The organism is bacterium, from assembly GCA_026708015.1.
Lineage (GTDB): Bacteria > Actinomycetota > Acidimicrobiia > Acidimicrobiales > Bin134 > Poriferisocius.
On sequence record JAPOVT010000003.1, the window covers coordinates 111,440 to 169,110 of the forward strand.

Genomic DNA, 57,671 nt, shown 5'->3' on the forward strand with positions numbered 1-57,671 from the left:
GCCATGCTTTGGGCATGAACCGACTTGAGAACAAAGTCGTCATTGTCACTGGGGCGGCTTCCGGCATTGGACAAGCCACTGCGGCCCGGCTGAGGGCCGAGGGTGGAACCGTGGTGGGCATTGACCGAGATCCGGTCGACGACGTGGACATGGCCATTCAACTTGATCTGCTCGACTTGGAAGCCATTGCCCCCGCAGTCAGCCAAGTGGTGGATGCCTATGGCCGAATCGACGTGCTGTGCAACATCGCCGGCATTGGTCATTTCGCCAGCGACGATGGCGAGACTCTCGAAGCATGGAATCGGGTTATCGGGGTGAACCTCACCGGCACTTACTTCATGTCCCAAGCCTGTTTGCCTCACTTGATCGAGTCGCAGGGCTGCATTGTGAACACCGCCTCAACTGCGGGCACGCACGCCCAGCCGTGGAGCTCCGCTTACTCTGCATCCAAGGGCGGCGTCATCGCCCTCACCCAAACCATGGCCATCACCAACGGGAGATCGGGCATACGGGTCAACTGCATCGCCCCAGGCGGCGTGGAGACAGCAATCGGAGCCCAATTCACCCCTCCAGAGGATGCAGATCTCACCCTCATGGCCCGCATCATGCCCTTCGAGCGCCCAGGCCAGGCTTCTGAACTGGCCGCAGCTTTCGCCTTCTTGGCCAGCGACGACGCCAGCTACTGCAATGGGATTGTCCTCAGAGTTGACGGAGGGACAATGACATGAGCCACACAGCACCGCCCCTCGGAGGTCTTCGAATCATCGAGAGCTCGTTGCTCGGACCGGGGTTTTTGACCACCTTCTTGTCCGACCTCGGCGCCGATGTCATCAAAGTGGAGCCTCCCCAAGGCGACTACATCCGCCAAATGACCTGGCCCATTGTCAACGGGGTGTCGCTTCTTCATTTGCACACCCACCGGGGCAAGAAAAGCGTCGTGCTCAACCTGCGCGAGCCCGAGGGCGTGGAGCTGTACCTGGAGCTCGCCCGCAACGCCGACGCCGTGGTGGAGGCCATGCGGCCCGGCGCCCTGGAGCGTCGGGGCTTGGGCTACGAGCAGCTCAAAGAAGTAAACCCCCGGATCGTGTTCGCCACCATCAGCGGCTACGGCATGACCGGCCCCTACAAGGACATGCCCAGCCACGGCATCGCCTACGACACTTGGGCCGGGCTCATCCCTCCCGCTTACGACGATGACGGCTTCTGTCGCATACCGGAAATGCCCAATATCGGCATCAACATCGCCCCGCTTATCGGTGCCTTCGCCCTCTTGGCCGGCATCATTCGGGCCCGGGAAACTGGCGAGGGTTGCCAGCTGGAACTGGCCCAGTCCGACGGCGCCGCCTACATGGACTGGTACCGCATCGAGACATGGAAGGCCTACGAGCGCCCTGAAGACGAGGTCACCGGCAATCCGTCGGACGACTATGAGCGTCGGGCCCCCGGTCTAGCCGGCATGTGGGAGGGTGTCCGCTACCAGATGTACGAGTCGTCCGACGGCCATGTGCTGTTCATGGCCTCCGAGCAGGCTTTCTGGCGCAACTTCTGTGAGGCCCTCGATCGCATGGACCTCTTTGACCGCTGGCCGGGGTCAAAATACGCCGACCACGCCCGGGGCAATCTGGAATTGCAGCGGGAGCTGCGGGACATTTTCCGCACCAAGACCAGTGCCGAGTGGCTGGAGTTCGGCGATCGGGTGAACACCCCTATCGCTCCGGTGAACAACGCCAAGAATGTGGTCGACGACCCGCAGTTCCAGGACCGGTTGCCGCTGTTCACCACCGAGCAGGTGGGCTGCGAACAGCTTCCGCTCCCGGTCAAGTTCTTCGACGAGGAACTCCCCGTGCCTACCCACGCCCCCACCGTCGGCCAACACACCGAAGAGGTGTTGAGCGAAGTGCTGGGCTTGGGCGACGACCGGCTGTCGGCGCTGCGGGAGCAAGGCATCTTCGGATGATGGATCAGTCGGATGCTGGGGTGTCGCAACGGACGACGTTGCCAACCGACCCCGGTCCGGTATCGGGCGAACTGCTGGACGAGGCCGTCGAATTGGCTCGCCAGGCAGGAATGCTGACGCTGGACTGGTTCAACGACCACGAGCTTTCCGTGAGCCGCAAGGACGACGGCTCCCCCGTGACCGAAGCCGACAAGGCCGCGGAGGCGTTTCTTCGAGAGGCTCTGGCAGAGAGGTTCCCCGACGACGCCGTGATCGGCGAGGAATTCCCCGAAGCGCAGGGCACGTCGGGGAGAACTTGGATCATCGATCCCATCGACGGCACCAGAAGCTTTGTTCGCGGCGTACCGCTGTACACCACGTTGTTGGCCATGATCGACCAGGATGGCCCCGCCATCGGCGTCGCGGCAGTCCCCCCTCTCGAAGAGGCGGTATGGGCCGGCCGAGGCTTGGGCTGCTATCACAATGGCCGGCGCTGCCAGGTGAGTTCGCAAGCTGAATTGGGCCGATCCTATCTGTGTGCTTCCGGCTTCGAGTGGTGGCCCGACGGTGCATTCGACCGAGTACGCCAGACCGGTGCCCGCATGCGCACTTGGGGAGACGGTTACGGCTATGTGCTGGTCGCCACCGGCCGGACTGAGGCCATGATCGACCCGGGCCTCAACGTCTGGGATATAGCCCCCATGCTGGTGATTGTTCCCGAAGCCGGCGGCCAAGTCACCCAATGGAACGGCGCCAATACCCCCTCTGCCGGCGACTGGCTGGCCACCAACGGAAACTTCCACGAGCAACTCTGCACCCTCCTCAACGGCTAAACCCCTGAAAATTCCTCACAAACCACCCCTTGCCCCTCAAGCACATCCAAGAACTCAACCGCATCAACAACTTCAGAAAGCCCCACCACCCCAGCACCGGACACCTTCCCCGCCCCAATCAACTCAAGAGTGCTCACCATCACAGCAGCAGCCACAAAGCCCGGCGGCCCCGAAACCCCCAGAATCCGCCCCGCCCAAGCGCCATCTCGCTGCCCTCGAACCTCTACTCTGACGGCGCCCAGCTTCCCCTCTGGATGCGGTGGCCGCAGCATCGGCAACCAGGAGGAAAACCGATCTCTGCGGGTAGCCGCCATGCGGGCCGTAATCCGATCCGCCCTGCTGAATTTCCGAACCAGCAGTATCGGTTCAGGCAACGCCGCCCGGTAGCAGTCCGCCGCGTCCACCGGACTCGGGAACCAACAGAGCTCCCGCCCCGAGCCACCCGGCCGCTGCTTCCAGCCGCCCCGCCATTCCAGCGCTAGAGAGCTCAAGGCCCGGTGGTGTTGACGTGCGCAATCCGGCCCCCCAGTGCCGAACTTGGCAACGTGTACTTCCGTCACCTGGTCCAATCCCTCGGCTGCCCGAACCGCCAGAACGTCGCTCAACCCGGGAGCCATACCAGCTCCGGCAACCACCAGCGAGTTCAATTGTCGAACCGCGCCGTTCATGCCCAGCATCCGTCTCACATCAGACACCGAGTCAGACGAGGCCAGCACCACCCGCCCATCGTCGAGAAGCCGACGCGCCAGTCGGGCTTGGCTGCCTGACGCAGTGGCTAGGACTACCACATCAGCGGGATCACCCAAGTTGCCCACGGTTACCGGAGGCCCATGTTTCCCGGCCAAGTGCCAGGCCCGATCTGGACTTCGGTCGATCACAGCAACCCGGTTGACGGGAATTGACGGCGTGTCGGCCAGGTGTTTCACCACTCCGGCACCAACCACGCCCGCGCCGACAACCAGGATGTCCATGCGTCTCAGATGGAGCAGTTCAGAATCAGTTGCTGCCGCTGATCTGGCGCCAACCACCAGACTGAGGCGGTACGCCCCCGGTTCCCCGGGCACGCAAAATGGCAGCGATGGCGGCCGCCCCTGCCAGAGCAACCAGCGCTCTTCGCAGAAGTTTCACAAAACCCATCCTAACGAACCCCCTCAACAGTGCAACCAGGGTTTATCTGCAACGTGGGGCTAGCTGGATTCGAACCAGCGACCTCACCCTTATCAGGGGTGCGCTCTAACCGACTGAGCTATAGCCCCAAGGCCAAACCGAGTAGAGAGCCTAGTTTCGGGGATTCCAGGCAGGCCAACGAAATCGGCGAGGTCGAGTCCGGGGCCGCTGCCGAGCTGTCTCCTCCTCGATCACCGTGACCCTCATTCCACCAGTCAGATCACTGATGAGGTTGAACAGCACACACAGCAGAACGTTGAAGAACGTGCCCGCCACCACCAGCACCAACCCGCCAATTGCAAAGCCGCGGAATATCTGGCTGGCGTTGAATTTGAACTCTTGCAGTGCGAACAGCTCCTCGACAAACGACTCGGTGTCGTCCACGGTGCCCGATCCCACCGCGATGCTCCATAGCATCACGCCAGCCAACATCACGATCACCCAAAGGCACAGATAGAAAATCAACGAGATCTTCAACACCGACCACGGCTCGATGTGTCGGACCACCCGGCGCACCTTGCGCGCCTGCAAACGCACTGCCCGCCGATACTCCCTCGGGGTCACCTTGACCGGCTGGCGCGCCACTGCCTGGCTGGGCAACGGCGCGGCAGATGGGTCGCTCACCCGACCGGGGTCAATGGACACGCCTCGAAGTGTAAGGGATCGCTGGTCGCAAATGACTGGCACCGCCACCATCCCACTGGGAGTAGCTCCGCTCTGGCTGTTGCCAGCGCTCCGTCGCGGCGCACTACCACCTCGGTCTCGAAGCCATCTTGCACCATCGAAGCCAGCGTGGCCCGATTGGCCGTCGCCGTCGTCGCCGCAGCCTGAGGGTCGGCTGCCGCGGCCATCGCCACTGCATCGGCGACCGCAGTTGCCCGGGCCCGGCGGACCGCGTCAGCACCGAGCTGACCCAACAGCAGGATTGCCATTCCGATCACCGCCAAAATACCTACACCCAGCACCGAGATCGATCCCCGCTCGCCCACGACTCTGCTCCGATACTCATTGTGGGGGGAAGATTCAGCTCAGATGAATTACTCGTCGTCTTCTACCGTCGATAGAACCGGCGCGATCGCGGCCATCGTCTGATCGTCTGACAAGGTCATTATCCGCACTCCGGCGGCGTGAGCTCCCTGCACCGAGACCGACGACACGGGCATTCGGATGGTTACCCCGTTAGACGCCACCGCGAACACCTCATCATCAGGAGCGACCACCCGGGCTGCCACCACAGTTCCTCGCTGATCGGGCAATTTCATGGCAATCACCCCTTGGCCTCCTCGATGCTTGGACCGGAACTGGTCGAGAAGGACCCGTTTGCCAAAGCCCTGTTCGGTGGCCAGCAACATTTCCTCCTCGGGCTGCACCGCGGTGGCGGCTACCACTATGTCCTTCCCCCGCAGCCTCATCCCACGCACGCCGGCTGCGGTTCGTCCCATTGATCGAACTTCCGATTCTGAGAACCTCATGAGCCGACCCGAAGCGCTCACCAGGCAGATGTCATCCGATCCGCTGGTGGGCAGCACCCGCACCAGCTCGTCGTCCTCTCTCAAGTTGATGGCGATCAGCCCTTTGGTACGGGTCTTGTCATATTCCAAGAACCGGGTGCGCTTCACAACGCCCCGGCGGGTCACGAACAGCAGGTACCGCATCGTCTCGTAGTCCCGGGTGTCGATCACCGCGGAGATGGTCTCGTCGGGAGGCAAATGCAACAAGTTCACGATGGCCATGCCCCGGGCGGTTCGGCTGGTTCGGGGAACCTCGTGGACTTTGATGCGATACACCCGACCCATGTTGGTGAAGAACATCAGGTAGGCGTGCGCGGTGGTATGGATGAGCGAGGCGATGTAGTCGCCGTCCTTCAGGTTGGCGCCAATGACACCTTTGCCGCCTCTCCCCTGAGTTTTGAACTCGTCAGGAGCCACCGTCTTTACGTACCCGGCTGCGCTCAAGCTGAACATCAAATCCTCATCGTCGATGAGGGCCTCGATGTCGATCTCGCCATCGTCGGCCGTTATCAGCGTGCGCCGGTCGGTGGCGTAAGCCTCCCGCACCTCCAACAGTTCCTCTCGGATTACGGCTCGCAGCTTGGCGTCGTCGGCAAGAATAGCCTCCAACTCCACAATGAGCGCCCGCTTCTCGCCAAGCTCGTCGTTCAGTTCCTGGCGGCCGAGCTGGGTGAGCCGGCCTAGGGGAAGGTCCAGAATGTGATTGGCCTGAATCTCGCTGAATTCGAACTGCTCGCCCATCAGCGTGGCCCGGGCGACAGCCCGGTTCTCCGACGCCCGTATGGCGGCAATGATCTCGTCGATCATGTCCACCGCCCGCACAAGGCCCTCAAGGATGTGCTCTCGTCGCCGAGCCTCGTCCAAGCGGAACTGAGTCCGACGGCTCACCACTTCCTGCTGGTGGCGGGCGTACGCGGCCAGGCAGTCACGCAGGGTCATCGTCCGGGGCACTCCGTCGGCCAGCGCCACCATGTTCACCGCGAAGGTGGTTTGCAGCGGGGAGTGCTTGTAGAGGTTGTTGAGCACCACCAGCGCCGAAGCGTCCTTCTTCAACTCGAATACCAGCCTGGTCTGGCCCTTGGCCGACTCGTTGTGGATCTGGCGGATGCCGTCGACCACCTGGCGATTCACCAAGTCGGCCACCTTCTTCTCAATGATCTCGGCACTGGTCTGATAGGGAATCTCGGTTACCACGATCCTGGTCTTGGAGTCGCCCTCCACGATCTCCGCTGAGGCCCGCACCTTTATGGCCCCCTGACCGGTGGTATAGGCATCCCGGATACCCTGGAGGCCCATGATGCAGCCTCGGGTGGGAAAGTCCGGGCCCTTGACAAATTCCATCAGACTCTCGTCGGTGGCCTCGGGGTTTTCCAGCAGGTGGTTGACCGCGTCGATCACCTCGCCCAGGTTGTGAGGCGGGATATTGGTAGCCATGCCCACCGCAATGCCCTGGCTGCCGTTCACCAGCAGGTTGGGGAACCGCGATGGCAGCACCTCCGGCTCCTGCTCGGTGGAGTCGAAATTGTCGGTGAAGTCGACGGTCTGCTCGTCGATTCCGTCCAACAGCCTCATGGCCAGTTCGTCAAGGCGGCACTCGGTGTATCTCATGGCCGCGGGCGGATCATTGGGTGACCCGAAGTTGCCGTGGGGGTCGATCAACGGGTGACGCAAGGAGAATCCCTGGCCCAGGCGCACCAGGGCGTCGTAGATCGCCTGGTCGCCGTGGGGGTGGTATTTGCCCATTACATCGCCCACCACCCGGGCGCACTTCACGTAGGGCCGGTTGGGCCGGGTCCCCTGGTCGTACATCCCCCACAGGATGCGGCGGTGGACTGGCTTGAGGCCGTCTCGCACATCGGGAAGAGCCCGTGCGGTGATGACCGACATGGCGTAGTCCAAGAACGACTGTTCCATCTCGGTCTGGATGTCGATGTCCTGAATTGCGCCGCTTCGCGCTTCCTCGGGCTCGGGCAAGATGTCAGGCTCGTCGGACACGGGATCCCTTGGTGTTCATATGTCTAGAAAGCGGACGTCTTTGGCGTTGGTTTGGATGAACTGCTTGCGAGCCTGCACGTCTTCTCCCATCAGCTTGGAGAACACCCCATCGGCTATCGCGGCTTGTTCCACAGAGACCCGCAACAAGGTGCGTCGCTCCGGATCCATTGTGGTCGCCCACAACTCCTCGGCGTCCATCTCACCGAGGCCCTTTAGCCTTTGGAACTCCGCACTGTGCTTGGGGTTCTCGGCCAGAAAGGCCTCTTTGGCATGGTCGTCTTTGAGGTAGATCTTTGACCGGCCCACTTCAGTGGAATACAGCGGCGGCTGGGCGATGTACACCAGGCCTTCCTCCACCAGTTTGTGCATCTGCCGATAGAAAAATGTAAGCAAAAGCGTGCGAATGTGGCTGCCGTCCACATCGGCATCGGCTAGCAGGATCACCTTGCCATAGCGGATCCGAGACTCAGATGGAGGAGTTCCTTCGCTGTCCTCTCCGTTGCCGTTTTCGCTGCCTCCATCAAATTCCTCGCCAAAACCCGCGCCGATCGCCGCCACCAGTGCCTGGATTTCCGTGTTGCGGAGCATCCGGTCAACTTGGACCCGCTCTACATTGAGGATCTTTCCCCGAATGGGAAGGATGGCCATGGTCTTGGGGTCTCGGGCATCCTTGGCCGACCCGCCCGCCGAGTTCCCCTCCACGATGAACAGTTCGCATTCATACCGATCGGTGGAGGTGCAGTCCACCAACTTGCCCGGCAGTCCCGCTCCGTCGAGAGCTGACTTGCGCCTGGTGGCGTCGCGGGCCTGGCGCGCCGCTAGTCGGGCCTTCTGGGCCTGGAGGCATTTGGTCACGATCTTGCGGGCATCAGAAGGGTTCTCTTCCAGCCACTCGGCCAACTTCTCGTTGGTGGCCCGTTCCACCAACGAGCGCATGGATGCATTCCCCAGCTTTGCCTTGGTCTGGCCTTCGAATTGTGGCTCTCTGAGCCTCACGCTCACGATGGCCGTAAGCCCTTCGCGGATGTCCTCGCCAGCCAGGTTGTCGTCCTTCTCCTTCAGGTGCCCCTTGGCCCGGCAGTAGTCGTTGACCACTCGAGTGAGCCCCTTGCGGAAGCCCTCCTCATGCATGCCCCCTTCAACGGTGTTGATTCCGTTGGCGAAGGAGTGCAACCCGTCGGAGTTGTAGCCGGTGTTCCACTGAAAGGCCACCTCCACCTCATCGCCGTCTTCTTGCTGCGAGAAGAAGCCGACCTCATCGAATAACGCGTCCTTGGAGCTGTTCACCTCTCGCACGAAATCGCTGATGCCGTCTTGGTAGCAGTACATCGTCCAGTCGGCTCCGCCCGTGCCGTCGGTACGCAGGTCGCGGAACTTGATCTCCAGGTTGCGGTTCAAGAACGCCATCATTTGAAGCCGCTCCAACAAGCCCTGGGCCCTGAACCGGACATCGTCGAAAATGCTCTCATCGGGCCAGAAGCGAACCGTTGTCCCGGTGCGATTCTCGGGACTATCGCCGGTGACCCGCAGGTCATCGGTTATCTCCCCGCCATTGGCAAACGACATCGTGTGGAGACGGCCGCCCCGATCGATCTCCACCTCTAGACGGATGGACAGAGCGTTCACCACCGATACGCCCACACCGTGCAAGCCGCCCGACACCTTGTAGCCATTGCCGCCGAACTTGCCCCCCGCGTGCAAGAGGGTGAGCACCACTGCCACTGCGCTCATGTCGGGATGCTGGGGGTGGGGGTCGACGGGGATGCCCCGCCCGTTGTCGCGAACCTCGCAGCCACCATCGGCCAGCAGGGTCACCTCGATGGTCGTGCAGAAGCCGGCCATGGCCTCGTCCACGGCGTTGTCCACTACTTCATACACCAGGTGATGCAGCCCGGTGACCGAGGTAGACCCGATATACATTCCCGGACGCGTTCGGACGGCGTCGAGGCCTTCCAAAACGGTTATGTCTTCGGCTCTGTAAGACTCAGACGTGTTAGTCACGACCTGGCTTTTCTGCCCTGTTAGACGGGCCTTGTGGGGGGTTGGGCAGACGCTCTCGCCGAACCGTTCGCCTCGCGGGCAAGTCAGTCAAATGCGCTGCTTCCGATGGTGAAATTCTACCAGTTTTTCGGGCCCAATTGACTCACCGGAGAGCCGTTTACCGGCCTCCGGCGGCCGTCATCGGGGGCGGACTCTTACCGTCAGGGAAGTGACAGCCTCTTCCTCGGCCGCGGCGTTGATCCGGCTGATGAGCTCAGCGCTGAAAAACTTCATCTCGGTGGCCCAAGCGGGGTCGTCCACCGCCACTACCAATTCGCCGCCAACCAGTCGCACTGGCGAAGAATGGGCAGCCATAACCGAGCCAACCAGCCCTTCCCAAGAGTCGAAAACCATGCTCAAGACCTGGGCCCGCGGGGCCTTCAACCCCGATGCCAGCCGGTCGAGAGCTTCTTTCAGCCGCCTTGGTCCCGATGACTTGCTCAGTGGTTCCCACCCCATAGTCCTAGTTTGCCTCCACCGGGCGGCTCGATAACCGAGACTTACTCTTCGCGCTCAACTCGACCGGCTGTCACCCGAAATCGGGCGGTGTAGTCGATGTCCCCGGGCAGCGCGCCCGCCGTTGTCAGAAGGGTCTGCTCGGATTGCAACGCACCCAGCACGCCGCGTGACCGCTGAGGATCCAGCTCGGAGAACACGTCGTCCAGCAGCAGCAACGGAGACTGGCCGGTAGCCCTCTCCAGCTCCCGGTGTACAGCTAGGCGCAACGCCAAGGCCAGGGTTCGCTGCTCACCCTGAGAGGCGTGGGTGCGGGCCGGTCTTCCATCCAAAACCACAGACATATCGTCGCGATGGGGGCCCACTGTCGTCGCCCCCCGACGCAGGTCCTCACTGCGGACTTGGTTCAGCGTCTCCTTCAGCTCGCCCGCCAGCCATGTTGACTCGTATACCAGACCCACCGGGGTTGCCCGGCCGGCGATCTCACCGTAGGCCGATTCCACCCCGACGCTGAGCTCTGCCACCAGGCTCCTTCGGGCCGCAGCCAAGCGCTCCCCCACTTCGGCAAGCTTCTCGTCCCAAACATCCAACGTCACGGCTGTGTCAGAGCTGAGACGTCCGCCGGTTTGTCGAAGCAGAGCATTCCGTTGGCGCAGGATGCCCTCGGTGTCCGACCTCGCGGCGTCGAGCCGGGGGTCAATCTGGCCCAGCGCGCTGTCGAGGAAGCGACGCCGCTCTCCGGGTGCTCCCTTGAGCAGGACTAGGTCGTCTGGCATGAAGATCGAAATTGGGGCCAGGCCCAGCAAATCTCGCCGGCGAACTCTCTGACGGTTCACTTGGAACTGTGAGCGCCCCGTTGACCTCAACGCGGCTTCAAAGAGAATTTCCCTTTGATCCACCATCATCTCGCCCCTTGCCACCGCACCGGAGGCCTCGGCACCGGTGCGGATCAGCGCTTCAGTGGGGGTGACGCGAAACGACGTCATCGTAGCGAGATAGAAGATCGCTTCCAGCAGGTTGGTCTTGCCCTCTCCATTGGACCCTACAATCAGGTTTGTGCCTGCGGGAAACTCCAATTCGAGCTGCGAATAATTGCGAAAATCCGCTAGCCAGAGGCGCTGGAGCCGCACACCCTGCTCAGTTGATGCGCACGGGCATCAACAAGTACAGGAACTCTTCGGAATCCGGTGTTCGGATTACCGCCGGCTTCAACGCGTCAACCGTGTTCAGCACGATCTCCTCGCCAGGTGCGGCCTCTGCGCCGTCGAGCAAATACTCGGGATTGAAGGCCACCGTTAGATCTTCGCCTTCAAACGCCGCGTCCAACTGTTCTCTGGCTTCACCCACGTCTTGCGTCGTAGCCGACAGATCGAGCCCAGTACTTGACATGTCCAATCGAATCGGCGTCGAGTCCTGAGCCATGAGGCGAACCCTCTTCACCGCGCTAATGAAGGCTTCGGTGCTCACGGTGAGCCGGTTCGGCTGATGGCTTGGGATCAATCCCTGATAGCTGGGAAACTCCCCTTCAATCAGCCGGGTGGTAACCGTTACCGCCCCCAGTGTGAACGACGCCTCCCGCTCACTGAAGCGGACGCTCACTTGATCGACGTCCCCCAACAGTCGAATCACCTCATGCAGCGCCCTGGAGGGGACCAACACACTCTGGTCGGATTCGAGCACTTCCAAGCCAGGCAAATCACATAGCGCCAAGCGGTAGGAATCCGTGGTGACCAGGCGAAGGCCCTCTTGCTCAGCCGACAACAGCACCCCCGTCAACACCGGCCGGGACTCATCTGCCGATGCCGCCTTCACCACCTGGCGCAGCGCGGTCAGCAAAGCCTCCGCCTCCAACACCACAGGATCTCCCTCCAGGGAGGCAATCTGGGGGAAGTCCTCCACTCCCATGGTTTGCAGGGAGAATTTGGAGCGGGCGGAATCGATATGGATGCCTTTCTCGTCAACTTCCACACTCACCGCACCGGGGTCAAGAGACCGGACTACATCGCCAGCCAGTCGAGCAGTCACCACAGCGTCGCCGTCGCCGCCTCCCGCGACTGTTAGTTGCACCGTGATCGTCAACTCCCGATCGGTCGCCGTCAAAGTCAACTCGTCGCCGACCAGCGACATGTATACCCCGGACAGCACCAACTGGAATCCCCCGCGAGTACCTGCTGCTCTACCGGTTGACGACAAAGCCTCGAGGAGGGCGTCTCGCTCGCATCGGAATTTCACAGGGTTCTCGCTTTCTTACCTGTAGTAGTTAATTAAATTACTGCTGTTAGCAGTAGGCCGGTGGAAATGTGGAAACATGGTAGTTCCCCTGGTCAGTCCATAGTTATATGCACCGACGCTTTCCCCAGGCAAGTGGATTGTACGCGAGGTTCGCCGGTTTGCTGTGGATGGAGTCCCACCCGTCCCCAGCAAATCGGGATCCATCCCCACGTAGATCCCCTACCGATCCCCAGGACGGCGGCTTACGCATTCTTGATTCTCTGAATCAGCTCGGTGATTTGATTGAAAGTCTCGGGCTGCTCGGCCATTTGCTTCGTGATCTTCTGCACTGCGTGAATCGCCGTGGTGTGATCGCGCCCTCCGAAGGCCCGCGCGATATCCGGATAGCTCAGTTCTGTCAGCTCCCGAAAGACGTACATGGATACTTGGCGGGCCTTCACCAGAGGTCGCTGCCGCCGCGGCCCCACTATGTCCTCAACGTGAAAGCCGAAGAGATCGGCAGTGGCATTCAAGATGACATCGGCAGTGACCGGCTGCGGCTCTCGACGAGCGGTTATGTCTCGGAGGACGTACTTGGCCAGTTCAAGATCCAAATACCTATCGTTGAAGCTGGCGTATGCGGTAACTCGAGTTAGAGCTCCCTCTAGTTCTCTGATGTTGTCCTTGATATTGCTTGCGATAAACGTGAGCACTTCATCATCAAGTACGAAATTCGATTGTTCAGCCTTTTTTCGCAAGATTGCCAGCCGGGTCTCAATATCTGGAGGTTGGATGTCAGTCAAGAGTCCCATTTTGAAGCGACTGGTCATGCGATCTTCAAGTGTTGGAATAGCGTCTGGTGGGCGGTCACTGGTTAGGACTATTTGCTTGTTTACTTCATGCAGTGAGTTGAAGGTATGAAAGAATTCCTCCTGTAGACCCTCTTTTCCTTCAAGAAATTGAATGTCGTCAACTAGGAGAACGTCGACCTCCCTATAGATTTTCTTGAAATCACTGCGGGTATTCGTTCGAATCGCGTCAACAAACTGATTGAGGAAAGTCTCTGTAGATACGTAGACGATACGCTTAATTGGGTGTCTTTGATCATCAACGTAGTGGCTCTTCACATAGTGGCCGATGGCTTGGAGAAGATGGGTTTTGCCGAGGCCAGCATGGCCATGAATGAACAGGGGATTATACGACTTACCAGGGGTTTCGGCTACGGATAGAGCGGCTGCCAAGGCAAACCGGTTAGAGGGGCCGGTAACGAATTTGTCAAAAACATAGTTGGGATGAAGGGCGTTGTTGGTTCGACTGACTTGCTTGGGGCTATCGACTTCGGGGAGCGCTACCGGTGGAGTGGAGACGGCAACATGCAGATCTTCACTGGTCGTGTCCTGTTCAGTGGAGATCTTTAGAGTTATATGTGTGGCGTTTGAACTGGCAAGAGCGTTTCTCAAAACCTCGAAATATTCGCCTTCAAGGCGGTCTTTAATGATTGTATTCGGGACGGTTAGTTCCAGAACATCTTCTTCGAGGGACGTTGGTTTTGCTGGATTAAACGTCGACTGCCAGACGGCGTCGGGGACTTGAGTACGAATGCTGTTGGCGCATGAGGACCAGAGAACAGTTGCTGACACCATTTTGGTGGTAACTCCAAAATAATAATGTGTGGTATCCACATATGTGCATAAGTTGTGGATAACCCGCGATCTATTTTCTATACCCAACCAAGTTGGCACCGCCTTGACTGGAATTCAGGACTGTAGCACCTCTTCTGCGTTCGTGCACGGGCGAGTCGGGGGATATTCGCAGGTCAGAGGCTTGTGTTGATGGTGTGGCCATTGTCGTTCAGGTGATAGTTGTGGGACGTGAATCAGCTCCGTGGGCAACTGGTTGTCGTGGTGCTGGACCAGGCCGTAGCGTAGAGGGGACGCCGGGAGATGGGAGCCGCTTGTAGGGCGGTCCCGAAGGATGCCACCCCGGCCTTGGAGGAAGTTGTGAAGCGCACGTATCAGCCGAATGTGCTACGCCGGGCTCGGCGTCACGGATTTCGGCATCGAATGACGACAAGAGGCGGGCGGGCGATCATCAATGCTCGTCGCCGCCGCGGCCGCAAAAGGCTGTCGGCCTGATCGAGCGGCTTCGGGGACGTTCGAGGTTCGCTCGGCTGCGTGCCGATGGAGATCGCACGGAAGACGGATTGCTCTGGGTCCGGCATTTGCCCGACCCCTCTGTTGGCGCGGCCCAGGTGGCGTACGCGGTGCCTCGACAGCTGGGTTCTGCGGTGATTCGGAACAAGATCCGCCGGCGTTTGCGCGTGGCGGTGAGGGAATTGGATCGGGAGACGCCGAGTGGACTTACTCCTGGCTTCTACCTCATCGGCACTCGACGGGGTATTGGGCAGCCCAACTTTGCTGACCTGCGGTTTTCTCTGGCGGCATGCCTTTCTAAGCTGGATCGGAAAACTAGATGAATTCCGTAAGCCACCAGGGCGATATGCCGACTCGGGGCATGGCGGCCCGGGTTATGCGAGGTTTGATCATCGGTTATCAGCGGGCTACCGATCATCGCCCGAGTCCCTGTCGGTATGTTCCGAGTTGCTCCTATTACGCAGCTGAGGCGGTGGAGGTGCACGGCGCGGCCAAGGGTGTCTGGCTGAGCGTGCGTCGACTGCTGAGGTGCCGCCCCGGGGGCCCGTCCGGTTGGGATCCGGTGCCCGACACCAACGGCCACCTGGCCCCAGACCCGACAGCAAGCGAGGCGGTGTCGGGTGTTTGACTCGGTGTTCGACGGTCTGTTCGACGGTCTCGCTTGGCTGCTGGGCGTCTATTACACGCTGGGCCACAGCTACGGCATCGCCATCATGCTTTTCACGCTCACGGTGATGCTGGTTCTCACCCCTCTCACGTTTTACACGACGCGGTCCATGCTGCGAATGCAGACCCTTCAGCCCCAGGTCAAGAAAATCCAAGCCAAGTATCAAGGCGACCGCCAGCGGATGAACGAAGAGATGATGCGCCTGTATCAGGCCAACAACGTGAATCCTCTGGGGAGCTGTCTGCCCATCCTCGCTCAGCTTCCCGTGTTTTTCGTCCTTTTCCGCCTAATCCAAGGATTGACACGACGAGTCAGTGACTTAGGAGCATACGCAGGTTGGGGCGTACTGCCCCGTAATCGCGGGGTTGCCTCTTCGCCTGACTTTGCTGAGCGGACTTTCAATCCCCAGTATTTGGCAGCTGATTCTGAACTGCGGATGGCGCTCGAAAAAGACACAGAGATGAACTTTCTGGGGATGGATTTGTCGGCCAGCCTCACCGATGCCTTTCGAGATTCCTTCTCCACCGCGCTCCCCTTCTTGCTGCTGATCGTGCTGATCGGGGTGTCGAGCTATATCCAGCAGCGCCAGATAGCAGGGCGCCGCGATCCCGATACTCCGATCAACCCCCAGCAACAGATGATCATGAAGGTCATGCCTTGGTTCTTGCCGATCATCTCCATTGGGTTTCCCGCCGGTCTGAACCTGTACTTCGTGAGCTCGAACATTGTTCGAGTGGGCCAGCAAGCGGTGATTACCCATCGGATCTACAACCCACACCGGGAACGCCAGGCCTTGATCGAAAGCGCCGAGGAGGACGAAGAGGAAGAAGAGCCTCCCGAACCAGTCGAGGAAGAGCCTCGTCCACTAGCCCGATCACGGGCCCCGGCAACCGATCATGGCACGCGCCGGCCCACATCGCGGACGCCGCCGAAGCGGCGCACGGACAGCCGTCGCACCACGACTGCATCTTCTGGGCCGCGAACGTCACCGCGAACCGCCAAGGAGACAGAGGCGAAGGAAGCGCGGGCCAAAGACACGCGAGCCAAGGAAACCAAGGCTTCGGGGTCGAAGCCGGGCAGCGCTAAATTGTCAAGTCAATCGCCGGCTCAGCGCCAGTCGAGCAGGACTACCCAAAAGGGTCATCAGTCACATCCCACTGATCGCCGGCGCCGGCGGAAGAAGAGGAGAAGGTAGCCATGGAGTGGCTAGAAGTCACCGGCAAGACCATTGCCCAAGCCGAAGAGGCGGCTCTCGACCGCCTAGGAGTAGACCGCAGCGAAGCTGAGTTCTCCGTCGTGGACGAGCCCAAGTCCGGGCTCTTGGGCCTTCGCAAAACCGAAGCCCGGATCAGGGCTCGAGTGCGGCCGGTTATGCCTCGGGAACGGCGAGACCGGAATCGGCGCGGCCCCAACAACAGAGATCGGAGCAGAAACCGCAAGCCTGATCGGGGTAATCTGCGGCAAGATAAGAATCGGGCCAGAAACCAGGGTGCCAGAAACCAGGGTGCCAGAAACCAGGGCGGTAAGGGCCAGAATCGCAGTTCGAAGCCAAAGGGTGGAGAGAGGGCTCCACGCGAGCAGAAAGAGTCTGGCAATGCCCGGAAGAGCAACGACGGAGCTGGCAAGAATCGTTCACCAAAAACCCCAGAGGGGAAAAAAGCGAGGGAGAGTAAACCAATGGAAGAAGCGATGAGCTTGCAAGAGCAGAGCACTCTGGTAATTGAGTTTCTTGATGGGCTGTTGGAAGCCTTTGAACTTGATGCCGATGTCTATGCCGAGCGCGTCGACGAAGAGACAGTGGAAATGCGGGTGGAAAATGTTCAAGGGGTGGGGTTGCTCATTGGGTCCAAGGGCAACACGCTCCGGGCGGTGGAGGACCTTTCTCGGATGCTGGTGCAACGCAAGTCTGACGGCAACTGTGAAGGTCGCATCCGAGTCGACATCGGCGGGTATCGTGAACGCCGACGAGCCGCATTGGAGTCATTCTGCGAGAAGATCGCCCTTGAGGTTCGGGACAGTGGTACGGAGCGGCCCCTCGAGCCCATGAATGCAGCGGACCGCAAGGTGGTTCACGACGTTGTCGCTGACATCGATGGAGTTAGCACCGTCTCAGAGGGCCAAGAGCCTCGTCGCTGGGTCGTGATCATTCCCGATTGATCCGTGCCCTTGGATAGCGCCGACCGGACGAGACTGACCGCGGTTCTCGACCAAGCCCAGGAGCGGGGGTGGGTTGGCCCTCAGGCAATCGACTGGCAAATCGACCACTCCCTGGGCTTTGCCGCGGCTGCCGCGTCTGTCCCCGACAGGGCTGTGGACTTGGGGAGCGGCGGTGGCCTGCCAGCCCTAGTTCTCGCTGCGGCCTGGCCCCAGTCCAATTGGACACTGGTGGAGTCCTCGCTCCCCAGAGCTGCTTTCTTGGAGCTGCACTGTGCTCGGTTGGGATGGTCCGAGCGTGTAGCCGTATTTCATGCCAACGCTGAGAACTTCAGCCAAGACAAGGAGTATCAGGCCCGGGCTGATCTTGTAACAGCCCGCAGTTTCGGAACGCCATTGTCGGTGATTCAAGCGGCTGCTCCCCTGCTCTGCATCGGCGGCGAACTCATCGTAAGCGCCGCCCCCGACGCCATCCCCTGGCCCTCTGAACTTCTCCCTGACTACGGCCTATCCCCTGACAACCTCACCTCCACATCCCCAAAATTCCACCGAGTTACTCGAACAGCGATGTTTCATGTGAAACATTGAGCGAGGGGTGCTTGATACGAGGTTGAGGGTGAGGGACAATTGCCTGGATGTCCCTACAGGAATCAACTCAGTCTGGGCCATGCCGCGTGATCGCGGTGGCCAATCAAAAGGGCGGTGTCGGCAAGACCACGACCGCCGTCAATCTCTCGGCCTGCCTCGCCGAGAACGGCCATCGAGTGCTCGTGGTCGACTTGGACCCGCAGGCCAATGCCACGACCGGATTGGGCATCGATCCATTTTCCGGCGGTGTATCCACCTACGACGTCTTGCTGCAAAACGGGAGCATGAGGGACAGCATCGTCGCCACCCAGATCAAGAATCTCTGGGTATCGCCGTCCACACTGGATCTGGCCGGCGCCGAGATAGAGCTGGTACCGGCTTTCAACCGCGAGCGAAGACTCGACAACGCTATCTCCACGGTGTACGGGGAATTCGATTTCGTATTCGTGGACTGCCCTCCTTCACTCGGCTTGCTCACCGTCAACGCCATGGCCGCTGCCCGTGAGGTGATGGTTCCAATCCAGTGCGAGTACTACGCACTGGAAGGCCTTGGGCAGCTCATGCGGAACATCGAGTTGGTTCGCAGCAGCCTGAACAGCGATCTAGCGATCTCCCTTATCGTGCTGGTTATGTACGACGGCCGCACCAAGCTTTCGGCCCAGGTGGCCTCGGAGATCCGCAGCTATTTCGGTGACAAGGTCTGCCATCAGATAATTCCCCGGAACATCCGCTTGGCAGAGGCCCCATCGTATGGAGCTCCGGTGACCATTACGCATCCCCGGTCTCGGGGAGCACTGGCTTACCGCGAACTGGCCAAGGAGGTGTCTGATGGCGCGCTCGCCCGGGTTGGGTAGGGGCCTCAGCGCTCTGATTTCCGACTCCGCGTCCCCGGCCGAAGGGGTGCGCTCGGCGTCGTACTTGGAGCTACCCCTTGATGCGATAGCGGTGAATCCCTATCAGCCGCGAGGCAAGTTCGATCAGGCCTCGCTGAACGTGCTGACAGAGTCAATCCGCGAGGTCGGCGTACTACAACCTGTACTGGTTCGACCCAGTGTTGACGGAAGATATGAGCTGATCGCCGGAGAGCGGCGGTGCCGAGCGGCCCGACAGGCGGGGCTGGACCGGATTCCCGCAGTGGTCCGCACCGCAGAGGACGCCGATACCCTGGAGCAGGCCCTATTGGAGAACTTGCACCGGGAAGACCTGAATGCCATCGAAGAAGCGGTTGCCTGCCAGCAGTTGATGGATGAGTTCGGTTTCACTCAGGAGACCGTGGCCAAGCGGCTGGGCCGCAGCCGATCGGCGGTGGCCAACACGGTGCGTCTCTTGCAGCTCCCCGACGAAGTAAAGGACATGGTCATAAGCGGCTCGCTGTCGGCCGGCCACGCTCGTGCCCTGCTTGGCATCGTCAACGAGAAGCGTTTGATCACGTTGGCCAAGAAGGCAGTGTCAGACGGACTGACGGTGCGGATGGTGGAAGAAGCAGCCCGGGGCGTCGCACCAGCCGCCCAGAAGGCCAAGCGGCCGGCGCAGCGGGCTAGCGGTGCCGACAGGGGAGCAGCGGTGCTGGAGTTGGAGAGCCTGTTGAGTGATCATCTCGATACCAAGGTGGATGTGACGCTCGGCAAGGGTCAGGGAAAACTGGTAATTCAGTTTGCTGACCTGGATGATTTGGAGCGGATCTACCGGGTAATGCTCCAGGCCTGATTAGGCCGGTCTGGTTGCCCAAGAGGCCAGGCTGCCTTCGATAGAGCGGGCGAGAGGCGAGAGGCGGGCTTGAACCAGGCCGGGAGGGCCGACGAGGCACTGGACCGCGGTCATGCGGGTGTGACGCAGTACGGGCAGCCGCATCCCCCTTACGTCGGCGCCCTCGATGCCTAATGCCGCCGGCAGTCGTTGGCCCAGAATGCTGGCCAAGCGCTGGCCGCCGGGGGAGACGAACCCCTCGGTGGCAAAATAGGCCACTCGGCATTCTGCTTCCTCAGATGGGAGCAACCCCAGGTACACGTCCACTTCAAGTCGATTGGCCTCGTCTACTCGTTGGGACTCGGGCCAGTCGCAAGCCTCGCTGACGGTCGCCCCCGACCGCCGCAGACCGGTGGCCAATTCTCCGGCCACCGCGGCCATTGTGTTCGATGATGCGATCATGATGTGCTGTTCGGTCAGCCGGCGAGGGGTTCGCTGGAGCTTGGCCCGCTCCCGAACCGTCGCCACCGTGGCCGGGGTGACTCTGGCTGACATGCGCAGCAACGCCGCGGTGGTCTCCGGTCCGCACACCGCATCGGCCACCAATCCGCTGTTGAGCTGGAATTCCTCAACCGCACCGGCGGTATCGGGTCCAAATATCCCGTCCACCCGGCCCGCATCGAATCCCATCGAACCGAGCCGAAGCTGCAACTCGGCCACGTCGTCGCCCCTCAGCATGGGCTGGCTCGAAAAGAGGTTGCGGTCGCCCAGTGCCCAGCTGGCTTCTTGCAGTGCAGTCCAGGTGTGCGGTCCGCAGATCCCGTCGACGCTAAGACCGCGGCTGGCTTGGAAGTCGGCGACGGCGGCTGCGGTAGAGGCGTCGAAGATCCCGTTTGCCGAAAGGGCCAGTGCAAAGCCCGCAGTTGCCAGCTTCTGCTGCAAGGCAACGACGTCGTCGCTCTCGTCGCCTCGCTTGAGGGTAGGGGGGTGGTAATCGGCCAATTTGTGCGCTCCTGCTGCGCCCCCCGCAGATTACGAGCGTGGGTGGACAATCAAAAGGCGACTTCGCCGATCTCCTGGAGCAGCTGTTGCTTGCCCTTGGCGCCGACGATCCGCTTGGCCGGTTCTCCGTCTTTGAACACGATCAACGTGGGAATGCTCATAACTTGATAACGCAGCGCCACGTCTTGGGCGTCATCCACGTTGAGCTTGGCCACGCTGATCACGCCAGCCTTCTCGACCGCGATCTCATCGAGAATCGGGGCGATCATCTTGCAAGGGCCGCACCACTCAGCCCAGAAATCGACCACGACCGGCAACTCGGCGCTGCCGATGACCTCGTCGAATGTCTCGTTGGTGAGCGTGGCGATGCTCTCTGCCATCTTTGAGCGTCCCTTCGTTCGGTGCGGTCGGGGAACGGTTAGCCTATCAGCGACCCTTCGAGCTTAGTGATCCGTCAGCGAATTTGCTCGGCGTCCTGCTAGGCATCGACGCCCCTCGCTGCGTTGCTCCTCCTTGCCGTACGCTCCGGGTACGGCTGCGTCGGTGCGCCTTGCGAGGAACGCGCTGCCGTCGCGATCCGCGCAAGCAAATTCGCTGACGGACCACTATCCGTGTCCGGCGGACTCCAGCCAGCGCTCGGCGTCGATGGCTGCCATACAGCCTGACCCCGCCGCGGTAACCGCCTGGCGGTAATAGTCATCCTGCACGTCGCCACAGGCGAAAACCCCCTCGATCTCGGTGCAGCTGGAGTCGGGCTCGGTTACCAAATACCCGTTCTCTTTGCGCTTCAGATGTCCCTCGAACAAGTCGGTATTGGGGCGGTGGCCGATGGCGATGAACAACCCGGTCACGTCGAGCACGGAAGTCTCTCCGGTGACGGTGTTCTGCACTTCGACGCCGGCCAGCTTTTGGTCGCCTTGAATATCGGTTACCACGTTGTTCCACAGAAATTCGATGCGGTCGTTGGCGAACGCCCGGTCTTGCATTATCTTTGAAGCCCGCAATTCGTCTCGTCGGTGTATGACCGTTACTTTCGATGCAAACCGCGTTAAAAAGGTGGCTTCCTCCATGGCGGAATCGCCCCCGCCCACCACGGCGATGTGCTGATCCCGGAAGAAGAAGCCGTCGCAGGTGGCGCAGGTGGACAAGCCGTGGCCGATCAGCCTCTCCTCGGCCTCGAGGCCGAGCATGATCGACTGGGCCCCGGTGGACACGATCACCGCCCAGGCCCGGTAAGTAGGCTCGGAGGCAGTCGGGTCACCGACCCACACGCCGTGGGGTGGGCCCGAAAAATCGACCCGGGTGACCTTGTCGGTGAGCATCTCAGCGCCGAATCGCTGAGCTTGCTCTCGGAACTTGATCATCAGCTCCGGGCCCATCACCCCGTCGGGAAACCCGGGGTAGTTCTCCACGTCGGTGGTGAGCATCAATTGGCCACCGGGCTGGTCGCTGGTGGAGGACGGCTCGCCTTCGATGACCAGGGGAGCAAGGTTGGCTCGGGCCGAGTAGACGGCCGCCGTCAGCCCAGCCGGGCCCGAGCCGACGATGATCACATTGCGGATGCCCTGCTCCGATGTTGAGGAGTTGGTCATGAAGCTCGCCTCGACCAGGCCAAGGCACCAAGTGACACAAACAACAGGCCGAGGATCCCGTGGGCCGCCCAAGCCCTTCCGGTAGCTACCTCTAGTCCTCGCACCGCGGCAATTATGCCCAGCACCAGCACGATGATCAGGGGAAACACCCCAAAAATGAGATAGGCGAACAGTCGGCTGACGTTGATTACCGGCCCGGTGGTCACATCGCGGACCTTGTCCACGGCATTGACGACGGCATCAGCGGCCTGCTCAGGCCAGTCCTCAGACAGCCCTAGCATCGAAGCGGTGGTTGGGTCTTCCTTAGGCTCAGAGGCTTTAGCCATAGAACCTCAGACTACCCCCGAGGTGTGTCATTTCCGATGTTGTGGATGGGGGGCGGGGCTATTCGAGCCAGTCGAAGAAGATGTGCTCATTGTGCAGCGCGCATTCGGGCGGCGGAGTCGACTCTATGAGTTGCAGGTCGCTCTCGGCGAGGTACAGAGAAACCTGGACTTCGAATTCGTCTACCAATGCATCAAATCTGGTCAGGAGTTCACGGCCCTCTACGGGGAACTGGTGAAACAACGGACACCCCATGAGATCGGTATCGGTGGTTTCGTCAAGCCTTTCGGTGTCCTGAGCACCTATGAGTTCTTCGGCGAGTAGCAGCGCGTAGTCGCCAAGTTCGGCCGCGGTTTCAAACACCAAGAGGGCTTCGCCCGATGTCGGTGCGACTTCTAGCTCATCGGCCATCATCGGCTCGGGTTCGCCTGAGTCTTCCGACGGGGAGTCAGCGGCGTAACCGTCGTCCATCGCTGGCGCTGAGGCCGAGTCGTCGTCGCCGGCGAATTCGTCACCCTGCCGTTCAAATATGGTCACACCCACCACCGCAATGGCCGCAATCACCGCAGCGGCCGCCAGAATCACCCTGGCCTGGGGGGGAATGGCCCGCAGCCGCCGCCGGGCCGTATCCATCGAAACCACTGGGGCCCGGTGATTCAGCGCCTGGGCAATCATCTGGTCCCGCACTTCGTCGGAAGGCCCTTCCACTGGTGCGGCCATCAGATCCCGCACCGCCCGGAGTTCCTCCACCAGAGCTTGCATGCGAGCATCGCTCTCCACCAGGGCGGCCTCTTCTGGCGTGGCTTCCCCGTCCAGATAGGCGGAGGCCAACTCGTCCATTTCCTGTGGGGTCAGATCGCCGCGTTCGTCGCTCATGGTTTCTCCCCAGTGTGACGTTGGCCGGGGTCCTCTGGGTTCCCGCTCAGCACTTCGGCCAAGCGTCGGCGCCCGCGGGAAATACGAGATCTCACCGTTCCGGGAGGAATGTCCATCTCCTGGGCAATCTCCTCGTAGCTCATGCCCAGCTGATCGCACAGCACCAGAGGCACTCGGAATGACCCGGGAAGTTGAGCCAGGGCTGATTCAATGTCGAGTCGATCGGCCACCGATTCAGCCACCGGCCGCTCGGCAGCAGCCAAGGGCTGTTCCTCCACCGCGGTCGGCACTGGCCGCCGACCCCGCCGCCGCAATTCGTCCAAACAGGCGTTGACCACCACCCGGTGCATCCAGGTGGTGAACTTGGAGCGCCCATCGAAGCGGTCGATGCGCCGCACCAGGGTGATGAGCGCCTCCTGGGTGGCGTCCAGGACATCGGCTTCGTTGCCGGCCAGCCGTCGGCAGATGGCATAGACCCGGTTGTAGTGCCGACGCAATAGGGCATCGAATGCGGCCTGGTCGCCCTCTTGGGCTTTTTTCACCAGATCTGTGTCGTCAGTCGCGCCCCTGATGCCCTGAGGGTACCCAGCCTCCGACCCTGGCTGGTTGCACTTTGACAAAGACCCGCCGGGAACTAATCCGCCTCGCCTTTCGTCTTAGTTGTCAACGCTCGAAGGGGGAGGACACCCATGTACCGCGTCAACCGCATTTCAACCAGGCCGAAAAACCACATCCGGACCTTCATTTTTTTAGCGCTGCTCAGCATGATGTTCGTGCTGCTCGGTGCCTGCAATGCTGGAAACGACGACGACGCCGGCGCAAGCATGGCTGCACCCGCTGATGACATGGCCGCGCCAGCAATGGTGGAAAGCAGCTCCCCGGATTCGGCGCTCCCAGAATCTCAACCAGCGGAAGAAGCGGCCAGCGAGGAAATCGCGATTGTTCAAACCTCCGGCGACGACGGCGGCTTGGCCGTGCCCACCGCCCTGACTCCCGCCGATCTGGGCCGCGACATTATCTACACCGCCGCGATCTCGGTACAGGCCGATGATGTGGAAGCAGCCAGCCGGGAGGCGGTGGCCATCGTGCAGGGGCTGGGCGGCATTGTGTTCTCCCAGAACACGCGAACCGAACCCACTCCCCGCACCGACATCACCTTCAAGGTGCTGCCCCAAAACTTCTCCACCGCCCTTGAACGGTTATCGGGAGTAGGCAAGCTGGTCGACCAGTCCATCACTTCTGACGACGTGACCGAGATCATCGTCGATCTGAGAAGCCGCATCATCACCGCCGAGGCCAGCGTGGACCGCCTCCGGAACTTCCTTCAAGAGGCCACCGATCTCGAAGACGTGGCCGAACTCGAGCGAGAGCTGCTCGACCGGGAGACCACCCTGGAGCGGCTGCGGGGTCAGTTGCGCACCTTGGAGGACCAGGTTGATCTGGCCACCATCACGCTCACCATCACCCAGTCGCCCACCGTTTTGCCCGACACCGGAATCTTGGTCACCGCCTGGGTGTCCGAAGATGCAGACGACCCGTGCCTGGGCGTGCAGAACATCACCGTGGAGCCCGAGGCCGAGGTCTATCTATGCCTGGAAGTGGAGAACGCCGGCACCTCGGCGCTCACCGATGTGGAGGTGAGCACGCGAAACCTGCGCCTCAACCTGGACAATTTCCGACCCGCCCAGGGCACCTTCAACCGCATCGAGCCCAACGAGCTCATGGCCGCGGTGTTGGAGCTGCCTATCGAAGAGGGCCGACTGGCCGGCCGGGTGGCAACCCGAGGACTGCCCATCGAGCTGGAAGTCACCGCCACCCCGGTCAACTTCGACGGCACCGCCCTTGACGAGGTGTGGGGCGATTCGGTGGTGTGGGTTCGTGTGGACACCGACGATGCCCTGCCCGGGTTCGGCGACTCCGTCTCCGACGGCGCCAGCGGCGTGGTGGCCGTGTTCAGCGTGATCCTGATCGTGGTCGGCGTGCTGCTGCCCTTCCTACCCATCATCGCGGCCATCGCCGCCCTGATCTGGTGGATCCGCCGCCGGCGCAACCGCAAAGCGGAGTCGCCGCCTCCGCTGGCTATCTGAATAACGAACCAGATGACATCAACTGCTCGTAGAGTTCCAGCAGTTCGGGACCGATGAGGTCGTCGGACTCGGGCTGATTGTTTTCCCGCTTCAGCAAGTGCACTAGCTCCGCCATGATCTGGCGCACCTCAGTGGGGTTTTCGGCGGCAGCCATCAGCCGTAGGCGGTAGCACTGTTCGCAGACCCCTATTAGCTGGAGGCTGGTCGAGACCGCCCTCTTGGCGCTGTCGGTATCACCAACCTCCAAGTACCTTTTGGCCAATTCGTGGGCGGCAGTATCCACCAAACAATCGATATGGGTACGCAGTCCGAAGTCAGCCCATCGGAACATGTCGCCGGCACCGCCGGTAAAGGGGGTTCCCCGTACCAAGTCAAGAGCAGATTGAAGCTGTTCTCGACCGCGCTCGCCAACATCCTTGCGGGCGGCGGATATGAGTGCTTCAAACCTGCCGACGTCAGTCCCCACTCCTGCCCGAAGCTGATAAATCCCCTTGGCGCTCACTCTGGGCATATACAAATCACCGTCCTCGTTGGTCCCTAAGGCCTTGCGAGCTCGGCTCACCGTGTTGGCCAGAGTGGACTCAGATGGAGGTTCGTCGGAGGGCCAAATATGGGTTCGCAATTGGTCTCGATCAGCTCCTTCAGGATGAAAGGCCAGATAGGTAACCAGATCCAGGGCTCGGCGGGAAGTAAACGGATGTGCAGCTCCCAACACTTCTATGGTTCCCAGCACCCGGACTTCAATGTCGACAGTCAATAGATCGATTGCGGATGTATCGTGCCTGACTTTGATCGGTTGCGGTTCTGGCGGCACAGTCAGGGCCACTCCCTCAGTGTCTTTGGCTGAAGAGGCCAATTCAGCAAAGGCGGCGATGGCTGCATCGGGCAAACCGTGGGTTTCAAGTTGAAGTCCGATGGGTTGAAGCAGCAGGCCGTGTTCATCGAGTTGTCCCGTCCATGAAGCGCCGTCGAGTCCGTGGGCTACGACGCTGACCGATGAGTCACATGCCTCGAGAAGTTCAATAGCGTCTCCCCGACTCAGTTGGTGGGGGACCAAAGCCACCATTGGATGAGAGAAGTCGCCATTGCCTCCGATTCTGCTGCGGTCGACGGGAGGATGGCTTCCTAGCAGTGCCTGATTCTGACGTTGGTGGCGCTTGACTCGCTCGGTGGCAGAAGCTAGATCGGATACGTGCTCGACCCGTTCCAACACTGTGAGCTCCTGTCCGAACCCCACACACAAGACGGTGAGATCGTCAGCCAAATGGCTGCTGGCCAGCTGCATTGCCATGGCCGCGCAAAGTTCGATGATCGCTTGGTGGTTGCCTTCCAGGTTCAGAGTGGCCATGTGTTCAAGGTTCAGCAGGAACTCGTCGCCGTCTTTCTTGCCCACGGTGGCCAGAGTGGGCAGAGGAGCGGGCACATCATCGGATTCAGCTAGGAGTAGCTCCAGTCCGGGGTCCTTCGGCAGGGTCCAAGTCGTACCGTCTTCTTCGATGTGAAATCCGGGTGGAGCCTCTTCTGGAGAGCTGAGGTGAATCGACACACTGCTTGAGTCCATCGTCACTCCGATGATGCTGGGTGGGGGATTGTCAGCAATTCGAGAAGACATGATCCGCAATGACGCGTCCAAGAAGAGAGCTGCGTCGGGATCGGAAGCAGCCTGCAATTGCTGGTCCAGCTGAACGGCGCCATCCGACGGCGGCACGGGCATTCGACCAGTTGGCAATCGGCGGCGCTGAGTCCGTCGAAGTCGCGCCAGTACCCATCCGAGGCTGCTGGCGAAGACGCCGAGACCACCGACTGCAAACATTGCCTCCCTGTTGAGGGCTGACTGGCGGTCTTTGCTTTCGGAGGGGACGACGGCCACCACGGTTGGTCTTGCCGTGGCGTAGGCCGATACGGGGGCGACATGGTCGACGGTATCCGCCAAGGGCTGGACTTGGAGCGTGGTGTAGCCGATGGTCTCCGGAATGGGTTGGGCCGGAGGCAAAGCCTCAGTCGGCTTGGAATCAACCGCTGGGATCTCGAGCTGCCATCCAGGCAGGATGACTTCTGGGTCTTGAATGATGTTTTGGTTGGAGCTGAAGATGTCAACCCACCTTTCGGGACCATCGAGATGCTGAGCCGCCAATCCCCACAAGGTGTCGCCTTCTTGGACTGTGATAAAGGAATGGTCGAGTTCTGCGGCAGCGACGTCAGCCTTCTGACTCCCCTCGGAATTCTCGGCAATTCTGAATTCGGCGGCACTCGGAGCATGTGAATCAGCGGGCATGACAAGCTCCCAACCTGCTTGAAGTTGGCTTGGGTCTGAAAGCGACCCTCCGTCTGTCTGGGCTTGCCCCTTGTTCAAGACGAACACCTCAGTCCATCTGTTCGGATCTCCCAGGTACCGCTCAGCCACCTGGCGCAGGCTGTCGTTTCGCTCCACGGTGTGGGTGAGGGGTCCTGCATCTGCGGGCTCTGCATCTATCTTGAATGTTGTTGGGGCAAGTAGCTCTTGGTTGTCGGCCGTTGCGATTCCTGGGTGTTGCAATGAGAAGGCGACCAGGAGGGTCGTCCCCATGATTTGGGCTGAAAAGCGCTGAATGAACGAAGGCAAGAGGGCAACTCGAGGGGCAACTCGGCCTCGAAGGTGAGCCCACGCTTCTACCCCCACCCCGGCAAACAAAAGGGACCAGAGAACCCACACTACGACCGAGATTGACTTCCAAATGGTAGAAGGGGGAACGGCGCCTGTCTTGATGGTTGTGACGATGTCCGAGCCCGAGGGGATCCCTTGGGGAAGTGGCCAACCCACTCCAAGGATCAGAAGTATCGGAACGCCAATCAGCAATCCGACCAATAGCACGGCTGACGCCAAACCGCGGACAGTGTCCCCTCGGGGATTTTCATTCAGGTTCATTGGTAATCTCCTCTGTCTATTCCCTGTATGGCACGGGCACTGGCGTGGCCAGTCACCCGACGTGACTCAATGCCGAGCATTGAGAGCACATGCAGTGGCTGGGTCAGCCACACGGTTACGGAGACCGTGTCCCCCCGCACCGAGATCGACCATTCATCGTGCTGGTCGAGAAATTCCGCTGCCGCGATTCGCGCTTGAATTGGGTCAACAGTGATGTTCCCGTCCCTTTGGTAAATGGATTCGGTCGAAATCGCCTGAGCGCTGGCTCTGGCTGCCTCCAGAGCCAAGGAGGAGGCGGCCCGTTTGGCGTCCAAGATTCGGGCGCCGTCGTAAGCCAGTCCTCCCAGCATGACCAACACCGCAGCCAGTACGACAAGAACCACTGTCACCTGCCCCCATTCCCGGTCCCTGGGTGGCCGGACAGGGCCAAGAATCCTTCGGAGGGCGCGCCGGTGCACAGCTAGGAGTCCCCGCTTCGAAACCGGTCCACCACTGAAACGGAGTCGGCGGACACTATTCGGCTGCCGGGCATACCGGGCACGGTCAGATCTGACAGCCTCACCACACACGAGACCTGGATGTGAACTTGCCCTCCTGGTCGAAGGTCAAGCTCTAGGACACGAACCTGGGGCCCGCTATGGCAACCCATTTTCGAGTAATCCAGATTGGCTTCCGCAGTCGTCGTTGCCGCTGCCTGTGCAGTTGAGACTGTCTGGGTTTGTGAGGCAGCTCGAGCCGCGCTGCGAGCCGCGGAAGTCAGCTTGCTCTCTATTACCCCGAGTCGGCCGGCGGCCACGACGAAGAACAGAAGCATGGCCATCATTGGGGTCAGAATCACCAGACCCACCACACTGCTGCCTCGTTCAGCGGCTTCATTTCGCCGCCGACACCACCACAAATCGGTCATCATCTTCGATACTCAGGGACGAAGACCTCTCGGGGTCCCGCTGAAGTGGAAAAAACGGTGGGGCTATAGCCAGGGATCAGCGACTTCACAGTGGCCTGCACGGTCACCGACATCCGCCATGGATTTGCTTGCACAGAGACGTCCACATTGGACAGCAGATTCCCCGCGCTATTTCCAATGACCGAATGCACGGCCGAGTGAACTGCCTCCTCGGTGCCCAATACGCCTTGACCGGCTAGGGCGCCGTCTTGGGCAGCGGCATCAACTAGGGCCTGGGCATGAAACACCAAAGCCGCTTGGACGACTACAAAGATCAAGAGCATGGCAATGGGCACGACCAAGACGGTGGTCGTCACTTCCCCGCGCTCGCATCGCATTCGTAGGTCTGCCCCACCGTTGTTGATCAGCTGATTTTGCTGGTCTGGCCGGAGATGAAGGTGGTGATGACTACTCCAGCAGCCACCGCCGCGGCGACCAAAACCGCGATGATGATTACCGTTGAGGTCACATCTCCTCGTTCGGCCTGCCACGCGTGGCGGACTCGATCCTCGAATTTTGCCGCCGCCGCGTTCAACAGTTCGTAGAGCTTGGTAGTTGCTCTCATCGTCATCTCCTGCCAAGTGTCAGTTGGGGCGAATCAATACGCCGATAGATCCAGGTCTCGCGGCGTGATTCCCAGAGACATTCATGAGCTGAGAATGGCTGCGATTGCCGGATACCCGATAAGTCCCAGAAAACCCGAGAACATGAGAACCACTGGTAGTGACATGTGCTCAGTAGCCTGCTGAGCTTCAGTTTCTGCTTCGCTCAGCGCTCGTTCTCGCAATCCCCGGGCCTTGACGTGCAAGGACGACCGCACTCGGGACCCAGAAGTGCCGGCCAGCATCAGCCATGCCGCCAACTCCTCTAGCTCTGGCGATCCAAGATCTCCACCGAGCCTCGCTAGAGCAGTCCATGGCGGTTCATTCGCCAACTGAGTTTGCCGCAAGGTCTTTTGGATTTCAGCAAATCCCCAAGCAGTGCCCTGATCTGCCGCGTCAGCCAAAGCCCGTTCGATGCCCGAGCCTCCCGACAAGTGGAGACCCACTAAGTCCAAATAGGTGCTGAGGTGATTCCGCAGTTCTCTTCGCCGCTTTCGGGCTCTCTCTCGCAGCGACAAGTCTGGAACGAAAAAGAAGAGACCTCCGGTTGCAACCGATGCCAGGACCACGAGCCCCGGAGAAACCCACGCTCGGGCCAACCAAGTGACGATCCAGACTCCCACGGGCAATCCCATCCCCAGGACCAGCATCCCGAGTTTTGCCAGCGCCAGTGCTTCCGGGCTCTGCCCAACTGCTCGGAGGTCGCGCTCAAGTCGTTGCCCTCGAAATGCCAAACGGCCGAATGCCTGCGCAGCAGCACGGCCTATTCGCTCCCGGCGCGTTTTCGACCGGTTGGTGAGGTCACTTGGTTGACCTAGATCGCTCAGTCGAATGTGCAAGGGCTCACGCGGGGGAAACAGCCCCCACAGGGCGACAGCAAGACCAAGTCCAATCATTGCGCCCATAGCCAGGCCAACGGTCATTGGGAGAATTCGCTGGTTGGGCTTGGGACAACAGGAACTCGATGCACCTCCAGAATTCGGGGCGGGCTGTTGAACCGGCTCATTCTCTCTAGGGCAAACCCTGAGCCGATGAATAGCCCACCGATTACGGCAAGCGCCAACTGCCCTGAGGCGGTATCAAAGGGTGCTAGGTAGGTTCTGCTGAAGCCCACCATGCAAATGCAGAACACAGCCACCACTCCGGCAATCAAGCGGGCGGAAGCAAGTTGGCGAGCTCGGGAGGCTTCGATCCGCAAACGCATTGACACTTCTTGACGAGTGTTCTCAGCGAGTTCGGCCAGCGAATCCTGCAATGAACCCACTTGGTTGGTTGCCGCCAGCCCAAGCGATACCGCAACTGTGTCGGCAACCGCGTGATCCACCTCATCGGCAAATCTTCCCAGGGCAACAGGAAGGGGTTCCCGTTCAGCCCGGGCAGCCAACTGCCTTACAGGAGTCCGTAGTACGGATGGCGCGGATTCTGCGGTGGCCTTCACAGTCTCGATCAATCCCGATGCCGCGCTGATTGTGTCCCTCAGCATCTCCACCCAGGTAGCCAGGGCATTCATACGGTCAATTTCTCGGCTTCGCCTTGCTTTGGCCCGCAGCAGCGTTGGCGAGAGGAAGGCAGCAATGCCCACGACGAAACCGGCGACCAACCATTCGGTTACCACGAATGCTGCTACAAACCCGGCAGTGGCGATGACCAAGCGGGCCGCTAGCGGCATCAGGGATCCTTGAAACCAAGTTCCCAGGCCTCCTCGGCGTGTACTCGGGCTAGACCAGAAGCCGCGCACCCCCATGGTTGCAGTGAATACCCCAGCGCCCAATGCCGCCCCCAGCAGCGCTCCGATCAGCGAGGACATTTGAAATCCTCATGGGCCAACTCCCAATCCGGAGAAGAAAGATCAAGCCCAGCGTTGGCCAATCGGTGCTGGGTGGAGGCTTGCAAGCCGGCGCACGGCCGGGCCATATCCGATCCCTTGGCTGCGAATACCTCGACACTGGTCACATCACCTGACGAAGCACCAGTGACCTCCCGCACTGAATTCACCCGACGCTGGCCGTTGCATGCTCTACTCAGATGGACCACAAAGTCGATGCTCTCCGCGATCATGCGGTTGCTTGCTTCTACCGGGATGTGCTCGGTGGACCGCAGAGCGTAGGTGGCAATTTTGCTGAAAGCCGCTTGGGAGGAGTTGGCGTGAATCGTACACATGGATCCATCGTTTCCCGCCGACAGGGCCGAGAGCATGTCCACCACTTCGGGACCCCTAACCTCGCCCACGATCAACCGATCGGGCGACATGGCCAACGCGTTGCGCACAAGCTGCTGCATGGTGATCTCTCCAGATCCCTCGATGTTGGCCGTGCGGGTTTCCAATTCAATTACGTCACGATGCCGGTCGGGATGGGCGGATAGGCCCAACTCCAATCGATCTTCAATAGTGACCAGTCGCTCATCGGGATCACAGGCATTCAAGAGGGCGCGCAACATCGTCGTCTTGCCTGCGTTGGTACCACCGCACACGATGATGCTCATTCGTGCCCTTACCGCAGCATTCAGGAAGCCCATCAGCGTTTCGTTGAATGTTCCCAGTGCGCAGAGGTCGGCCAACGTGACTTGCTCGTGGCGATGTCGACGAATCGAAACCGACGGACGCTCCGATACCGCCATTACTGCGTTAAGGCGGGATCCGTCGGGCAGTCTCAAGTCCAGAAACGGGTTGGCAATATCGAACCGCCGTTCGTTGCGGCCCAGCCGGGCGGCTGCCCTGCGTATGAGAGCGATCAGCTCATTGTCCGATTCGGCAACCGCTCCAAAGCGACGCTTCTTGCCCCCTGCATAGTGGACCCAAACTGTGTCACAGCCGTTCACGCTCACGTTCTCGACCGATTCGTCAGCTAGCAATCGATCGATGGGCCCGAGTCCGAACAACGTGGACAGAACCTCGTCGGTGATTTGAGACTCTTCAGCTTTGTCGAGTGGAGGCAAGAATGCCCTGGCTCGGTCCGCGGCGATGACGTCAAGCGCCTCAGCGATGAATTGCCTGGCCAGGGCCTTTTGCTCTACCCGATTTCCGAGCCGGCTTGACTCGGCTTGCTCTAGTTCGTGGGTGACCAGGGCAAGCACGCGATCGAGGAGAGCAGATGCCACTATGCCGCTTCTCGACTGCCCGCCGAGGCTTGTAGGCGGAATTGGATTCGGTGTACGAGTTCGGTGAGCGTTCTCCACAACAACAGGCGACGATGGCGCTGGTTGAATGGAAATCCGCCGACAAGTGCCTGAGTAACTCTCGGCTCGTGAGCCATGACACCTAACAGGTCGAGTTGAGATGCCTTTGCCATCTCCGTAGGCGGGTAGGGCCGGTCGCCAATGCAAACCAAAGCGGTTGGGATGTCCTGGGAGAGCACGCTTCGGGCCTGATGGACCAGGGGGACAAGCTGGTCGAATCTCGGTTGAGCGACCAGCACGAGGAGATCGCAGCGTTTGATGAGCTCGGTAGTGGGGGAGTGAAGCCGCACGCGACCCACGTCGACAACCGCGTCGATGTCGTCAAGATGGCCAAGGCCGTCTGCCAATCGCTTTGCTAGATGGGAGAGGACCCGGGTGGTTGTTTCGCCGCATCCCGGAGCAACGAGAGCGGGCAAGTGCCCGGCTAGCGGTTGGCAACTGGCTTGCAGCCGATTGATCGTCAATTCATGTCGAGCGGTTCCCGAAAGCTCCACCAATGAGGGCGCGGAAGCCAACCCGAATCGAGCGGCCAGTACCCCGCCGTCGCCATCAGCTTCCACCAAGACAGCTCGTCGCCCGGTGGTCGGTTCCCATGACTGTCCGAGTCCGACCGACAAGTTGGTCACGCCTGGACTGGCCTTGGCGCTGCCCACCGCGATGATGCTCATGGAACTGCTCCGGCGACCGTTAGCTCTCGGATTGGAGGATTGGCTGCTGTCGAGGATTCCTCGGGCATGAGAATGAGTCGCAGTTCGCGGTTGGCTGCTGAATTGCTGATCCGCACAGCGTCGTCAGCTGGGACCGATAGCGACACAAACAAGGCGTCTTGGCCCGAATCCAGCACTTCGCTTACCTCGGCCACTGTGGCCCGGACTGTTGCAACTGCCGCTCCGGACAAGGGGGACAGATTCGTATGGTTGCGATCTGGTGCCACGTATTGATCGCGTTGTCCGCTGACGGTCACCACTCCGACCGGTTGGCCGGGACCAAGTTGGGCGATCGGGTATTCGCCCGGGTGGAGAACCGCACCGACTATCGCCATATTTCCATCGATTGGCGAACTCGAGGACAAGAGCCCAGGGTGGAGGATTGTCCCTTCGGGAATGGCGGCCCGCACAGTGCGTCCCACCACGGAATGCAAGTCGGCCATTGGCACGAAATCCGCGCCTTGTCCACTGGCCATTTCCACCGCCCGCAGGTCGTCGACCTCAACCGTCGATCCGGTGGGTATGTCTCGACCGGCCACTGCGACCGCGGTGCGATTGCTGAGCGAGGATGCCCACAGGGCAAAGACGATTGCCGCGGTGAGGGTGACGGTCAGCCCGAGTATCACCCAGGGAAGTTGACGCTGACGATCCTCGCTTGCCATCCGCATGGGCTGTTACCGATAAGTCGGGAGGGGAGCCGTCGAGTCGCTCCGATGGCTTCAATCTGCCACACCTCGTTCAGTAAAGCAAGGTGTATTTCAACTAATTCTATGAATTGCTGTTCGGCTGATATTGGCAGATGTGGGGAAGTTGGCGGTAGCGCTCGCCAACATCGAGGCCGTATCCCACGACGAAGTCGGGCGGGATCTCGAAACCCACGTAGCGCAGGTCGAGGTCTTCGTACTGGCGGCCCTTGCGCACCAACAGGGCGCACACTTCCATGCTGGCCGGGTTGCGGGCGGCCAGATTCTTGCGGAGGTAGTTGAGGGTCAGACCGCTGTCAATGATGTCCTCCACCAGAATCACGTCGCGCCCGGCCAGATCGAGGTCGAGGTCTTTGACAATTCGCACCACTCCGCTGGTGCGGGTGGAGCTGCCGTACGACGACACCGCCATGAAGTCGAATTCCACCGGCAGTTCGATGGCCCGGGCCAGATCGGCCATAAACATGAAGGCGCCCTTGAGCACCCCCACCAGCAGGGGAGCACGGCCCTGGTAGTCAGCGGTGATGCGGGTGCCGAGGTCGGCGATGCAGGCGGTCAGCTCATCGTTGGAGATGAGGATTGGGCCGGGATCGCCGTTGCCGCTGTCTGGCGCGGTGGACACGGGGTCAACATAGTGTCGTCTACTTGTTCAGGCCGAGCCGTTGGGAAGATCGGGTGACCCGCCAGCCTCCGCCAATTTCGGTGGATCGAGCTTCATTTCGAACCACGGCCATGACTCGCTTGACGGCGGCGGCGTCAGGCGGGTGGTCGCAGTCGGTCTCGCGCTGGATCCACCGGCGCAATGCCATCTGGGCCAGAGGCTCGGGGGCCTCGGCCAGCGCCTTGGCGTCGGTAGGGTCGATGGGGGAGGCCAACTCGTCGAGCAAGTCGCGCACCCCGCCCGTCAAGCTGGCGCCCCGGGCGATGATGGGCACCACATCGCGTTCGGCGATGTCGCAAAGCAAGGGCAGCAGCTCATGGCGGATGCGGTTGCGGCGATGGGCAGGGTCGAGGTTGGAGGGGTCTTGCACCGGCTCCAGCCCTTGGGCCTCACACAGCGCCTGAGTCTCGCGTCGGCGCAGCCCCAGCAGCGGGCGGCGGGCCGGGTCGATGCCGGCCAAGCCGTCCAATCCTGCTCCCCGCATGAGGTTCAACAGCACCGTCTCGGCCTGGTCGTCGGCGGTGTGGCCGGTGAGCACGCCGGCAGGCAGCACGCCGTAGCGGGCGGCCCGGGCCCGGGCCTCCAGATTGGGTCCGGGGTCGCAGTGGGCGGTGCGGGCCTCGAAGGCCGCCCCCCAGCGGTTTGCGGCCTGGGCCACCACCTCGGCTTCGGTGGCCGAGCCCGGTCGCAGCCCGTGGTCCACATGCCAGGCGGTCACCCCACAGCCCGCTTCTGAGGCCAGCACCAGCAATGCCAGTGAGTCCGGCCCGCCCGACACCGCGCAATCCACCACGGTGCCCGCGGGAGGGAAAGTGCAGCGCGACAGCAGTTCGGGGATTTCGACCGCCGCATGCTCAGGGGCCGGTTCGGAAAAGATCTCCTCGCTCAAACGGCCGCTTCGGCGGGGGTGCCGTTGACCCGATCGATCCATTGTTGGGGGTTGCGGATCTCGGTCATGGTGGGCAGCCGGTCGGACGACTCCCACACCCGGTTCAAGAGCTCGGGCCCGCCCCGGGCCTCCACCGTCTCGATGAACGCCTCGCCGGCGGCGTACTGGTTCAGCTTGGCCTCGATGCCGACGATGCGCTGCACCATCTTGGACACCCCCTTGGCGGAGTTGCGGCGGTGGCGCAGCACGCGGGCGAACCGGCTGGCATCAGGAATGCGGTTGGCGCCGGCCCGGTCCATGGTGATGTCGCCATGGCCCTCGAGCAGGCTCATCATGCCGCCGATTCGATCCAGAACCGCCTTCTGCTCGGGGGTAGCCAGAAGTGCCGGCAGGCCTCCGTCGGCCAGCGGGTCCTCGCCCCGCCGACGGGCGTCCAGCACCTGCTTGGCCACCTGCTTGAAGTGCTCCAAGTCGGGCTCGGCCGCGTCGAGAGCCTCTTGCACCAGGCCCAGGAAATAGGGGCGGAGCCACTCGATGCCGGTGAACTGGGCCCGGTGGGTGGTCTCGTGCAGTGCCAGCCACAGCCGGAACTGGTGGGGGTCGAAGCCGTGCTTGTGCTCGAGGGCCATCACGTTGGGCCCCACGTAGTACACCATGTCCTGGTCTTCGGGCCGGTCGTCCTCGATGATGAGCAGGTCGTACTGGCCCAGTACCCGGGTGGACATCCACCCCAGCACCGCCCCCATCTCGGTGCCGCTTACCCGCTGGGCCACGGGGGCGAACCACGATTGCGACACCCGTTCGGCCATCTTGTCGGTCACCGGGCGCAGCAGCCGCTGGAAGGAGGCCACATTGGCGGCCACCCAACCGGCCCTGGTGGTGACCTGGGCCCGGGCCGCCCCGGACATCGATTTCAAGCCCGTTTCCGCGGCCACCAGTTCCTCGGCCTGGGCGGTCAGCTCGGTCAGCTCGGGGGAGAGGCCGCGGTAGTGGTAGGAGTCGAGAAACGGTTCGTGGCCGCCGACCCTTTTGGCTACCCGTTCAGCCAGACGCCAGTCGACCGGATCGGCTGTAACAACCACCGGCGATTTCCGCCGCTTCTAGTCGGTGTCGTCGGCACTCTGAGATCTGGTTTCCCGCTGGTGCCGACTGTTGTAGCGGGGGGCGACCACCTTGGTGAAGTAGCCGACAATGGTGGCGATCACCAAGGGGACTGTCCCGATTACTAGCAGAAGGGCGATCCACCAGTGCCACACGACGGCGGCGATCAAATCCATGCGCTCACCCTAGTGGTCTGCTTGGGGAGACTCCATGCCGGGCAGCCCGGCCGTGACTGCTCAAAAATCCTGGATGTCCAGGTCGTCGAGCACCACCCGTTGGAGGCTCTCGGTGATGCGGATTTGCAAGGAGGCGGGGGCCGATTCCCGGCAGGCCTGGCTCATGGCCAGCTTGAACTGCACCTCCACATCGAGGATCTGAACGCAGGGAAGGCAGTTGGCCAGTTCGATGCGTACTCGGCTGACGTCCTCCACGCTGGGCTGGCCGTCCAGGGCCTGGGCGATGAGCTGGCGCGAGAGGTCGCATTGATTGGGAACCCCCAAGCAAGGCTCATCCCTCGTCATCGCAGTGCCTCCGATAATCAGATGCCAGCCGGAGCCGGCGCCCGGTCGGGGTCGGGTGGATCCACCCAGCCCCTTGTTCTTCCGAACTCTAACAACCGCTTTTGCAGCGTTTTTCTTCCCCGATGCAGCCTGCTCATGACCGTGCCCATGGGCACGTCCAAGATTTCGGCGATCTCCTTGTAGGCGAAGCCCTCTACATCGGCCAACAGCACGGCGACCCGGTACTCCTCGGGCAACGACTCCAGGGCGTCGATGATCTCCGATTCGGTGATCGTCTCCATCAGCACGTCCTCGGCGCTGGCCCCTAGCGCCGCCTTGGTGTCGCCCCCTAGACGCTGGTGCAGGTAAAGGTCCTCGACTCCGGCCAGGTCCACCGATTGCGGTTTGCGCTGCTTGCTCCGGTAGGAGTTGATGAATGCATTGGTGAGGATTCGGAACAGCCAAGCCCGCAGGTTGGTACCCTGCTGGAAGTTGCCGAATCCCCGGTAGGCCCGCAAGTAGGTCTCCTGCACCAAGTCTTCGGCGTCGGCCGCATTGCGAGTCATCCGCCGGGCCGCCGAATAGAGCTGGTCCATGTAGACCATGGCCTGGTCGGCGAAAGTGGCTTGGTCAGCCATGTTGGGTTCCGCCCACCTGTTCCCGCCACGGGACGTGCTTGTCCACCCGGGGCTCGGGGGGCAAACCGAGCACCCGCTCGGCCATGTTGTTGCGGTGTACCTCGTCGGTGCCGCCGCCGATCGATCCCCAAAACCGGTTCAGCGCCTCGTTGGCCCACACTCCCGTATCGGCATGATCACCAGCCACCCCGTATCCCCCGAGCATCCCCACACCGAGGTTGCCCCGGTCCCGGCGGCTCTCCGACCAGTACACCTTCAGCACCGAGCCGTCGAAGGTGGGTTGACGGCCCTGGCGCACGTCCTCTTGCAGCCGCCGCCCCATCCAGTCCAACAGCTTCTCCTTGGTGTAGGCCTGGGCCAGCTCTTGGCGGACCATTGGGTCTTGGGCCGTGCCCCACCGCCGGGCCAGGGCGATCAGGTTGGCTGTGCTGTCGGCCCGGTCCATTCCGCCACCGATCATGGTGGACTCGTTGGCCAGCACTAACCGGGCCACCGCCCATCCGCTGTTCACCTCGCCGACCACGTTGTCGGCTGGGATCCGCACCTCGCTCAAAAACACCTCGTTGAAGTGGGCCGAACCGTTGATGGTGCGGATGGGACGGGGATCCACGCCGGGGGTGGCCATGTCCAGCAGGAAGAACGTGATCCCCTTGTGCTTGGGGGCGTCGGGATCGGTTCGGGCCAGCAGGATTCCCCAGTCCGACAGGTGGGCTGAGGAATTCCACACCTTCTGTCCGTTCACCACAAACTCGTCTCCGTCCCGTTCGGCCCTGGTCGCCAAGTTGGCCAGATCCGACCCGGCACCGGGCTCGCTGAATAGCTGGCACCACACCTCATCGCCCCGCAGCATGGGCTTCAGATGGCGGGCTTTCTGCTCATCGGTGCCGAAGTGGCCGATGGCCGGCCCGGCCAGGGCAATGCCCGCGGCGAGAAAGCCGCTGGTGACGTCGAACTGGGCGGCCTCTTGCTGGAAGATCTGCCGCTGCCACCGCTCGCCGCCTTGGCCGCCGTGGTCGACGGGCCAGTCGATGGCCGCCCAGCCGCTCTCGTACAGCTCTCGCTGCCACGCCCGGCAGCGGTCCATGTGGGTCCTCTCCGCTTCGGCGTCGGGATGGGTGGTACGAGTCGACCAGCCATCGCCGTCTTCCCGCAGTGGAGCACGGGCTTCCAGCCAGGCCCGCACCTCCGCCCGGAATGCCGCTTGCCTCGGGGAGTCCTGCGAGTGCTCGACCACAATGCGACGATACGGTATTGCGCCACCGGACATAGAGGGGAAGCGCCAATGGCCGATGATCGATACGGGGTTCGCGACGAAGAGGTGGAGATCGAGCGCAACCGCCTCGAGATGCTGTCTGAAGCCCGCGACCCCCGCACTCGGCGAATCTTGGACAGCACAGGGCTGAGTCCCGGGTGGAGGTGTTGGGAGGTGGGCGCCGGCGCTGGCTCGGTATCGGCCTGGCTGGGCAAGCGAGTCGGACCCGACGGCACGGTGTGGTCAACCGATGTCGACCTCCAATTCCACCGCCCAGTGCTGCCCAACGTGGTGGTGGAACAGCACGACGTGACTAGCGACCCGGTTCCCGAATCGGCCTTCGACCTCGTGCACGCCCGGGCCGTTCTCCAGCATCTGCCTGAGCGCGACCAGGTGATCGAGAAACTCTGGGGCGCCCTTGTTCCCGGCGGTTGGCTGATGGCAGAGGACGGCGCCTTCGCCTCCTTTGCCGAGCAGACGCTGCCCGAGCCCTACGCGACTATCCACCGCTATGTGTCCTCGGGGGTTACCACCGAGTGGCGCGACGCCGACTATGGCGTGCGGCTGACCGGTCGCTTCCGCGACCTGGGAGCAGCAGACATCGACATCGTCGGCGATGTGTGGGCCATGCGCCCCGGCGAGCCGGGAGGGGAATGGTGGTTCATGGCCCTGGAGCGGGCCATGCCCCGGCTGGTGGAGGCCGGCCTGGTGAGCGCCGAAGACGGCGAAACGGCCTTGGCTCAGGTTCGAGCGCCGGGATTTGTCATGATGAGCACTGTCTCAATCGCAGTAGTCGGGCGAAAGCCCTCGGCTTAGACACCACAGGAGGCAGAGATGGAACCACTAGAACTCTGGAGTCCAACCACCTTCGAGAACGGATTTCCTCACGACTATTTCCGCCACAAGCGCGACAACGATCCGGTGTTCTGGTGCGAGCACCCACGCTGGCAAGGGTTCTGGAACGTCACTCGCCACGCCGATGTGCAGCGGGTATCCCGCGACTCGGAATGCTTCAGCAACCAGCCCAATCCCTTCTTGCCCGGTGATCGGGGGCCCGCGGTTGACGACGGGTCCAACCAGGAGATGCTCATCAGCCTCGACCCACCCGATCACACCAAGATGCGCAAGCTGGTCAACCGGGGGTTCACGCCTCGCCGGGTGCGCGACTTGGAGGAGAATATCCAGGCCCAAGTCGACCGGCTGATCGATCAGGTATCAGGCAAGACCAGCTGTGAGATGGTGAACGAGATCGCAGTGGAGCTGCCCTTGCAGGTGATCGCCGACTTGGTAGGCGTACCCGAAGAAGACCGCCACCAGATCTTCCACTGGACCGAGATCACCTTCGGGTTTGACGAGAAATACAGCATGGAGGAGCAGATAGAGGCTGGAGCGCAGATGTTCGCTTATGCCGATCAGATGTGCGAGATCCGCAAGAAGGAGCCCCATGACGACCTCATAGGTGTGCTCTTGGAGGCCGATATCGACGGGGAATCGCTTACCCAGTTGCAAATCGACGTGTTCTTCATGCTCCTCCAGAACGCGGGCTCCGAGACCACCCGCAATCTCATCACCACTGGCACCTTGGAGCTGCTCCGCCATCCCGATCAGCTTCAGATGCTCCGCGACGACCCGTCGCTCATCCCCAATGCCGTGGAGGAGCTGTTGCGCTACACCACCCCGGTGATGCAGTTTGTGCGCCGGCCCCGCTATGACACCATGGTGGGGGACCAGGAGATCAAGGCCGGAGACCCGGTTGTGATTTGGTATCCCTCGGCCAATCGAGACAAGCGGGAATTTGAGAATTCCGACACACTCGACGTGACCCGCGACGCCAGCCAGCACGTGGCCTTCGGCGCTGGCGGACCCCATTTCTGCCTGGGGGCGTCACTGGCCCGCCTTGAAGCAAAAATGATGTTTGAGGCCATAATCGGCCGCTTCGAGGGCTTGGAGCTGGGAGTGGACGATCCCCAGACCCTGCCCCGCCTGCACTCCAGCCTCATCGACGGATACGTCGAGATGCCGCTGAGCTGGAAGGCGGTCAAACCGGCTGCCTAGAAGCTATTTTGTTGCCTATACAATTTTTGTTAGGGGAACTTGACGAACAGACGCAGCCACCCTAGGGTTCTGTACCCATGAACAAGATTTCCCGTACTGGGCTGGCTGGCGTGCTGATCGCGTTGGCCCTTTTGGCTGTGGCCTGCGCCGGCGATAGCGGCACGAAACTCGAAGGCGTTGCCACCACCGTCTACGACGGCAAGTGCGCCGACGACACCGGCACCTCGGTCACCGTCTACTCGGGCCGAAGCGAGAACCTGATGAAGCCCGTCTATGACGCATTCGCCTGCGAAACCGGGACGACAGTGCGGGTTCGCTGGGGTTCGTCCACCGACTTGGCCCTCTTGATCGACACCGAGGGCGACCGCACCGAAGCCGACGTCTTCATCTCCCGCTCTCCCGGGCCGGTGGGCTTCCTGGAGGCGAATGGCCATCTCACCGCAATGGACAGCAGTGTGCTCGACCTGGTTGACGATGATCATCGAGGAGACAACGGCACCTGGATCGGCTTCTCCGGACGCAAGCGGGTGCTGGTACACAACGTCGAAATCGTGCCCCCCACCGAGCTACCAACCTCGGTGTTCGAGCTCACCGATCCAAAGTGGAGGGGACGGGTGGCCATCCCGGCTACCAACGGGTCGTTTGAGGACTGGTTCACCGTTTTCCGTTTCAGCTACGGCGACGACGTGGCTACCCAGTGGTTGAGCGACATGGTGGACAACGACGCTCGCTACTACCCCAACAACGTCGCCATTGTGGAGGCCGCCGCCCGGGGCGAGATCGACGTGGGCCTGGTGAACCACTACTACAACTACCGACTGGCCGCTGATGCCGAAGCCGCCGGTCAGGAGCATCTAGCTGCCAACTACGACCTCTCCGATGAGGACATCGGCTCGCTGCTCATCATCACCGCCGCCACCATGACCACCAACGTGTCGGACCGAGAAGCAGCCCAAAGCCTTATCTCCTACCTGCTTTCGCCCTCCGTGCAGCGCTTCTTCACGAGGAACACATTTGAATACCCCCTCGCTGGCGATGTCGAGCCCAACCCGGTGCTGCCCCCGCTCTCAGCCCTGTCGATCGGCTCGGTCAACTTCGATGCCCTTGGCGGAGGCTTCGATGCCACCGAAGAGATCATCCAAAGCAGCGGAATATTGAGTCAGTAAGGGGTTGCACTAACGTTTCATACGTGGACGTCGACCCCCTAGATCTCATCTCCCCCAAGCGCTACGGCGCCAACGGGCATCCCCACGAATTGATGGCCTGGATGCGCCAGAACTCTCCGGTGCATTGGTGCGAGCCCGACGGCTTTCAGAACTTCTGGGCCGTAACCCGCCATGCCGACATCATCGAAGTCTCTATGCAGCCCGAGTTGTTCAGCAACGAGGCTGACAGCATCGCGGTACGCAACGACCAACAGGTCGCCGACTTGGAGAAGCACGGCAGCATCATCAGCCAAATGCGGACCATCATTAGCATGGATCCTCCTGAGCATCGGCTCTACCGCAAGGTGGCCAGCGGGTTCTTCACCCCCCGGGGTATCAGCGAGCTCGACCAGATCGTCCACGACAGCGCTAAAGCCCTGCTCGACAGCCTGGGCGACGAGGGGGAGTGCGATTTCGTGGATGTCATCGCCCAGCGCCACCCGCTGCGGGTGTTGTCCACCATCCTGGGCATCGACCAAACCGATGAGGAGCGCCTGTTGGTTCTGACCCAGCAGCTGCTGTCGGGCGACGATCCCGACTACCAGCGGAAGGCCGACAGCCGCTACGAGGCCAGCCTGGAAGTGGGCTTGGAGTTCTACGCCATGTTCGACCGCATCATCAAAGACCGCCAGGCCAATCCCCAAGAGGATTTGGCCACCATGTTGGCCAATGCCCATCTGCCCACCGGCGAGGCCCTGCCCGAGATCGAGACCTTTGGCTACTACCTCATCGTGTTCACTGCCGGGCACGACACCACTCGCAATGGACTGTCGGGCGCGCTAGAGGCGTTCTTGGCCAATCCCGACCAGCTTCAGCGGCTGAGGGAAAACCCGGAACTAATCAAAGATGCGGTGGAAGAAGTGGTTCGGTGGTCCACCCCGGTCAACTACATGAAGCGCACCGCCATGGCTGATGCCACCGTGGCTGGTCAGCCGGTGAAAGAGGGCGAATTCGTGGTGATGTTCTACGCCTCGGGCAATCGGGATGAGACGGTGTTCGACCGCCCCAACGACTTCGACATCGGCCGCCATCCCAACCGCCATCTGGGGTTCGGCTGGGCCGAGCACTACTGCTTGGGGGCGCACCTGGCCCGGGCCAGCACCCAGGCCCTCATCAAGCAGATGGCGGAGCGGGTGATCGAAATCGAGCCGGCTGGGCCGATCGTTCGCACCGAGTCCAACCTCATCGTCGGCGCCAAGAAGCTGCCGGTTCGCTACAAACTGCGTCCCGCGGCCTGATTCCGGTCCTCAGTCCCCACCAACACCATCATGAGCTCCAACGACCAAAATCCAGTCCACTACGACGCCGTAGTCATCGGTGCCGGGTTCGCCGGCATCTACATGCTCTACAAGCTGCGGCAAATGGGGCTCACTGCCAAGGCTTATGAGACCGGCGACGATGTGGGCGGCACCTGGTACTGGAACCGCTATCCCGGCGCCCGCTGCGATGTGGAGAGCCTGGAGTACTGCTACAGCTTTGACCCCGAACTGGAGCAGGAGTGGGAGTGGACCGAGCGCTACCCAGGACAGCCAGAGATTCTCCGCTACGCCCAGCACGTGGCCGAGCGCTACGACTTGTATCGGGACATCCAGTTCAACACCAAGGTCACCAAGGCGGCCTTCGACGACGACAGCGGCCGCTGGCTCATCAGCAGCGCTCCCGCAGTGGACCACATCGACCACAACCACGCCCTCGCTGGCCCCGACCGCGATTTGGTGACCGCCGAGTACCTCATTACCGCGGTGGGCTGTCTGTCGTCCTCCAACGTTCCCGATATTGAGGGCACCGACACCTTCGACGGCAAGATATGCCACACCGGCCGCTACCCCAAAGAGGGCATCGACTTCACCGGCAAGCGGGTCGGCATAATCGGTACCGGTTCCTCGGGGATTCAGGCCATTCCGGTAATCGCTGAGACCGCCGAGCACCTCACCGTGTTCCAGCGCACGCCGCAATACGCCATACCGGCCCGCAACCACCCTCTCGATCCTGTCGAGCAAGCCGAGGTCAAGGCCGACTACCGCAGGCTTCGGGAGAAGAACAAGTCCCAGCAGGGTGCGCTCGGCGCCCGGTTCGACTGGAATGAGGGCTCGGTACTCGACGTCGAGGTTGACGAGGCGTTCAAGGAGTTCGATACCCGCTGGGAGACAGGCGGCTTCGCCTTCCTCGGCGCTTACTCCGATATCGCCCGCACCCCCGAGGCCAACCACGTGGCCGCCGACTTCGTCAAGGCCAAGATCCGCGAGACGGTGAAGGATCCCGAGATAGCGGAACGACTCATCCCCACCACCTACATCGGCTGCAAGCGGCTGGTGCTCGACACCGACTACTTCGTGACGTTCAACCGCGACAACGTCACGCTGGTGGACATAAGCGAGAACACCATCTCCGAAATCACTCCCGGCGGCCTGCGCACTGCCGACGGCGCCGACTACGACCTGGATGTGATCGTGTTTGCCACCGGTTACGACGCCATGACCGGCTCGCTGCTCCGCATCGACATCTGTGGCCGCGGCGGGCTCCCCTTGGCCGAGCAGTGGTACGCCGGGCCCCGCACCTATCTGGGCCTGGGCGTGCCCGGCTTCCCCAACATGTTCACCATCACCGGCCCGGGCAGCCCTTCAGTGCTGGCCAACATGATCGTGTGCATCGAGCAGCACGTGGACTGGATCGGCAACTGCATCAGCTACATGCGGGCCAACGGACACCGCCACATCGAAGCCACCGAGCAGGCCACCGAAGCCTGGGTGGACCACGTGAACCTGGTGGCCAGCTACACGCTGTACCCCACCTGCAATTCCTGGTACCTGGGGGCCAACATCCCCGGCAAGACCCGAGTGTTCATGCCCCTGCCCGGCTTCCCCGATTACGCCGAGAAGTGCGATCAAGTAGCCGCCGCCAGCTACGAGGGCTTCGACCTCACCAGTTAGCGGCGTCCGCCTTGGAGGAATACAGCGGCATCATCGGCGTCCGCTCATCGGTATACCCTGTCGCGCTTTCCCACTCGCACCACGAGCACGCGTACTGCATCGTCTTGGATGTCGCAGACAACACGGAAATCACCTACCCGATAGCGCCACAGTTTTCCCAGCGGCCCGGTCAGAGCCTGACCGACCCGGCGTGGGTCCGCACCAGCAATTCGCTCATCCATGTAATCCATGATGCGGCGCGCCGAGTTCTTGTCGAGCTTCCTCAGTTGAGTTTTGGCTGTGTCGGTGTAGTCAATCGTCCAAGCCAAGCTCTTTCCTCACATCAGCCGCAGCATGAGTCTGTTCTTGGTTCTTGCGGATGCGTTCGAGGACGTCCGCGGCCAAGTAGTAGTCCTCGACATCTTCGAGTCCGCGCTCGATGATCTCGCGCAAATAGAAGGCCTTTGTCCGCCCCGTCAGCAAGGCAAGCTGGCTGAGCCGCTCCTCTGTCTTGGATTCCAACCGAATCGACGTCGGCATTGGGCCCCTTCTCTCATTTAGGACTACTTGTATTCACTATATCGCGCCTTGTTGCGGCACCAAGTGGCGTACTGGCTATCCTCACCGTTTGATGACCGAACACCGCATCGGGCTCACCCTGGCCGAGTCGACATCGCCGCCGGTACCGCGGCCCTACGATCTCGATGCCCCCAATGTGCTGGTGATCGTGCTGGACGATCTCGGCTTTGCCCAATTGGGGTGCTACGGCTCCGACATCGACACCCCCAACCTGGATCGCCTGGCCGGTCGGGGGTTGCGGTTCACCAACTTCCACACCACCGCGGTGTGTTCGCCCACCCGAGCGTGCCTGCTCACCGGTCGGAATCACCACCGGGTGGGGGTGGGGATGCTCACCGACATGCCCGTCAACTTCCCCGGCTACAACGGCCAGATCCCCGACTCGGCCGGCACCCTGGCTCAATACCTGGGCGCAGAGGGCTGGGCCACCTACGCGGTGGGGAAGTGGCACCTCACTCCCCGCGACCAACGAGCCGCCGGGCCGTACCACACCTGGCCCACGGGGGTCGGGTTCGACCACTACTACGGGTTCCTCAACGGGGAGACCAACCAGTGGACGCCCCAGCTCATCCGCGACCAGACCTATATCGAGCCGCCCGCCACCCCCGAAGAGGGTTACCACCTCGACGCCGATCTGGCCGACCAGGCCATCGACTACCTTCGGAGCCTGCGGCTGGCCGACCCAAATCGGCCATTCATGATGTGGTACGCCACCGGCACCCCGCATGCCCCCCATCAGGCGCCCCCGGAGTGGATCGACCGCTACGCCGGGCAGTTCGACCGGGGCTGGGACGTGTGGCGAGAAGAGGTGCTGGCCCGCCAGAAGGAAATGGGAATTGTCGCCAGCGACGTCGCCTTGTCGGAACGACCCGAATGGGTCGAGCCCTGGGATGAGATAGACCCCGACCGCCAACGGTTGTATGCCCGCATGATGGAGGTGTACGCCGGATTCTTGAGCCATGCCGACCACCACATCGGTCGAGTGCTCGACTACCTGGAGTCGTCCGGTGAGACCGACAACACCGTGGTGGCGTTGATCTCCGACAACGGCTCTTCAGCCGAAGGGGGGCCCAACGGCAGTTGGAACCAGATCCGCCACTACATCAGCGACGAAGAAGACGATTTGGAACTGGAGCTGGCCCACTACGACGACCTCGGCGGGTTCCGCTCCTCCGGGCACTATCCCTGGGGGTGGGCCCTGGCCGGTAATACGCCATTCCGGCGGTGGAAGCGATACACCTTTGAAGGGGGAGTGCGCGATCCCTTGATCCTGTCGTGGCCGGCTGGTCTCGCCGCTCGGGGCGAGCTCCGCCATCAGTACAGCCACGTGACCGACGTGATGCCCACCATTTTGGACCTGGCCGGGGTGCAGCCCCCGGCCGAATTCGGCGGGGTGGAGCAGATGTCGTTCGACGGCGTCAGCATGCGGCCGATAATCGGCGATGATGATCCCGACGCCGCCCGAACCAGCCAGTACTACGAGTGCTGGGGCAGCCGTGCCATGTATCACGACGGTTGGAAGGCGGTCACCAACCACGTCAACCAGCTCACCGCCGCCGAGCGAGACGCCATCATCGGCAGCCACGATTTCGCCGACGACGAGTGGGAGTTGTTCGACACCTCGGCCGATCCCACCGAGTCTCACAATCTGGCCGAACAGCACCCCGAAAAGCTGGCCGAACTTGTGGAGTTGTGGAACGCCGAGGCCGATCGCAATGGGGTGCTGCCTCTCGACGACACCGCCATGAACCGCATTGCCCACATGTACGCCCCTTGGATGTCGCTGCGGTCCCGCTACGAACTGGTCCCCGGCGACAAGTTGCACGAGGCCGCGGGGCCGTTGCAGTTCGGCGGCTACCGGGCGCTGGCCGCCTTTCCCGATGGTCTCCCCGAAGGCGCCGCCGGAGTTATCTGCGAGCAAGGGGATTGGATTGCAGGTTGGGCACTCTTCTTGGCTGACGGCGAGCTCCGCTGGGTGGCGGTGGTACACGGGCGGGAGCACCGGGCCACCGCTGCCGTCCCGACCGGAGCGCGCTTTGTGGGTGCGGTGTTGGACCCGACCGACGACGGGCTGTTCACCGTCACGCTCACTGCCGACGAGGCCGAGATCGGCCATGGTGCCGAGCCGGTGCCCCTGCCCACCAACTGGGCGCCTGACGGAGCCTTCCTTACCGTGGGCTATGGCCGCCCCTTCCCGGTGTGCGACGACTATGAACCGCCGTTCGAAGCCCCTGAGGCTCTGGCCTCATTGGTCATCGAGACGGGTCCGCTTCCCCCATTCGATTTCGACACCGAGATGGCCCACGCCATGCGCCACCAATAGCCATGTATCCCTCACGGCGCTTCGGCTACAGCGACGACCCCTGGTTCCGCATCGGGGGTTTTCCGGTGTCCACAACCGCGTTTGTAGTCGGCCTTGGCGTGGTCTCGATGATCATCTGGGGGATTGAAGGCCGCTTTGGTCCCATTTTTCGCGAGTTGGTGTTGGTTTCGGAGAACTACCAGCTCGGAAGCGTGGTGGAAGGGGACATTTGGCGGCTGGTCACCTGGCCGATCCCCAACGAACCCCACTTCTGGACGATCATCCTGTTCGCCATCTTTTACATGCTGGGCTCCCAGATCGAATCCCTCCTTGGACGCTGGCGATTCGCGTTCTTCCTCGTTGCCCTCACGCTTATTCCAGCGGTGATTGTGACTGCGGTGGAGGCGGCGGCCGGCTTCACCGGCTATGTGGCTGGCCTTCGCATGGTGGAAGTAGGGGTACTGGTGGCCTTTGCCGCCCAGTATGCCCACGCCCGGTTCTGGCCCGGCATTCCCGGGTGGGTCATCGCCGTGGTCATCGTCGGACTCGACGCCATCCAAGCCCTCGGTAACCGCAACTGGTTCGCGCTGATCGTGCTGGCCTGCACGGTGGCTGTGGCCCTGCTCGGCATCCGGGCGTTCGGCTACGCCACCAATCTGGCTTGGATTCCGAAGCTGTCGCTTGCATCGGGCTTAAGCCAGACTGTAATCGAACCTCGGCATTCAAGGTCTCGTCGACGGTCCCGGAGTCGAGACCATTTGCGGGCGGTTCCGACCCGTGACGAGTCGGTCACCCCCGAGATGGATGCTCTGCTTGACCAGGTAGCCAGCCAAGGTCTGGAAAGCCTGACCCGCAAGCAGCGCAAGCAACTCGAAGCCCACGCCCGCCGCCTGCGCCGCCGCCGCTAACAGGTTGATACCCAAGCGACATGGTTCTCTAGCATTCGCATTCGCTGGTACGAATGTGCCGCACTACGTGGCACGCAAAACTTTCATTTGCTGATATATAAGCTGCTCATTAGCTGGTACGATAAATGTGTGTCCTACATGCCGCGGCTGATGGAAAAACGGTTGGCCAGAGCGCTGGCCACCTCGCCGGCCGTGTTGTTGCAGGGAGCGCGGTATGTGGGCAAGACAACTCTGGCTCAGAGGTTCGCCGCGTCCGACCTTGATCTATCCAACGAGATGGACGCGGACTCCTTGGAGTTGGATCCCCTGGGTTGGCTCCGCCAGTCGGCGAAGCCAGTGCTGGTTGACGAGTGGCAGATGCGCCCGCAGACCCTCTGGACGATCAAGAACTTGGTGGACAAGGAGAAGGCATCGGGATTCATCATCGCGGGCTCAGCCGGATACTCAGCGGCGAGCGGTTTCAAGCAGTTCCCCTTGACCGGGCGCTGCGACATCTTCCGGTTGCGGCCCATGTCGCATGCCGAACGGCTGGGGGTTACCCCCAAACCGCTTGCAGACACCCTCTTCAACTGCTCAGGGGAATGGGGCAACCCCGAGTCCATGGAACACAGGGCCTACATGGATATCGCCCTCCGCTCTGGCTACCCCAGCCATGCGGGCCTAGACGAGCATGAGGCTGGTCTTGCCCTGCGTCGCATCACCCGAGACATCATCGAAACCGACATCGTCCGGTATCAGACGAGGAGGGATTCGGCGGGCACGCGTAGCGGATTGGCTCGGTTCATAGCTGCCTATGCCGGGTACAGCGGCCGCATAGTCGATCTGCTGAGCATCGCGAAGGCCGCAGGCCTCAACTACAAGACTGCGTCCAAGTATCGCGACATGTACGACAACTCGTTCCTGCTCGATGAATTGCCCATCTGGAGGCCGACCGCAGACTCGCAGGGGTTTCGCCATCCGAAGCGGTTGCTCAGCGATCCTGGCCTCATGGCCCCGCTCATTGGGGTAAGCAGACAGCAGATGCTGGCTTCGCCGCAACTGCTCGGGGGGCTCGTTGAAACATTCGTTCACGCCCAGCTGTGCGCTCAGCAGGCAGTGGCCGAGAAGCGGTACGAGATCGAGTGCTACGACCTGCGGCGGTCCAGCCGCGCTAGTAGCGCCATAAGGGAATACCCGCTCGGGGAGATCGATTTCGTGTTGAAGTCCACTAGCCGGTCAGCCATCGCGGTTGTCGAGGTGAAGGCGAGGAACCGGGTGAAGAGAGAAGACGCCGACCGGATCATCGCGCTGCGCGATGCCATGGATTCCGACAGTCATGCACACTGCGAGTTCACCTCGGGCGTTGTGCTCTGCTGTGGCGACATCCAGCCCGTACTCATCAGCGACAGAATCTGGGCAGCACCGATGTCAGTCCTTTGGACACCGTAACGTTGACTGAGGTTCCCCCTTCCAAGGCACTGCCCAACTAGACGTACTACGGTTACATAGCATCATCTGGCGGGAGGAGTCCTGATGGCACAGGTGGGCGATGACATCATCGTCCTGGACGGCGTTTACAAGATTTTCGGTCCTCAGCCCGGCGGCCGAGCTTTTGAACTGGCCAGCTCAGGGATGGGCAAAGACGAAGTTCAGGCCGAGACCGGTCACGTGGTGGGCCTGCACGATGTGTCTTTCTCGGTGCCCAGGGGAGAGATTTTCGTCGTAATGGGCTTGTCTGGATCGGGCAAGTCCACCGCTATTCGCACCGTCAACAAGCTCCACGACATCACTGCTGGCACCGTCACAGTCGAGGGCATCGACGTGCAGTCTCTCGAAGGTTCAGAACTTCAGGCTTTCCGCAGGAGCCAGATGGGGATGGTGTTCCAGCACTTCGCACTGTTCCCCCACCGCAACGTCATCGACAATGTGAGCTACGGCCTCAAGGTGCAGGGCGTGGACAAGGCCGCCCGCAACGAATCGGCCATGCGGGCTTTGGCGTTGGTTGGCCTCGACGCCTATTCGCAGAACATGCCGGCCGAGCTCTCAGGCGGGATGCAGCAGCGGGTCGGTCTGGCCCGAGCACTGGCATCGGATCCCGAAATACTGCTGATGGATGAGGCCTTCAGTGCCCTCGACCCGCTGATCCGCCGCCAGATGCAGGACGAGCTGCTGGAAATACAGAGCGAGCTTCACAAAACCATCCTGTTCATCACCCACGACCTCAATGAAGCGCTGCGCATCGGCGACCGGGTCTGCATCATGAAAGACGGCACCGTCGTGCAGATCGGCACGCCCGAGGAGATTCTCACCGAGCCAGCCACCGGATACGTGGCTGAGTTCGTGCAAGACGTCGATCAGGGCCGAGTCATCCAGGTACACGAGGTGATGCAAAAGCCGGCACCCGTTGTCCCCACCGCTACCATCGCTGCGGCCCTCGGTGCGATGGGCGACCGCATTGGCGCTTTCGTGTTAGATGCCGCGGGCGCGCCCACGCACTTGCTGACCGTTGAAGACGCGGCTCGGGCCGCCAGCATGGGCACCACCGATTTGGGACCTGCTTTGCGCACCGACTTTGAGCGCTGCGGCCCCGACGACCGGCTCAACGAGGTTTACGCCGCCGCTGGCCGCGGCCTTTCCATCGCAGTGTGCGACGAATCAGGGGCGCTGGTCGGGAATCTTGATCCCCGTCACATCATGGAAGAAATGGGCCGGGTCGAGAACCTGATCGATGGTTTCGAGAGAGAGGTATTCCTGTGAGCCTGCTGGCCCAGTCGGAGTCCCCCGGTATTGCCGACAACGAGGTCCTCGACCAGTGGACGATTCCGTTCGGCGAATGGGTCAAGCAGATGGTCAATTGGACCGATCTCAACCTGGACTGGTTCCTCGATATCGTCGAGTGGCCCTTCACCTTCCTGTTCCGCAACTTTGTTGATGGTCCCAACCACCATCCCTGGTGGGAGATCACCGATATGCCGTGGATCGCAGTTTGCCTCATCTTTTTTGTGATCGGCACGCTGACCCGCAACGTGAAGGTTGGCGGGTTTGTCGCGTTGGCGCTAGCTGGCTGCGGGCTGCTCGGCATTGAATACTGGGATGACACAGCGTTGACATTGGGCATGATCATTGTCGCCGTCGCACTCTGCGCCCTTATCGGCATTCCCCTCGGTGTCCTTTGTGGCCGGTTCGATGGAGTGTGGAATGCCGTGCGCCCTGTGCTCGACGCGATGCAAGTTGTCCATGCGTTTGTGTACATGCTGCCGATCGTCTTCTTCTTCGGCATCGGCACCGAACCGGCCACGATGGTCACCATGGTGTTTGCCCTCCCGCCGCTAATTCGTCTCACCAACCTTGGAGTCAGACAGGTGCCCGCGGATGTCGTAGAGGCCAGTCGGGCCTACGGGGCACCCGAGTGGCGCGTACTGCTAGATGTCCAGCTTCCACTGGCGCGTCCCGCAATCATGACCGGACTCAACCAGACGTTGCTGTTGTCTATCTCCATGCTGGGCATCGCCGCAATCATGGGTGCGGGCGGATTGGGCTTCCAGGTTTATAGGGGGGTCCAGGCGCTAGACGTTGCTCTATCCGCTTCGAGCGGTCTGGCTCTGTTCATCGTCGCAGTGGTGCTCGACCGCATCTCTCAGACTGAGGAGAGTGATGGCCAGAACCTCTTTACACGCATCCGCCGGGCCTGGGCCCATCGTCGCGACCCCGAAGCACTGCTTCCTCAGGCATCGTCGATCAGCGCCGTGGCCAAGACGAGAAGCCACCCGGCTCCGCTGTCGGCAGCCGAGCACCGCTTCTTGGCAATCGTCGCCGCCGGCGCCCTCGTTGCTGTTGTTGCCGTGTTCTTACCATGGGGGAGTGACTCGGGAAGGATTTCCGGTTATGCCAGGTTGGTTGACACCGGACGATACGAGTACGTCGAGGTTGATCCCGAGAGGTTCCCTGGGATGGTCGAGCTTCAGGAAGCGAGTGTCGACCCGCCCGCCGAACATGCCCAAGAGATTGCCGTGCTCGATGCCCAGATAAGTGCCGTGATCGTCGCGGCGGGGGCTGAGGGGGTGACAGACGAAGAGACCATCTCGGCCATTGCCGATATTGGGGATGAGATCGCGCTGCTTTCTAATCCTTTAGCAGGCCGTAGCTACCGTGGTTTAGATGCAACCGGTGGATCCTTCTACGGCATCATGGTGTTCGGTTTCGCCTTGTTGATCCTTGCTGCGGTTGTGACCAATCTGAGACGACCAGGTGGAGATATTCGCCTGTTTGGGTCAAATGGTGTCGTGGTGCTTGCCGTTGGGTCCCTGGCTGCGGCGATCGCCTATGTCTGGGCGCCGGCAGCATCGGCCAACGTCACACATAACATGGGAGTCGGTCCGTGGGTCGCCGTTGTGGGTGGGGTGGTAGCGACCCTGGGCGCACTGGCCTGGCTTAGGGAGGCACCCTATGCAGCCCGCACCCCACTGAGAGCCGGTGTTTCGTACCGCCAAATCAGTGTGGTTGCCCTTGTTGCGGCGCTAATTGTCATAGCTGGGTTCTCGGGATGGTCCTTCGATCAGCGCGTCGAGTCCGTTGTCTCACCAGAGCTTCAGGCACAAGTTTCGGCTCTGGAGCAGCAAGCAGAGAATACTGACGATCCAGCAGTCGAAGCTCGTATAGCTCAAGAGATCATCGCACTGTACAGCGAGGCTCAACGGACCGAGAAGATCGTCATTGACGGCTTTGCAGATGGTGGCAGCAAGTACGGCTATCTCGCTATCGCCTTCAGCATCGTCGGCATCGCCTGTGTGCTACCTGCTGCCGGGGTCTTCGGCAGCAATGAGCAAAGGCGACGGCGCTGGAACGCAGTGGTTGCAGGCGTCGGCGTCAGTCTGATGGTTGTGGCGTCGGCGTGGATTGCGTCGCTGCTCAGGGTGGCCGATCTCAAGTTCGCTAGCGGCGCAGGAGCGTTCATTTGCCTGGTCGCGGGGTTCCTTCTCATGGCGAGCACAGCCGGTGTGCTGACGAAATTCGGTCGATCACAGGTGTATGTCTCTGTCGATGAGCCGGAAGGAGCAACGGCCGACATCGGGTAAACCGGGGCGGCTCTTGTGACCTTGGGACCATTCAACTAGCGTTCTGATTGCCAGCTTCAGGCATTTCTCCGTTGGCGGGAGAAAACAACTATGGAGGGAAAAATGCTGATGAAGAAGCATTGGAAGGTTTGGTTTGCACTGTTTGCAGCAATTGCTTTGGTTGTTGCTGCTTGTGGCAATGATGGCGGCGTCTCGCCCCGCGGGCCAGCCGGTGATGCGCCGGCGGAGGATGCTCCGGCGGCTGATGACGCGCCGGCGGCTGATGACGCTCCGGCGGAGGATGCTCCGGCGGCTGTCGAGGTGAATATGACGCCTGGTGAGGGTGTCAGTGTGACGATGGCTCGGGCGAACTGGAGCACTGGCTATTTCCAGGCGGCTATCTATCACCACCTGCTGGAGGAGCTGGGCTATGGCGTGAGCGAGCCTGCGGATATTGAGCTTGCGCCTTCGAACGCGTACGTGGCTATGGCTGAGCGCGAGTTCGATTTCTGGGCCAATTCTTGGTATCCGAACCACGATCCGTTCATTGCGGGCGAGATGCCCGATGGCTCTTTGGTGAGCGATCACGTGTCGAAGGTGGGCCTTGAGGCTGAGCGCGGCGGCATCGAGGGCTTGTTGACCAACAAGTCGCTGGTGGAAGAGCACGGCATCAGAACTCTTGATCAGCTCGTGGGAGACGAGGATCTGTTCGAGCTGTACGAGGCGGCCGACATTGAGCCCGGTGATGGGGTGCTCCAGATTTATGGGTGCCCCGACGGTTGGGGATGCAATCTGTTCATTGCCGGCCTGATTGAAGACAAGGGTTGGACCGGCAGGGTCCAGCAGGTTGAGGTGGGCGGCTACGACGCCACTTTCGCCGACGCAGTCGACCGCGCTGGCAGCGGCACCCCGTTCATCGCGTACACGTGGAGCCCGAGCTTCTATACGAACCACATCGGGCCTGGTGACCAGGCCATGTGGCTGTCGATAGACGGGGGTGCGCCCACCCTGCTCGGCACCGATGTCTGCACAGATGATCCGTGCAACCTCCTCATCACCGCTGACATCCAGGTGACGGCCAACAACGACTTCCTTGTCGAGAACCCGGCGGCGGCGACGCTGCTGGAGCAGGTGAAGATCAGCGTGGTTGACATCGCACTGCAGAACGCGCGCTACGACACCGGCGGCGAGAACACCACCGCTGATGTCAACCGCCACGCCGCCGAGTGGATCGCCGACAACCGCGACACCGTCGACGCCTGGCTCGCCGCAGCCCGAACCGCAGGCTGACGTTTCAAGCGCTCGAAATCAGGCCTTAGGGCTTGAAGGACGAATGAGGGGCGGGGCTTTGGCCCCGCCCCTCACCGCGTGCGGAAGCGTGGGATTGGTAGGCACGCCTGCGGGAGTGAATGCGGAAACTTAAGGACGGTTGAAGTTTCGGTCGGCAATCAGGCTGAGGATCTCAAACATCACCGACATCGAGCGGTAGCTGGTGATCTGGTTGGGTAAGTCCACCGTCGGCATCAGGCAGACCACGTCGCCGCCGATCACGTTGCGGCCCCGCATCGAACGGATGAGCTCCATGGCCTGGTCCATCCCGAAGCCGTCGATGCCGGCCTCGATATTGGCCACGCCCGGTGCCACCGTCGGGTCGAGGCAGTCGAGATCGAATGTGATGTACACCGGCCGGTCGCCGATGCATTCGTGGATGGTCTCGATCACCCTCTCGGCGCCCATTTGGTCGTAGTCGGACTTCTTGATCACCTCGTAACCGAGCGCGTAGCTGGGCTCGAGCCAGTCGAGGCTGCGAGTGTTGCCCCGAATGCCGACCTGCACGCTGTGCTCGGCGTCGACGTGGCCGTCGGTAACCAGATAGCTGGCCCAGTGGGCGGCCGACTTGATGGCTCCCATGAAGTGGGGGATGTTGTGAAAGGCGTCGGTGTGGGCGTCGAAGTGCAGCAGGCAGGCCCGCTCGCCTCCGGTGAGGTTGGCCTCATGGCCACCGATGGCCTGCAGGATGCCCCCGGTGATGGAATGGTCGCCGCCGATGGACACCGGCCGCGCCCCGGCTTCGTCGATCGACTGGTAGAAATCGGTGATCATCTCGATGGAGCGCTCGTTGTTGTTGCCCTCCGACAACGGCACATCGCCCAGATCGTTGATGCGGCACATCTCCCACGGATCGATGCCGAACTGGCCGTGGACCCGCCTGCCGATGGCTGAGACGTCCCGCACGGCCCGGGGGCCAAGATGTTGGTCGCGCTGGGTCGTGCCGTTACCGGTGCTATGGGGCACGCCCACAAGGGCGATGTCGGCGTTTTGGGGGTCGGGGTCGTACTCGCAGCGGAACAGCGTCGGAATGCCATACCAGTAGATCCCGTCCATGAGCCGCTGCTCGTCTGACCGGGAGGAGGTGCGGGCGGCAGCTTGTTCGGAAGCGATCGTCATGAACGACTTCTACCACAAAAGGCCCAGTCGGCCGTTCAGGAATTGGTCGCGCTCCCCTAACGAGGAGCAGGAACGGACCCCGTATCAGTCTGGAACGTTCTTCTTGGAGTCTCTAGCGTTCAAGCCTGGTTTGGTTTAGGGTGTGGCCCCTAGGCGGATTGGCGCGCGCTGAGGCGGGCCAATCTTGACTTCAATTGGAGGGTTACCAATGAGAGAGCGAAACCTTTGGAGAGTTTTGCTAGCTATTTTTCTGGTCTTCGGGCTGGTTGTTGCTGCTTGTGGCAATGATGACGATGACGAGCCGGGGGCTGCGCCGGCGGAGGATGCTCCGGCGGCTGATGACGCGCCGGCGGCTGATGACGCTCCGGCGGAGGATGCTCCGGCGGCTGTCGAGGTGAATATGACGCCTGGTGAGGGTGTCAGTGTGACGATGGCTCGGGCGAACTGGAGCACTGGCTATTTCCAGGCGGCTATCTATCACCACCTGCTGGAGGAGCTGGGCTATGGCGTGAGCGAGCCTGCGGATATTGAGCTTGCGCCTTCGAACGCGTACGTGGCTATGGCTGAGCGCGAGTTCGATTTCTGGGCCAATTCTTGGTATCCGAACCACGATCCGTTCATTGCGGGCGAGATGCCCGATGGCTCTTTGGTGAGCGATCACGTGTCGAAGGTGGGCCTTGAGGCTGAGCGCGGCGGCATCGAGGGCTTGTTGACCAACAAGTCGCTGGTGGAAGAGCACGGCATCAGAACTCTTGATCAGCTCGTGGGAGACGAGGATCTGTTCGAGCTGTACGAGGCGGCCGACATTGAGCCCGGTGATGGGGTGCTCCAGATTTATGGGTGCCCCGACGGTTGGGGATGCAATCTGTTCA

General features: G+C 61.6%; 55 protein-coding genes, 1 tRNA gene and 1 pseudogene (1 of these 57 cut by a window edge). 23 read left to right on the forward strand and 34 right to left on the reverse strand.

Annotation, left to right across the window (positions count from 1 at the left end; translation table 11 throughout):
- Window positions 1-14: 14 nt before the first annotated feature.
- From OXG30_01050 to OXG30_01060, 3 genes are read left to right on the forward strand one after another with little or no spacing between them, the layout of a single operon-like run.
- Window positions 15-728 (forward strand): SDR family NAD(P)-dependent oxidoreductase, encoded by a 714-nt coding sequence (locus OXG30_01050; protein ID MCY4133491.1) that lies wholly within the window; start codon window positions 15-17, stop codon window positions 726-728.
- Window positions 725-1,957: a CoA transferase gene (locus OXG30_01055; protein MCY4133492.1), complete on the forward strand. Its 1,233-nt coding sequence runs from the start codon at window positions 725-727 to the stop codon at window positions 1,955-1,957. The genes OXG30_01050 and OXG30_01055 overlap by 4 nt, the downstream gene beginning before the upstream one ends.
- Window positions 1,954-2,769 carry a hypothetical protein gene (locus tag OXG30_01060; protein ID MCY4133493.1) on the forward strand — a complete coding sequence of 272 codons (816 nt, stop codon included), beginning with the start codon at window positions 1,954-1,956 and terminating at the stop codon, window positions 2,767-2,769. Before OXG30_01055 ends, OXG30_01060 begins: the two co-directional genes overlap by 4 nt.
- Here OXG30_01060 and OXG30_01065 read toward each other — a convergent pair.
- The 10 genes from OXG30_01065 to dnaA all read right to left on the reverse strand — a co-directional run bounded on the left by OXG30_01065 (window position 2,766) and on the right by dnaA (window position 13,831).
- Window positions 2,766-3,740, reverse strand: a complete 975-nt coding sequence (locus OXG30_01065; GenBank protein ID MCY4133494.1) for a hypothetical protein — start codon at window positions 3,738-3,740, stop codon at window positions 2,766-2,768. The genes OXG30_01060 and OXG30_01065 overlap by 4 nt on opposite strands.
- A 211-nt stretch (window positions 3,741-3,951) precedes the next feature.
- Window positions 3,952-4,025: transfer RNA gene (locus tag OXG30_01070), tRNA-Ile, on the reverse strand.
- A gap of 22 nt (window positions 4,026-4,047) precedes the next feature.
- On the reverse strand, window positions 4,048-4,581 hold the full coding sequence (locus OXG30_01075) for a DUF3566 domain-containing protein (protein ID MCY4133495.1): 534 nt from the start codon (window positions 4,579-4,581) through the stop codon (window positions 4,048-4,050).
- A complete protein-coding gene (locus OXG30_01080; protein MCY4133496.1) occupies window positions 4,557-4,925 on the reverse strand; it encodes a hypothetical protein in 369 nt (122 codons plus the stop codon). Before OXG30_01080 ends, OXG30_01075 begins: the two co-directional genes overlap by 25 nt.
- A 48-nt stretch (window positions 4,926-4,973) precedes the next feature.
- Window positions 4,974-7,442, reverse strand: coding sequence for a DNA gyrase subunit A (gene gyrA, locus OXG30_01085; protein ID MCY4133497.1), 2,469 nt, complete (start codon window positions 7,440-7,442; stop codon window positions 4,974-4,976).
- Between the two features lie 15 nt (window positions 7,443-7,457).
- Window positions 7,458-9,443, reverse strand: coding sequence for a DNA topoisomerase subunit B (locus OXG30_01090; GenBank protein ID MCY4133498.1), 1,986 nt, complete (start codon window positions 9,441-9,443; stop codon window positions 7,458-7,460).
- A gap of 177 nt (window positions 9,444-9,620) precedes the next feature.
- On the reverse strand, window positions 9,621-9,941 hold the full coding sequence (locus OXG30_01095) for a DUF721 domain-containing protein (protein ID MCY4133499.1): 321 nt from the start codon (window positions 9,939-9,941) through the stop codon (window positions 9,621-9,623).
- A 41-nt stretch (window positions 9,942-9,982) separates the two neighbouring features.
- Window positions 9,983-11,068, reverse strand: coding sequence for a DNA replication/repair protein RecF (locus tag OXG30_01100; GenBank protein ID MCY4133500.1), 1,086 nt, complete (start codon window positions 11,066-11,068; stop codon window positions 9,983-9,985).
- Window positions 11,069-11,075: 7 nt separating this feature from the next.
- Window positions 11,076-12,170: a DNA polymerase III subunit beta gene (gene dnaN, locus OXG30_01105; protein MCY4133501.1), complete on the reverse strand. Its 1,095-nt coding sequence runs from the start codon at window positions 12,168-12,170 to the stop codon at window positions 11,076-11,078.
- A 242-nt stretch (window positions 12,171-12,412) separates the two neighbouring features.
- The gene (dnaA, locus tag OXG30_01110) at window positions 12,413-13,831 is read right to left on the reverse strand and encodes a chromosomal replication initiator protein DnaA (protein MCY4133502.1); all 1,419 of its coding nucleotides are present in this window, start codon (window positions 13,829-13,831) and stop codon (window positions 12,413-12,415) included.
- A 318-nt stretch (window positions 13,832-14,149) separates the two neighbouring features.
- Between dnaA and rpmH the strand changes: the two genes are divergently transcribed.
- The 7 genes and pseudogenes from rpmH to OXG30_01145 all read left to right on the forward strand — a co-directional run bounded on the left by rpmH (window position 14,150) and on the right by OXG30_01145 (window position 19,418).
- A complete protein-coding gene (gene rpmH / locus OXG30_01115) occupies window positions 14,150-14,284 on the forward strand; it encodes a 50S ribosomal protein L34 (protein MCY4133503.1) in 135 nt (44 codons plus the stop codon).
- A 394-nt stretch (window positions 14,285-14,678) separates the two neighbouring features.
- A pseudogene (gene yidD, locus OXG30_01120) lies at window positions 14,679-14,870 on the forward strand (membrane protein insertion efficiency factor YidD).
- A 52-nt stretch (window positions 14,871-14,922) separates the two neighbouring features.
- Window positions 14,923-16,164: a YidC/Oxa1 family membrane protein insertase gene (locus OXG30_01125; GenBank protein MCY4133504.1), complete on the forward strand. Its 1,242-nt coding sequence runs from the start codon at window positions 14,923-14,925 to the stop codon at window positions 16,162-16,164.
- A gap of 482 nt (window positions 16,165-16,646) precedes the next feature.
- Window positions 16,647-17,126, forward strand: a complete 480-nt coding sequence (locus OXG30_01130) for a hypothetical protein (protein ID MCY4133505.1) — start codon at window positions 16,647-16,649, stop codon at window positions 17,124-17,126.
- A gap of 3 nt (window positions 17,127-17,129) precedes the next feature.
- A complete protein-coding gene (locus OXG30_01135; GenBank protein ID MCY4133506.1) occupies window positions 17,130-17,711 on the forward strand; it encodes a class I SAM-dependent methyltransferase in 582 nt (193 codons plus the stop codon).
- Window positions 17,712-17,758: 47 nt separating this feature from the next.
- Window positions 17,759-18,565 carry an AAA family ATPase gene (locus OXG30_01140; protein MCY4133507.1) on the forward strand — a complete coding sequence of 269 codons (807 nt, stop codon included), beginning with the start codon at window positions 17,759-17,761 and terminating at the stop codon, window positions 18,563-18,565.
- Entirely contained in the window at window positions 18,540-19,418 is an 879-nt protein-coding gene (locus OXG30_01145) for a ParB/RepB/Spo0J family partition protein (protein ID MCY4133508.1), read from the forward strand. The genes OXG30_01140 and OXG30_01145 overlap by 26 nt, the downstream gene beginning before the upstream one ends.
- Here OXG30_01145 and OXG30_01150 read toward each other — a convergent pair whose 3' ends face one another.
- From OXG30_01150 to OXG30_01175, 6 genes are all read right to left on the reverse strand, one after another.
- The gene (locus OXG30_01150; GenBank protein ID MCY4133509.1) at window positions 19,419-20,399 is read right to left on the reverse strand and encodes a peptidoglycan-binding protein; all 981 of its coding nucleotides are present in this window, start codon (window positions 20,397-20,399) and stop codon (window positions 19,419-19,421) included.
- A 50-nt stretch (window positions 20,400-20,449) separates the two neighbouring features.
- Complete coding sequence (gene trxA, locus OXG30_01155) at window positions 20,450-20,779, reverse strand: thioredoxin (GenBank protein ID MCY4133510.1); 330 nt, start codon at window positions 20,777-20,779, stop codon at window positions 20,450-20,452.
- A gap of 225 nt (window positions 20,780-21,004) precedes the next feature.
- Window positions 21,005-21,991, reverse strand: a complete 987-nt coding sequence (gene trxB, locus OXG30_01160) for a thioredoxin-disulfide reductase (protein ID MCY4133511.1) — start codon at window positions 21,989-21,991, stop codon at window positions 21,005-21,007.
- Window positions 21,988-22,317, reverse strand: a complete 330-nt coding sequence (locus OXG30_01165; GenBank protein MCY4133512.1) for a hypothetical protein — start codon at window positions 22,315-22,317, stop codon at window positions 21,988-21,990. Before OXG30_01165 ends, trxB begins: the two co-directional genes overlap by 4 nt.
- A gap of 58 nt (window positions 22,318-22,375) precedes the next feature.
- Complete coding sequence (locus OXG30_01170; protein ID MCY4133513.1) at window positions 22,376-23,191, reverse strand: hypothetical protein; 816 nt, start codon at window positions 23,189-23,191, stop codon at window positions 22,376-22,378.
- Window positions 23,188-23,733, reverse strand: coding sequence for a sigma-70 family RNA polymerase sigma factor (locus OXG30_01175; GenBank protein ID MCY4133514.1), 546 nt, complete (start codon window positions 23,731-23,733; stop codon window positions 23,188-23,190). The genes OXG30_01170 and OXG30_01175 overlap by 4 nt, the downstream gene beginning before the upstream one ends.
- Before the next feature lie 222 nt (window positions 23,734-23,955).
- Here OXG30_01175 and OXG30_01180 point away from each other — a divergent pair, with 222 nt between their 5' ends.
- Window positions 23,956-25,278 (forward strand): DUF4349 domain-containing protein, encoded by a 1,323-nt coding sequence (locus tag OXG30_01180; protein MCY4133515.1) that lies wholly within the window; start codon window positions 23,956-23,958, stop codon window positions 25,276-25,278.
- Here OXG30_01180 and OXG30_01185 read toward each other — a convergent pair.
- From OXG30_01185 to OXG30_01255, 15 genes are all read right to left on the reverse strand, one after another.
- Window positions 25,271-27,553, reverse strand: a complete 2,283-nt coding sequence (locus OXG30_01185; GenBank protein MCY4133516.1) for a LysM peptidoglycan-binding domain-containing protein — start codon at window positions 27,551-27,553, stop codon at window positions 25,271-25,273. The genes OXG30_01180 and OXG30_01185 overlap by 8 nt on opposite strands.
- Before the next feature lie 626 nt (window positions 27,554-28,179).
- A complete protein-coding gene (locus OXG30_01190; protein MCY4133517.1) occupies window positions 28,180-28,572 on the reverse strand; it encodes a hypothetical protein in 393 nt (130 codons plus the stop codon).
- A 517-nt stretch (window positions 28,573-29,089) separates the two neighbouring features.
- On the reverse strand, window positions 29,090-29,446 hold the full coding sequence (locus OXG30_01195) for a pilus assembly protein (GenBank protein MCY4133518.1): 357 nt from the start codon (window positions 29,444-29,446) through the stop codon (window positions 29,090-29,092).
- Window positions 29,447-29,493: 47 nt separating this feature from the next.
- Window positions 29,494-29,694: a hypothetical protein gene (locus OXG30_01200; protein ID MCY4133519.1), complete on the reverse strand. Its 201-nt coding sequence runs from the start codon at window positions 29,692-29,694 to the stop codon at window positions 29,494-29,496.
- Between the two features lie 956 nt (window positions 29,695-30,650).
- Window positions 30,651-31,400 (reverse strand): hypothetical protein, encoded by a 750-nt coding sequence (locus OXG30_01205; protein MCY4133520.1) that lies wholly within the window; start codon window positions 31,398-31,400, stop codon window positions 30,651-30,653.
- A gap of 125 nt (window positions 31,401-31,525) precedes the next feature.
- On the reverse strand, window positions 31,526-32,830 hold the full coding sequence (locus OXG30_01210; protein MCY4133521.1) for an ATPase, T2SS/T4P/T4SS family: 1,305 nt from the start codon (window positions 32,828-32,830) through the stop codon (window positions 31,526-31,528).
- On the reverse strand, window positions 32,830-33,576 hold the full coding sequence (locus OXG30_01215; GenBank protein MCY4133522.1) for a hypothetical protein: 747 nt from the start codon (window positions 33,574-33,576) through the stop codon (window positions 32,830-32,832). The genes OXG30_01210 and OXG30_01215 overlap by 1 nt, the downstream gene beginning before the upstream one ends.
- On the reverse strand, window positions 33,573-34,283 hold the full coding sequence (locus tag OXG30_01220) for an SAF domain-containing protein (GenBank protein MCY4133523.1): 711 nt from the start codon (window positions 34,281-34,283) through the stop codon (window positions 33,573-33,575). The genes OXG30_01215 and OXG30_01220 overlap by 4 nt, the downstream gene beginning before the upstream one ends.
- 100 nt (window positions 34,284-34,383) lie before the next feature.
- The gene (gene hpt, locus OXG30_01225; protein ID MCY4133524.1) at window positions 34,384-34,941 is read right to left on the reverse strand and encodes a hypoxanthine phosphoribosyltransferase; all 558 of its coding nucleotides are present in this window, start codon (window positions 34,939-34,941) and stop codon (window positions 34,384-34,386) included.
- A gap of 19 nt (window positions 34,942-34,960) precedes the next feature.
- Window positions 34,961-35,869 (reverse strand): tRNA lysidine(34) synthetase TilS, encoded by a 909-nt coding sequence (gene tilS / locus OXG30_01230; protein ID MCY4133525.1) that lies wholly within the window; start codon window positions 35,867-35,869, stop codon window positions 34,961-34,963.
- A complete protein-coding gene (locus tag OXG30_01235; protein MCY4133526.1) occupies window positions 35,866-36,951 on the reverse strand; it encodes a zinc-dependent metalloprotease in 1,086 nt (361 codons plus the stop codon). Before OXG30_01235 ends, tilS begins: the two co-directional genes overlap by 4 nt.
- Window positions 36,952-36,969: 18 nt before the next feature.
- Complete coding sequence (locus OXG30_01240; GenBank protein ID MCY4133527.1) at window positions 36,970-37,146, reverse strand: hypothetical protein; 177 nt, start codon at window positions 37,144-37,146, stop codon at window positions 36,970-36,972.
- A 60-nt stretch (window positions 37,147-37,206) separates the two neighbouring features.
- Window positions 37,207-37,491, reverse strand: coding sequence for a hypothetical protein (locus OXG30_01245; protein ID MCY4133528.1), 285 nt, complete (start codon window positions 37,489-37,491; stop codon window positions 37,207-37,209).
- Window positions 37,492-37,508: 17 nt separating this feature from the next.
- Entirely contained in the window at window positions 37,509-38,108 is a 600-nt protein-coding gene (locus OXG30_01250) for a sigma-70 family RNA polymerase sigma factor (protein ID MCY4133529.1), read from the reverse strand.
- Entirely contained in the window at window positions 38,101-39,342 is a 1,242-nt protein-coding gene (locus OXG30_01255) for an acyl-CoA dehydrogenase family protein (protein MCY4133530.1), read from the reverse strand. Before OXG30_01255 ends, OXG30_01250 begins: the two co-directional genes overlap by 8 nt.
- A 48-nt stretch (window positions 39,343-39,390) precedes the next feature.
- Here OXG30_01255 and OXG30_01260 point away from each other — a divergent pair, with 48 nt between their 5' ends.
- The 5 genes from OXG30_01260 (at window position 39,391) to OXG30_01280 (ending at window position 45,550) form a co-directional block, all read left to right on the forward strand.
- Entirely contained in the window at window positions 39,391-40,176 is a 786-nt protein-coding gene (locus tag OXG30_01260; GenBank protein MCY4133531.1) for a methyltransferase domain-containing protein, read from the forward strand.
- An 18-nt stretch (window positions 40,177-40,194) separates the two neighbouring features.
- Window positions 40,195-41,415, forward strand: a complete 1,221-nt coding sequence (locus OXG30_01265) for a cytochrome P450 (GenBank protein MCY4133532.1) — start codon at window positions 40,195-40,197, stop codon at window positions 41,413-41,415.
- Between the two features lie 77 nt (window positions 41,416-41,492).
- The gene (locus OXG30_01270; protein MCY4133533.1) at window positions 41,493-42,581 is read left to right on the forward strand and encodes an extracellular solute-binding protein; all 1,089 of its coding nucleotides are present in this window, start codon (window positions 41,493-41,495) and stop codon (window positions 42,579-42,581) included.
- Window positions 42,582-42,604: 23 nt separating this feature from the next.
- Window positions 42,605-43,858 carry a cytochrome P450 gene (locus OXG30_01275; protein MCY4133534.1) on the forward strand — a complete coding sequence of 418 codons (1,254 nt, stop codon included), beginning with the start codon at window positions 42,605-42,607 and terminating at the stop codon, window positions 43,856-43,858.
- Between the two features lie 30 nt (window positions 43,859-43,888).
- Complete coding sequence (locus OXG30_01280) at window positions 43,889-45,550, forward strand: NAD(P)/FAD-dependent oxidoreductase (GenBank protein ID MCY4133535.1); 1,662 nt, start codon at window positions 43,889-43,891, stop codon at window positions 45,548-45,550.
- Between the two features lie 44 nt (window positions 45,551-45,594).
- Here the strand turns inward: OXG30_01280 and OXG30_01285 are convergent, their stop codons facing one another.
- Entirely contained in the window at window positions 45,595-45,858 is a 264-nt protein-coding gene (locus OXG30_01285; protein MCY4133536.1) for a type II toxin-antitoxin system RelE/ParE family toxin, read from the reverse strand.
- Window positions 45,842-46,069 (reverse strand): DUF6290 family protein, encoded by a 228-nt coding sequence (locus tag OXG30_01290; GenBank protein MCY4133537.1) that lies wholly within the window; start codon window positions 46,067-46,069, stop codon window positions 45,842-45,844. The genes OXG30_01285 and OXG30_01290 overlap by 17 nt, the downstream gene beginning before the upstream one ends.
- 91 nt (window positions 46,070-46,160) lie before the next feature.
- Between OXG30_01290 and OXG30_01295 the strand changes: the two genes are divergently transcribed.
- The 6 genes from OXG30_01295 to OXG30_01320 all read left to right on the forward strand — a co-directional run bounded on the left by OXG30_01295 (window position 46,161) and on the right by OXG30_01320 (window position 55,641).
- Window positions 46,161-48,431 carry an arylsulfatase gene (locus tag OXG30_01295; GenBank protein MCY4133538.1) on the forward strand — a complete coding sequence of 757 codons (2,271 nt, stop codon included), beginning with the start codon at window positions 46,161-46,163 and terminating at the stop codon, window positions 48,429-48,431.
- A gap of 2 nt (window positions 48,432-48,433) precedes the next feature.
- The gene (locus OXG30_01300) at window positions 48,434-49,318 is read left to right on the forward strand and encodes a hypothetical protein (GenBank protein MCY4133539.1); all 885 of its coding nucleotides are present in this window, start codon (window positions 48,434-48,436) and stop codon (window positions 49,316-49,318) included.
- A gap of 138 nt (window positions 49,319-49,456) precedes the next feature.
- Window positions 49,457-50,746: a DUF4143 domain-containing protein gene (locus OXG30_01305; GenBank protein ID MCY4133540.1), complete on the forward strand. Its 1,290-nt coding sequence runs from the start codon at window positions 49,457-49,459 to the stop codon at window positions 50,744-50,746.
- 84 nt (window positions 50,747-50,830) lie between these two features.
- Window positions 50,831-52,054 carry a glycine betaine/L-proline ABC transporter ATP-binding protein gene (locus tag OXG30_01310; protein MCY4133541.1) on the forward strand — a complete coding sequence of 408 codons (1,224 nt, stop codon included), beginning with the start codon at window positions 50,831-50,833 and terminating at the stop codon, window positions 52,052-52,054.
- The gene (locus OXG30_01315; GenBank protein MCY4133542.1) at window positions 52,051-54,372 is read left to right on the forward strand and encodes an ABC transporter permease subunit; all 2,322 of its coding nucleotides are present in this window, start codon (window positions 52,051-52,053) and stop codon (window positions 54,370-54,372) included. The genes OXG30_01310 and OXG30_01315 overlap by 4 nt, the downstream gene beginning before the upstream one ends.
- 90 nt (window positions 54,373-54,462) lie before the next feature.
- Window positions 54,463-55,641, forward strand: a complete 1,179-nt coding sequence (locus OXG30_01320) for a hypothetical protein (protein ID MCY4133543.1) — start codon at window positions 54,463-54,465, stop codon at window positions 55,639-55,641.
- Window positions 55,642-55,770: 129 nt separating this feature from the next.
- On the opposite strand, the gene OXG30_01325 is transcribed toward OXG30_01320, so the two are convergent.
- Window positions 55,771-56,799 carry an arginase family protein gene (locus tag OXG30_01325; protein ID MCY4133544.1) on the reverse strand — a complete coding sequence of 343 codons (1,029 nt, stop codon included), beginning with the start codon at window positions 56,797-56,799 and terminating at the stop codon, window positions 55,771-55,773.
- Between the two features lie 430 nt (window positions 56,800-57,229).
- Between OXG30_01325 and OXG30_01330 the strand changes: the two genes are divergently transcribed.
- Window positions 57,230-57,671: the 5' end (the start) of a BMP family ABC transporter substrate-binding protein gene (locus OXG30_01330; GenBank protein MCY4133545.1), read on the forward strand. 1,415 nt of this gene lie beyond the right edge of the window; 442 of the gene's 1,857 nt are visible here — the first part of the coding sequence; the start codon lies at window positions 57,230-57,232; its stop codon lies beyond the right edge, outside the window.

What these genes read in the sequence shown, in the direction of transcription:
- OXG30_01050 (MCY4133491.1), top strand. Translation starts at nt 15, where the DNA reads ATGAACCGACTTGAGAACAAAGTCGTCATTGTCACTGGGGCGGCTTCC.
- OXG30_01055 (MCY4133492.1), top strand. Translation starts at nt 725, where the DNA reads ATGAGCCACACAGCACCGCCCCTCGGAGGTCTTCGAATCATCGAGAGC.
- OXG30_01060 (MCY4133493.1), top strand. Translation starts at nt 1,954, where the DNA reads ATGATGGATCAGTCGGATGCTGGGGTGTCGCAACGGACGACGTTGCCA.
- OXG30_01065 (MCY4133494.1), bottom strand. Translation starts at nt 3,740, where the DNA reads ATGGACATCCTGGTTGTCGGCGCGGGCGTGGTTGGTGCCGGAGTGGTG.
- OXG30_01095 (MCY4133499.1), bottom strand. Translation starts at nt 9,941, where the DNA reads ATGGGGTGGGAACCACTGAGCAAGTCATCGGGACCAAGGCGGCTGAAA.
- OXG30_01130 (MCY4133505.1), top strand. Translation starts at nt 16,647, where the DNA reads ATGGAAGAAGCGATGAGCTTGCAAGAGCAGAGCACTCTGGTAATTGAG.
- OXG30_01140 (MCY4133507.1), top strand. Translation starts at nt 17,759, where the DNA reads ATGTCCCTACAGGAATCAACTCAGTCTGGGCCATGCCGCGTGATCGCG.
- OXG30_01145 (MCY4133508.1), top strand. Translation starts at nt 18,540, where the DNA reads ATGGCGCGCTCGCCCGGGTTGGGTAGGGGCCTCAGCGCTCTGATTTCC.
- trxA (MCY4133510.1), bottom strand. Translation starts at nt 20,779, where the DNA reads ATGGCAGAGAGCATCGCCACGCTCACCAACGAGACATTCGACGAGGTC.
- trxB (MCY4133511.1), bottom strand. Translation starts at nt 21,991, where the DNA reads ATGACCAACTCCTCAACATCGGAGCAGGGCATCCGCAATGTGATCATC.
- OXG30_01165 (MCY4133512.1), bottom strand. Translation starts at nt 22,317, where the DNA reads ATGGCTAAAGCCTCTGAGCCTAAGGAAGACCCAACCACCGCTTCGATG.
- OXG30_01170 (MCY4133513.1), bottom strand. Translation starts at nt 23,191, where the DNA reads ATGAGCGACGAACGCGGCGATCTGACCCCACAGGAAATGGACGAGTTG.
- OXG30_01180 (MCY4133515.1), top strand. Translation starts at nt 23,956, where the DNA reads ATGATGTTCGTGCTGCTCGGTGCCTGCAATGCTGGAAACGACGACGAC.
- OXG30_01185 (MCY4133516.1), bottom strand. Translation starts at nt 27,553, where the DNA reads ATGCCCGCTGATTCACATGCTCCGAGTGCCGCCGAATTCAGAATTGCC.
- OXG30_01200 (MCY4133519.1), bottom strand. Translation starts at nt 29,694, where the DNA reads ATGAGAGCAACTACCAAGCTCTACGAACTGTTGAACGCGGCGGCGGCA.
- OXG30_01205 (MCY4133520.1), bottom strand. Translation starts at nt 31,400, where the DNA reads ATGCCGCTAGCGGCCCGCTTGGTCATCGCCACTGCCGGGTTTGTAGCA.
- OXG30_01215 (MCY4133522.1), bottom strand. Translation starts at nt 33,576, where the DNA reads ATGAGCATCATCGCGGTGGGCAGCGCCAAGGCCAGTCCAGGCGTGACC.
- OXG30_01220 (MCY4133523.1), bottom strand. Translation starts at nt 34,283, where the DNA reads ATGCGGATGGCAAGCGAGGATCGTCAGCGTCAACTTCCCTGGGTGATA.
- OXG30_01240 (MCY4133527.1), bottom strand. Translation starts at nt 37,146, where the DNA reads ATGGATTTGATCGCCGCCGTCGTGTGGCACTGGTGGATCGCCCTTCTG.
- OXG30_01245 (MCY4133528.1), bottom strand. Translation starts at nt 37,491, where the DNA reads ATGACGAGGGATGAGCCTTGCTTGGGGGTTCCCAATCAATGCGACCTC.
- OXG30_01250 (MCY4133529.1), bottom strand. Translation starts at nt 38,108, where the DNA reads ATGGCTGACCAAGCCACTTTCGCCGACCAGGCCATGGTCTACATGGAC.
- OXG30_01260 (MCY4133531.1), top strand. Translation starts at nt 39,391, where the DNA reads ATGGCCGATGATCGATACGGGGTTCGCGACGAAGAGGTGGAGATCGAG.
- OXG30_01265 (MCY4133532.1), top strand. Translation starts at nt 40,195, where the DNA reads ATGGAACCACTAGAACTCTGGAGTCCAACCACCTTCGAGAACGGATTT.
- OXG30_01270 (MCY4133533.1), top strand. Translation starts at nt 41,493, where the DNA reads ATGAACAAGATTTCCCGTACTGGGCTGGCTGGCGTGCTGATCGCGTTG.
- OXG30_01280 (MCY4133535.1), top strand. Translation starts at nt 43,889, where the DNA reads ATGAGCTCCAACGACCAAAATCCAGTCCACTACGACGCCGTAGTCATC.
- OXG30_01290 (MCY4133537.1), bottom strand. Translation starts at nt 46,069, where the DNA reads ATGCCGACGTCGATTCGGTTGGAATCCAAGACAGAGGAGCGGCTCAGC.
- OXG30_01295 (MCY4133538.1), top strand. Translation starts at nt 46,161, where the DNA reads ATGACCGAACACCGCATCGGGCTCACCCTGGCCGAGTCGACATCGCCG.
- OXG30_01300 (MCY4133539.1), top strand. Translation starts at nt 48,434, where the DNA reads ATGTATCCCTCACGGCGCTTCGGCTACAGCGACGACCCCTGGTTCCGC.
- OXG30_01305 (MCY4133540.1), top strand. Translation starts at nt 49,457, where the DNA reads ATGCCGCGGCTGATGGAAAAACGGTTGGCCAGAGCGCTGGCCACCTCG.
- OXG30_01310 (MCY4133541.1), top strand. Translation starts at nt 50,831, where the DNA reads ATGGCACAGGTGGGCGATGACATCATCGTCCTGGACGGCGTTTACAAG.
- OXG30_01320 (MCY4133543.1), top strand. Translation starts at nt 54,463, where the DNA reads ATGGAGGGAAAAATGCTGATGAAGAAGCATTGGAAGGTTTGGTTTGCA.
- OXG30_01325 (MCY4133544.1), bottom strand. Translation starts at nt 56,799, where the DNA reads ATGACGATCGCTTCCGAACAAGCTGCCGCCCGCACCTCCTCCCGGTCA.